Source organism: Streptomyces sp. NPDC031340 (genome assembly GCF_055569945.1).
The window spans coordinates 1-54,894 of the sequence record NZ_JBVIIE010000050.1 but is presented as its reverse complement, the minus strand read 5'-3'; the positions used below and the strand labels follow the sequence as shown (position 1 = coordinate 54,894).

Here is a 54,894-nt window from a genome sequence, read left to right as displayed (position 1 = left end):
CTTTGCTCGACGCTGAAAATCTTCCAGTTCGCCCTCCCAGGCGTTCAGCTGTCGAGCGGCTTTGCGGATGGAATGTGCGGCGTTATTCAGATTGAGTGGAAGGGGGCCTCCATCGAGCTGCTCGCGAAACGCTACGGCCGCGTCGCCCTTCCAATAGCTTCCGTCCATCAGTGCCGTGACGAGCTCATGGGTCTCTTTCAGGACCTTCGCGCAGCTGCTGAGCTTCTTGTGAAGGCCGTGGACCGTATCGGTGTCCCCGGGAGTGGGATTGAAGCCCAAGTGTGGATAATTGGGGTTTGGGATCGAAGGAGAGGATTTGAGTCCCTGAGGAAGGTTGCCGTCCCGGGCTGCAGGGGAGTTGGCGGACGGGGACTGTTCCAGGCCCGGCGTATAGGTCACTTCGTGCCCTCCGCGTCTTGGTGCCTGGACTTCTTCAGGGCTTCTTCCAGCGCCTTGTCGACTTCTTCGTAGCTTTCCTTGCTCTTGCCGATGATCTCGGCAAGGTCTTCGGTTTGTTTACCGATCTCTGCGGTTCCGTATTTCCACTCCTCCTGGAAATCCTCGCACGCCGAGTCGAGGTCGTCCGTCCCCAGGCCTGTAACGGTCGCATCGCTGAGCGTCTTGCGCAGGCCATTGAGGGAGGTGCTGGATTTCTTCAGAAGCTTCATGAAATGCGCGAGTTCGTCGCCGTCTACAGCGAGACGGTCCGTCATATGGCGCTGTCCTCTCCCTGTTTAATTTCTGTTCCGGAGGGAAGTGCTCATTCGATCTTTCGCCATGAGTGCGGCCGGCAAGTTCTGGCCCACGGTTGAGATCCGTTTTGCCGGGTTCAGCGATTTACCGACTGGATCTCCTGCACGGTGATGTCTTGGTCGTTGCCGAAGGTGCCGTCGGGCAGGTCGCCGCCCGCACCGCCCGTGCCGGTCCAGGTGATCTGCCAGGTGATGGTGGCCCGGAGCTTGAAAGCGCCGTTGCCGGACGAGCGGAGGTACTTGATGCCGCACGGTGGAGACCGGTCGGCCTTGCCCTTGGCGTACGGCTCACCGATCGACCCGTCGTCGTTGATGGCGCAAACGCCCGAGGCGGGGTAGGTCTCGGCGTCCGCCGTGCCTGGCTCCAGTTTGAGGGAGATCGGCTTGGCGGTAGTGGTCGCCTGAATGTTCACGCCGACTGCGTTGAGCGAGGCGGTCACGGAGACTTCCTTGAACTCAGCCTTGTCCAGCCAGGCCCACGTCGGAAGATTGACCTTGGTCGTGTCCGTGGGCGCGAGGGAAACCTTGGTAGCGGGCAACTCGATTCGACTGTAAGCGAGTTCGGCCAGTATGCGCGGTGTGACCGCATTCTTCACGGGAGGAGTGTCGCCATTCTCGACCCAGAAGGGGAGTTCGTCACACTCCCAGGCACCGGGTTCGTCCAGGCGGTCCGGGTCCTGGACAGCGACCCACCAGCTTCCCTTGTCCTCGTCGTCCAGGTTGTAGTTCTTGTACTTGCCGTCCTTGTAGATGTCCCGGTACTGAGCCTGCGCCACCTTGGCGTAGTTGGGCTGTTGAGGGTCGTTGACGACTGTGTCGTACGCCTTGTCCATGGCCGCGGAGAACTCCTTGGCGGACATGGGCTCGTACCAGCACGCCGGCGGGGTCCAGTCCCCCACAGGTGTGACGGCCGAGGACGAGGAACGGCCGCTTCCTCGCGTGGAGCCGCTGAAAGTGATGCGTGATTCCAGCGTGCGGCCGTGACTCGAGCCCTCCTGCTTGGCACCCTCGTTGCCCTTGCCCAGGTCCACATCGGCGTACGCGGGGGAAGTGGAGAGCACGCACGCGACGGCAAGAGCCGTCGTCGGGATCCAGCGGCGACGAACGGTCACGATGTGCATGCGCTGTTCCCCCTCTCCGAGGTGAGCGTGGCGGTCTGCCAGACGCCCTTCGCGTTCTTCTCCAGGCGAGTGGTGTAGAGGAGGTATGACTTATTGGTAACCGGAGTCTTCTCGGCCTTGCCCGTCTTCCGGTCCTTGACGAAAGCCTTGCCCTCGAACGAGCAATAGGTGAGCGTCGCCTTCCCTGCCGCATACACGTTGACGGACGGCTTGAAGTAGCGGGTCTCCCCGGTCATGGACTTCTTGGCGTCGACGAATTCCTTCACCCACTGGGACGCTCCGACCAGGGCGTCTCCCTTGTAGTAGAAGGCCAGCACCGGTTCGTCCGCGTTGCCCTGCGTGATGGCGTAGCCGAGCGCATCGATGCGGTGGGAAGCGTCCGCCAGAACGGCGTCCTTGGTCGCGTCGCCGGTCTTCCAGCCGTCGAACACGTTGGTGACGTCATCCGGCAGTGTGACCTTGGGGCGCTGTGCTGAGTCGCTCGCACTCGCGCTCGGCGACGCCGTCTTTGTTCCGTTCGTGTCGGCTCCGGCGATCTTGTCGTTGGCCTTGGCGTTGTCGTCCCCGCTCCCGCAGGCTGTCAGCAGGAGGGTTGCGGTCGCGGCGAGCGCGGCGGCGGCGGGTAGGGTGCGACGCTTCACAGTGGACTCCCCGTGAGACTGAAGTTCGGCAAGGGCACCGACGTTATCGGTGGGGTTCCGGGTTTCGCCACAGCGAACACGCCTGTCAGCGGCGGGTGTTCGGGCACAGCGCGGTCATGGGAAGGCAGTGAAGGCCCCGGGCGTCGATGTCGGGGGTGGCGAGTATCGCGAGGGTGTTCTTGGCGCGGTCCCTGGCGAGTCTTTCGCCGTGGCATTCGGCGCGGCACACGCCTCTTCCGTTCACTCGATCTGGTGAAGCGGGCTTCGTGGGCAGTCCCGTCCCCGGTGCGGTGGTCTCCGTAGTGCCTTACCGGGCAGGCCGTGTGAGTGGTCCGTGCGGACTTCGTGGTCGTCTCGTGAGGGGTTGCTGGAGGCGGCCGGGGAGGGGCTGGGGATTGCGGCTGAGGTTCAACGGAGTGCCCGTGCGGCCGCATCACGTGCGGCAATCCGGTTTCGCGACAGCACAGTTCGGGGGGTGTGCGGGAATGCCGGGTAACTGGTCTGGCTTCAGGCTCGGTTGCAGGTGCGAGGGGGGTAAGTGGCGTGTAGCGGCTGGGGCGGGCGCGCCTTGAGGGGCTTATGTGCGGCTGATACGGTGCCATGGCTTGACAGTCACCCCGGCGATGGCTATTCGCCCAGGTCGGGTAGTACGTCCCGCACGTCCGGCAGGTCCGGCGTGTCTGTGTGCGGGCGGGCGCGGGGTGAAGTGTCCGATTGTGCAGGGGATTTGTCAGACGTGGCAGACGACGTCTTGGACGTACGGGGAGCGGTTGCGTGAAGATCCAAGAGCGTACGGGGGCGGGCGCGGGACGTTCCGTCGCTCCGGCTCAGCCGTCGGTCGGTGACCGGCTTCCCACGCCCCCTCGCGAGCGCAAACCCGCACTGGCCGCGCTGGCCGTCCTGCTGATCCTGGTCGGTGCGCTGGGCGCGACGACGCTGGTGCTGCAGGCGGGTGACCGCATCGAGGTCGTCAAGGTGACCAAGAAGATCCCGGCCGGCGGGTCGGTCACCGACGACAGCGTGACCTCCGTCATGGTCGCCCAGGACAGCGGCATCCATTACGTCGAGTGGTCCCAGCTGGCCACTCTGAAGAAACTGAAGGCCGTCAACACCATCCCCGCCGGAGTCGTGGCCGTCGGGGAGATGTTCGGCGACGACGCCGGTGTCCAGGAGGGCAAGGCGACCGTCGGCCTGTCCCTCAAGGCGGGCCAGTACCCGAGCGGGCTGCAGGCCGGGGACACCGTCGCGGCCTATCGGGTCGGGAGCGACACCAACTCAAGCAACGGCAACAGCAACAGCAACACTGGCACTGGCAACTCCGCGGCCTCCGCCGGCGGCGGCTCCGTGATCGTGGAGCAGGCCCGCGTCACCTTCGTGCAGTCGCAGAAGAGCAGCGACCTCGTCAGCAGCACGAACCTGCCGGTCACGCTGACCGTCGACAGTGACAAGGCCGCCTCGCTGGCCCAGGCCGCCTCCGACGGCGAAGTGGCCCTCGTGCTCGTCTCCGGCAACTAGAAGGCGGCTCCCGCACACCATGGCCCTCATCGCACTGGCCGCCGACAAGGGTTCCCCCGGCGTCACCACCGCGGCCGTCGCCCTCGCGGCGGTCTGGCCGCGCCGCGTCCTGCTCGCCGAGACCGACCCGGCCGGCGGCGACCTCGTCTACCGCAGCGCCGCCGCGCACGGCGGCCCGCTCAACCCCAACACCGGCATGCTGTCCATAGCGGCGACCGCCCGACGCGGGCTCGTTCCCGACCAACTGTGGGACCACGTGCAGCCGTTGAGCGGCGGACTGGAGGTGCTCGTCGGGCTGGGCATCGCCGAGCAGGCCGCCGGTCTGGCCGGGCTGTGGCCCACCCTCGGCCGCGCCTTCGCCTCGCTCGGCGACTCCCCGAACGCGCCCGCCGACGTCATCGCCGACTGCGGACGCGTCAGCGGCGACACCCCGGCCGTCGAACTGTTCCCGCACGCCGCGCTCGTGCTGCTGGTCTCCCGCACCGAGCCGGAGGCCATCGCCCGGGTCCGCGACCGCGCCGCCGCTCTGTCCGCCAAGCTGCACGGCGGGCCGCGCGGCGCCGCGAGCCTCGCCACCCCGCTGATCGGCGTCGTCCTGGTCGCCGACCCCGCCAGCGCCGGCAAGCTCGCGAGCCAGGTCAACGACATGCTCGTACACGCCCAGACCGGCGCCCGCGTCGTCGGCACCATCGCCGACGACCCCACCGGAGCGGACCAGTTGGCCGGACGCAAACGCGGCCGCCTCGACAAGTCGCTGCTCATCCGCTCCGCCCGTAAGGTCACCGCGGACCTCTACCAGCAGTACGGCGCCGCCTGGTCCGTGCCCGCGCACGGCAGCACCGCCCACAGCCCCGCGCACGGCCCCGTGGGCGGGCACGCGGGGGCCGGGGCATGACCGCTGTCGACCACCAGCTGGTCAAGCGGTTCCGGCAGGAGGCCGGCGACCGTATCGCCGAACAGCGCCGCCTGGACCAGGCGAATGGCGTCACGCCGATGTCCACCGAGGACGAACGGCAGTACGCGCGCGCCGTGATCGCCCAGATCCTGGAGGAGTACGCCCGCTCCGAGATCAACGCCGGGCGCACGCCGCTGGACGCCGAGACCGAGGAGCAGTACGCGGCCGCCGTGCACGCCGCCCTCTTCGGCGTCGGCCGGCTGCAGCCCCTCCTCGACAACCCCGAGGTCGAGAACATCGACATCAACGGGTGCGACCAGGTCTTCGTCGGCTTCGCGGACGGACGCGAGGTCAGGGGCGAGCCGGTCGCCGAGACCGACGAGGAACTGATCGAGCTCATCCAGGTGCTGGGCGCCTACTCGGGCCTGTCCTCGCGGCCCTTCGACTCCGCGAACCCGCAGCTCGACCTGCGGCTGCCCGACGGCTCCCGGCTGTCGGCCGTCATGGACGTCGCCCGGCGCCCGGCGCTGTCCATCCGCCGCGCCCGCATGGGCAAGGTCTTCATCTCCGACCTCGTCGGCAACGGCACCCTGGCCCCCGAGGTCGCGCACTTCCTCGCCTGCGCGGTCCGCGCCCGCAAGAACATCATGATCGCGGGTGCCACCAACGCCGGAAAGACGACGCTGCTGCGCGCCCTCGCCAACGAAATCCCGCCGCACGAGCGGCTCATCACCGTGGAACGGGCGCTGGAACTGGGGCTCGACACCTTCCCCGACCTGCACCCCAACGTCGTCGCCTTCGAGGAGCGGCTGCCCAACTCCGAAGGTCAGGGCGCCATTTCGATGGCCGAGCTGGTGCGCAGGTCGCTGCGCATGAACCCGTCCCGGGTCATCGTCGGCGAGGTCCTCGGCGACGAGATCGTGACCATGCTGAACGCGATGTCGCAGGGCAACGACGGCTCGCTGTCCACGATCCACGCCAACAGCTCCAGCGAGGTCTTCAACCGCATCTCGACCTACGCGCTGCAGGCGTCCGAGCGGCTGCCCATCGAGGCCAGCCAGATGCTGATCGCGGGCGCGGTCAACTTCGTCGTCTTCATCCAGCGGCGCAACGACTACCAGACGGGCGGCCGGCTGCAGCGCATGGTCACCTCCGTCCGCGAGGTCAACGGCGTCGACGGCCGTGTGCTGTCCAGCGAGGTGTTCGCCGAGGCCCCCGACGGGCGGATCGTCCCGCACGCGCCGATAGCGTGCCTGGAGGACCTGATCGCGCAGGGCTACCGGCCGACGGGGACGTGGGGTTGACATGACGTACCAGGCTCTCGGCTCGCTCGGTTCCATGGGCGGCCTGTTCTCCACGACCGTCCTGTACTCGATCGCGAGCGGCGTCGCCGTCGGCGGCGGACTCGCGCTGTTCGTGGTCGCCGTACGCGGTCTGCCCGCCAAGCCCGCCCACGAGAAGCAGAAGGCCGCCGAGCGGGCGGCCGAGCTGATCCGGTTCGCCGGGCAGCGCGGCTCGCTCGCGGCCATCGTCGGGCTCGTCGTGCTGCTGCTGACCCGCTGGGCGGTGGCCGGCATCGCGGCCGGCGTGCTCGTCTTCTTCTGGGACCGCCTCTTCGGCGGTGCCGCGGAGGAACGCTCGGCCATGCGCCGCGTGGAGGCCCTCGCCTCCTGGACGGAGTCGCTGCGCGACACGATCGCCGGCGCGGTGGGCCTGGAGCAGGCCATCCCCGCGTCGGCCCGCGCCGCCGCCCCGGTGCTGCGCCCGCACCTGGACGCCCTGGTCGACCGGCTGCGCTCGCGCACCCCGCTGCCCGACGCGCTCCAGCAGCTCGGCGACGAGATCGACGACGCGTCCGCCGACATCATCGTCGCGGCGCTCATCCTCAACGCCCGCCTGCGCGGGCCCGGTCTGCGGCAGGTGCTGGGCGCGCTGGCGAAGTCGGCGCGCGAGGAGGTCGACATGCGCCAGCGCGTGATGGCGCAGCGCGCCTCCACCCGCAGGTCCGTGCAGATCGTGGTGGCCGTCTCCATCGCGTTCGTGCTCGGCCTGTCCATCTTCAACCGCGACTTCGTGGAGCCGTACGGCACGGCGGTCGGCCAGCTCGTCCTCGCCTGCGTCTGCGGGCTGTTCGCGCTCGGCTTCTGGTGGCTGCGCAAGCTGTCGACCATCGAGACGCCCGAACGCTTCCTGGTCCGCGACGAGTCGGCCGTGCAGTTCGTCCGCCCGCGGACGCCCGCCCAGCCTGCCCAGTCCGACGAGGGGGTACGACGGTGAACCTGACGATGCCGGTCGTGGTCGGCGCGGTCCTCGGCCTGGGCGTCTACGTCCTGATCCGCGCCCTGATGCCGTCCAGGCGCAGCGCGGTCGCGCAGGTCGCCCGGATCGACGCGATGCGGGCGCGCGGCGCGGCCTACGAGTCGGCACGGACGACGTCCGACCGGGGCCGCCTCGGCTCGCTGCGGGCCGAGGTCGGCGCCCGGGTCTCCGAGTTCTACCTGCAACAGGGCTGGGAACAGCGGTCGTTGCGCGCCGACCTGGCCGTGCTGGACCGCAGCTGGGAGAACTTCCTGGCGACCAAGGTGCTGCTGGCGGTGGCCGGGCTGTTCTTCGGCCCGTTCCTGTTCGCCGTCGTCTGGACGATGGGCTTCAGCAGGAGCCCGGTCATCCCGGTCTGGCTGGCGCTGGTCTGCGCCCTGCTGTTCTTCTTCCTGCCCGACCTGGAGGTACGGCGGGACGCGGCCGACAAGCGTCGTGACCTGCGGCGGGTCATCGGGGCGTACCTGGACCTGGTGTCGATGAGCCTGGCCGGCGGCCGGGGTCTGCCGGAGGCGCTCATGGCCGCCGCAGAGGTCTCCGACGGCTGGGCGACGCGGCGCATCCGCAACGCCCTCGCCGACGCCCGCATCACGGGCCTCAGTCAGTGGCAGGCGCTGGGGCAGCTGGGCGAGGAGATCGGCGTGGAGGAACTGAAGGACCTCTCCGCGTCGCTGGCCCTGGTGGCCGACGACGGCGCGAAGGTCCGCGAGTCCCTCGCCTCCCGCGCCGAGACCATGCGGCACCGCGAACTCGCCGAGATCGAGGGCAGCGCGGGCGAGAAGTCGCAGTCGATGCTGGTGGCGCAGCTGCTGCTGTGCGCCGGGTTCCTGGTCTTCCTGATCTTCCCGGCGGCGGTGCGGGTGTTCCAGGTGTCATGAGCCGGTCGCAGAGCCCTTTCCGATCCGCAGCGCCGTATCCGATCCGCAGAGCCGTACCCGTTCCGCAGAGCCGTTCCGCAGACCTTCTTCGGACTTCGGACGATTTCGAGAGGACAACGCGTCATGAACGCACGTAACTTCCACACCGGCGTCCCGGCCGTGGACTTCCTGGTCACGTTCCTGCGCGGCCGTGTCGAGCGGGCCCGCTCCGGCGAACTGGACCGCGGCGCCTCCGCCGTCGAGTGGGTCATCATCTCGGCGGTCGTCGTGGCCATCGTGGGCGTGGTCGCGGCGATCATCAACCAGGCGCTGAGCGACGGAGCGACCAAGGTCGGCGACTGCATCAAGGGCGCCAGCGCGAGCAAGACCTGCTGAACGTCTCTTCGAGTCAACGGGGTTGTCGGTGCGCGTAGGTCGATGGACACGCCGCCGGGTGGAGGCCGCCTCCGCCCGCGGTGACTCCGGCATGACCGCGATCGAGTTCGTGCTGCTCACGCCGGTGCTGTTCTTCATGATCTTCGCCACGGTGCAGTTCGCCCTGTACTTCTTCGCCGACCACGTGGCGCAGGCGGCGGCCCAGGCCGGCGCCCGCAAGGCCCGTGCCACGGCGCACGACCAGCCGGGGGCGTGGCGCGGCGAGGCGCGGACCGTGGTCGACAGCTACATCGGCCAGCTCGGCCCGCAGCTGGTGCTGTCGCCGGACGTGACCATGCTCCAGCCGGACCAGAACACGGTGGGCGTGGAGATCTCCGCCCGGGTGCCGACCGTGTTCCCCGGGCTGGACCTGACGGTGCACGCGCAGTCGGAGGGGCCGGTGGAACGATTCGTACGGGAGGACGGGAACTGATGCCGTCGTCCTGCCCGGAGAAGCGTTGCCGCGAGCGGCTCGGTGACGACCGGGGACTGTCCACCGTGGAGGTGGTGATCCTCGCCCCGGTGATGATCCTGTTCATCCTGGTGCTGGTGGCGTTCGGCCAGTTGGTCGACGGCCGCGGGGCGCTCGACGGCGCGGCGCGCGACGCGGCCCGCGCCGGCTCGATCCAGAAGGATCACGCGACCGCGATGGCGGAGGCGCGGAAGGCGGCCGAGGCCGATCTCACGGACGTCTGCTCGGGCCCGGTCACCGTGGTGCAGACCAGCCAGGGCTTCGAGCCGGACACCATCTTCACGGTCGAGGTGAGCTGCCGGGTCCGGGGCCTGGCGATGCTGGGCCTGGACGTGCCCACGACCCTGACGGCGAGCTTCAGCTCGCCGCTGGACCCGTACCGGAGGACGGCGTGAGGGACCGTTGGGAACGCGTACGGGGCCGGCTGTCCTCCCGCCGCGCCCGCCTGGACGACCGCGGCTCGGGCGCCGGCGCGGTCATCATCTTCGCGCTCGTCTTCCTGTCGCTGTCGGCCTTCGTCATCGACGGCGGCATGTCCATCTCGAAGCGGGAACGCGCCGCCGACATAGCGGAACAGGCCGCCCGCTACGCCGCCCAGGACATTGACCGGGAGGCCCTCTACGACAACCAGGGCGGCCCGGCGCCGATCAACTACGAGAACTGCGACGCTCGCGTGAAGGCGTTCGCCCGCGAGATGGACATGTCCGGCCCGGACATCGCAGCGACCCACTGCGTGGCGGCCGATGCCCAACGGATCGAGGTCGAGGTGCAGTTGACGTACGCGCCGGTGTTCACCGGAATGTTCTACGGCGGCGACGTGGCCGTGCACGGACAGGCGGTGGCCGAGAACGAGGTCGGCTGACCCGCCCGGCCCACGGCCTCCTCAGTCGGCCTGGCTGTGCCCCTGGCCCCCGCCGCCGACCTTCCGCTCCTCCTCCTTGACCCCGTCGCGGACCTTGTTGGCGAGGTCGACATCGAGCTTCTTGAACTCGCGGACCACGGCGTCGGACATGTCGGCGAGCGCGTCGAGCTGCTGCGTGATGTCCTCGCGGCCGTCCTCCCAGTTGGACTCGAAGTCGTCGAGGGCGTGGTTGACGCTGCTGTCGCCGATGTCGTCCTTGTACGACGCGAACAGTTTCTTGGTGTGGTTGAGCCGCGTCTTGAGGGAGCGCAGCCGCTTGCCGTAGTCCTCGAGCTCGCTCAGCGGCAGCGCGAGGTCGCTCTTGCCCTTGCCCATCCGCACATCCCCCGATCTCGTAGTCTGGGCGGCACCGTACAACGAAACCACGTCGGCACACGGGGAGAACCGGACACGTCATGGCCCGCTACATGGAGACGCTCACGGTCGAGCGCGGAGGCTTCCGGATCAAGGTGCCGGAGTCGTGGTGGGAGTTCGACGTGCGGCCGGAGTCGCGGGACGACTCGATCCGCCGCATGGTCGACGAACGGGTCGCCCAGCACCCGGAGTTGGCGCCGCACCGCGACACCTACGTCACCTTCCTCCGGAAGGCGGCCGCGGACGCGTGGAAGTCGGGTGCGCTGTACTGCGGTTGCATGGCGGAGAGCTTCGGCGGGGACACGCCGATCACCGGCTCGGTGACGGTGTCCCTGGTCGGCGGCCGCACCCGGGACGGGGCGCCCCTGTCGACCGACCCGGCCGCGATCGCCGCCGGCCTGGCGCCCAAGGAGGCGAAGAAGGACGGCGACTCCTGGCGCAAGGTGACCACGGTCGACATCCCCGGCGTGGGCGCGGTGGCGCGTACGTACGGCATCGAGGACATCGCCGTACCGGACGACACCCTGGGCCGCACGATCCGGGCGGTACTGATGCAGACGTTCATCCCGGTGCCAGGCCAGGAGGGCAAGGTCGCGCTGGTGGCGGGCAGCAGCCAGGTCCTGGACCTGGCCGACTCGTTCTTCGACATCTTCGACGCGATCACCTCCACGTTCCGCTTCACGGGCTGAGCGGGGCGGATCTCCTTCTCACCGCCGACGTGTCCGAGGCGTTGCGGGTCGCGGAGGGGATGGCGGAGGAGGATGCCATGGCGGAAGACGTCTGGGGAACGGCGAAACGCAGGTATCCCGTGGGATCGACCGCCTGCGGGAGAGTCGAAGCCCGGTTCCCCTTCGGTGTGTTCCTGGAACTCGACGACGCTTCCGGCGTCACCGGCTTCGTCGACCTGCTGTCGTACAACCCGGACGGGACGATCAATGATCCCGCCGCGCCTCCGGTTCCGCTGCCCGAGGTCGGCGAGGCGGTCGAGGGCATCGTCGCGGTGCACGTCGACCGCGACAGGCAGATCCGTCTCCGGGTCGGTCCCGCGTTCTGGGAATCGTGACGTGCGGGGACGGTGGAACGGCTGGGCGGCCGAGCGGCTCGTGGAACTGACGGGAGACCAGGTCGAGAGGGTGATCAGCGATGACGTCCGGCTACGACTGGGAGACAGGCGAGGGTCTGTCAGGCATCGACGATCCTGCCGCGGTCGACGCCGCATTCGCGCGCGGTGAGCAGCACCTCGGCACGGCGGTGGTCGGGTTGGCGTTCACATGCCCACCGGCGGTGGCGTCGCCGCGGATCGTGCGGGCGATGCGGGTGCTGGACGCCCCTCGGAGAGAATCGGCATTCACTGCGGCGGGAATCGTCGCGCGCCTCCACGGCGAGCTCACACCGCCTCTGTACGCCGCACTGCGTGCCGAAGGCCCTGGTGGTGTCGCCGAGAACGCGATCAGGGACACGCTGACGTATGTGTCGTTCCGGAAGCTGCCGCCGTGGTTCAAGTGGCGATGGCTGCTGGCATCGGTGCGGAACACGCTCGAAGGCTGGTGGCTCCGCGCCCGAGGTGCGGTCGAGGAAGCCCGGCATGCCGTGTGCGGGCGCCGTTCTTGAGACCCGGTCACCATGATGCAGGGATGGTGTCCAAGACGGATGGCGATGCGATGGGTGAGAAGACCGAACCGGTCTTTTCGGTGTACCGGCTCCTGCCGAGCTTGAACGAGTACCAGGGGCTGCATCTCGACAGTGCGGACATGGATCGACTCATGCGCCGGCAGCGCAGCCGGGTCGGGGAAGACCGGCCCACCCGGATGCGTGCCGCACCCGTGCTCGGCCGACGCCTCGCGGAGCGTCTGGGAGACGGGCTGCCGGCAGCCGGCGGCCTGGTCCCCGTCGACATCGACGGCGCCGAGGACGATGGCGTCACGCCGAATGGTGTAACAGCGATCAACGCATAGTCCCTGTCAGCGAGGCCTTGTGAAGATCGGCGACGGCCCCCTCCGCGCGGTCACCGACGCCGTACCACGTCCGTAGCCTCAGCGCGCCGAGGCCGTAGGGTTCAAGCCCTTTTCCTTCTCGTCGATCCGCTGGATCACCATGCGCGTCACCGCCGACAAACGGTCTGCCGGCACGTGCGTTCCCGGCTTCCACGAGTACTCGATCCTGCCGATGACCGTGCCCTGCAGGAAGGTCGTGCCTCTACCCGCCCAGGACAAGTTGTCCTTCGGCGCAACGAGGTCGAGCGTATAGACGGGCTCTCCGGCCGGGCCTGGATAGCGCCCCATATCGTCCGACTTATCCCTCGTTCTGAAAGCTTGAGCCGCCGACCGTTCGTCGGAGAAAGAAACCAGGTGGATTCCGAGCTCTTGATCCGCAAGGTTGGTGAACGCGGAAAGACCCACTGCCCCAGCCCTGGCGCACCAGGCATCCGGCCACTCCTCGTCCTGACACTGGGAAGGCTCCTTCGCCAAGTCCCAGACATCGACCGTGCGTGCCTCCAAGTCGGCGGGCATGTTGGGCCCTGTGGGCAAAACGGACTGGAGTTGTGTCGCGTCCACGACCGGTACTCGTCCGCTGGACGGGCTGGCAGCGCCCCCGTCGGTCGGACCTGTGGCAGTCCCACCGCACCCGACCGCCGTGATGCAGCAAACCACCGACACGAGTACAGCACGCACTGAGCCAGGAAGGCGACCTGCCAACGTGCCGTCCACCAATGTTGATTCCCCCTTGATCACGGATGTCGATCTTGCCGCAGAGGCACCCGCCACTCAAGATCCGGATTCAGCCCCGGCCGGTTCCATCCATCAAGGAATGGCCTCGATCTTCCCAGGACGGAGGATCCGGAGAAGGAACTGTTCTCCGGGCGTCTGCGGGGCGGCCGCGAACACCTCTGGTTCTCCAACACTGATGTGTCCATCCCCCGTGACGCGATCAGATACCACGGTCCTACGTCGGGCTGGAAGGCGTAGCCACGAACCCGCCGTCATGATCCCGGCCCGTACGACACGAGGAACTTTCATGGATATCACCGGCCATTCCAGCGACTACATCGTGGACGCGTCCTTCCCCGAAGCCATGCGGCGTTTCGTCCTCCGCGGACAGCGGCGGTGGCCCGGGCTGTTCGTGAACGCGGAACTGCTTCCGCCCGCCGCGGCGACGGACTGGCGACTGCCCGAGGAGGAGGGCGACGATTTCTCGAGCATCGTCACCTTTTCCGCCGGTCAGGAGATGGAGGACTTCTGGGAAGACAACGGTTACGCCTTGGACAGTTCGGGGCAGGGGCCGTACGCCGTCTTTTACCGACTCAACGCGCAGCCGCTGCGGGCGAAGACGGTCCGCGACGTCACGGCCGGCTCACCCGAGTCCGCAGCGGCCGTCGAGGGGATCGCGCTCCTGATGTCCCGGTACTACGCCGTCAGCCTGGTCACGCCGGAGGATCCCGCTGTCGATCCGTTCTCCAGGGCTGTCGTGGACGACTTCGTGGCGTCCTTCGAGACGTCGAGAAGCGCCTGACCCGGCCCCAGGGCCTGGCGGCGAAGCCCACCCCGCTCCCTGGGGCACGTGAGCCGGCCGCACCCGGCGGGATACCGGAGACCGGGGCGGTGGCGGCGACGGGTGCCTGGGGAAGGCCCCGGAGAACGGAAGGGCGGCTTCAGGGCCTACGACCGGGAGCCGGAGACAACTCTTACGATTGCCTGACCCACTCTGTCCCGTTGATCCACGGGTAGGACCGCCGACGGCATGACCGCAGAATTCCTCATGAGCCTGGACGAAGGCATGCTCGGGTACTTCCGTGACATCGCGGACGAGATGACGTCCAGGTTCGGCATCGGGTACGCCGAAGCCGTGGCGAGGATGAACGAGCGGTACCAGGACGCCGAGATCTCGGCCTACCCCGACCTCATGTGCCACGAGCTCCCGGAGTACTGGGCCTACGGCCTGTACTACTACCCGGACGACTCCGGCCGCTTGCCGTCCGGCGACCAGGACGACGACGAGGGAATCGACACCTCCGCCCTCAGGGTCCGCCCCGCCCCGCCGAGGGACTCGCCGACCTGGACCCTGAGACGGTGAGGGGAATGTCGTACGACGTGTTCAGGGCCGCTCCGGAAACCGGAGCGGCGTGGGGTGAGCTGACACGGCCGGTACTCGACGCAATCGCGAGGTGCGATGCGGAACGGCTGGAGGTCGAGAGGGCCCGGGTCCCACCTCACATACGCGAGAAGATGACGGCTCCCGTGTATTCGGTGGCCGACCGTTTACTGGCCCGCCTGGACGCCGGCTTCCACACGGCCACCGTCCCCGACGCGGAGCGCACGCTGAGTTCGTGGGTGCGCCCGACGACGGACCGGCCCGATCCCGAACTCGGTACGTGGTGGGAACGCCGGCCCCAGGGCTTCGGCGTGGGTTTGATGTCGTCCGTTTTGATCACGTGAGGCCGAGAAAGGCAAGGGGCCGGGTTCGGTCTTGGGCCGCCACCTCCCTGAGGGGATATGGGTGATATTTACCGTAAACTCTCTTTTGGTTCCTTCGTGCTGCCCAGCGCACCGAAATGCAACCGCCAGTTGATCCTCGACACCATGACGAGGGGCACTCCCTGGCGGATGCGTGTTCCCGACCGAGTGGCACTCGCTTCGGTATCTCCCCGTGCACGTCATCGGAGGTCATCTACCCAAAGATTACTGGGCAGTTGACCTCAGGGTTTCGTGGTAGCGTCCTTGTCCGGAGGGACAGTGCAACCTGAAAGGGAAATCGTGAATACGGAGAAGATCGCCGCTCGCCGCCTCTCGCTGGAAGAGGTGACGAAGCTCGACGTGAAGGACAGGATCTTCGTTTCCGCCGACACGGCAGAACTCAAACTTCCCGACTGTTATGTCCCCGCTTTTCTGACCAAGTCCGGTGAGTATTTCGAGGGCGGCTCGATCACGGCGAGGACCGTATTCCAGGAAGAGGTCTCCTGTCTTCCCGACGACGAGAATGAAGCCGGAATCTACGTGGCTGACGAGAGTGGCTCGGTGACCATCGAGGTACTCCAGTCCGCCGGTGTCGTGCTGGATCTGGCACTTTTCGTCCCTGGTGGGGACAAGGGGGCCCTCACGGCCCTTTACGCTGCGGCTCGGCAGGCGTTCGGCGCCGACATCGTGCAGATCTGGCGCCAGAGCCTCAAGGAGGTTCCCGACGTGAAGGTCGACATCTTCGAGGAGCAGATTCCCCGGGGGCGCAAGGGGGGCGACAGTCCCAAGCGTGACCGTCGCGCGATCGACACCTACCCCACCCGTGCGGACTTCATCGAGTTCTCCGCGGGGTGGAAGCCGGTCGTTGAGATTCACCGGCCGATTGTTGACGACACCCCGACCATCTGAGGCGGCGGAACGCCGAAGCGCCGTTCCGCTCGATGACCTTGCGAGACAGACCGCCTGACCGAGATTGAACCCTGCGGTTCTTCAGGGCCGTCGTGGACGACTTCGTGGAGTCGTTCGGGACGGCCGGTCCGCCTCAGCGCGGGACGTGAGTGACCGTGTCCCGGAAGACTCCTTCCTTCAGGGCGTCGACGAACGCAGTGAAGGAAGGGGAAGGCAAGGAGAGGATCCCCTTGGCCGGGTCTTTCGAGTCGCGTATGGCTATGTGGGTGCGGCGGTGCGCTATCTCCACGCAGGCATCGCCCTGGCCGCCGCCGGAGTAGGACGACTTGTGCCAGATGCCGGGGGCCATCATGTGCCTACAGCTCCTTCGCCAGACTGTGAATGAAGTCGCGTGAACGTGCCGGTTCAAGCGACACCGCCTTCACCCTACGGAAGAGCGTTCGGTAGCGGTTGAGTTGGGCCTCGGCGTCGATGAACACGGGGCCGTTGGGCCCGTCGCGCACCACGGTGTCCAACTGGGGAACTCGGCCGCCCGCGTACACCATGGCGCTTCCGGCACCGCCGAAACCGTCCAGGTCGAAGGGGACGACGCGCACGGTGACGTGGCCGACTTCGGAGAGCTCCAGTACCTGGGCGAGCTGAGCCCGCGCCGCTCCCCGGTCGCCGACCCTGATGCGCAGCGCTGCCTCGTGGATCACCGCCTCGTACTGGACCGGAGAGGGGCGCTCGAGAATGACCCTGCGCTTCATCCGGTGCTCCACCCAGCGTTCGACATCGCTGTCCGGGTACTCCGGGTTCACGTACGAGAAGAGCGCCCTGGCGTAGTCGGGGGTCTGCAACAGGCCCGGGATGTGCAGGAAGTCCACGTCCCATCGATGGCTCGCGTAGTGCTCCAGTTCCGGCAGGTCCAGGAACGGGGTCGGCAGGTGACCGCGGTACTCCTCCCACCAGCCGCGCGTGCGTTCGGCCGCCATGGCCAGCAGAGCGTCGATCAAATCGGCGTCCACGCAGGCGTAGTTGGCGGCGAGACGACGTAGGCGCTGCTCGCTCACTCCCACGATCCCGGACTCGATCTGGCTCATCTGCACGGAGTCGGCCCCGATGAGTTCGGCGGCTTCTCGTGCCTTGAGTCCCGCGGCCTCGCGCAGTTTCCGCAGTTCGAGTCCGAGACGCGCCTGACGTGCGGTGGGCGGTTGGCGTCGCGGCATCGGGTTCCTCTCCGCCCCCGACTCCCGTGGAGGCTGTGACTCGTTCGGGGTGACATTACGACAGAGAGTTGCGGGGAGTTAAATTTAACTCCTACTGTCAGTGAGGCGTCGCACACGCTGCGAAATCCCGGGGCGCCGGAAGCGCACCGCTCCGTCGTGCCGTGGCGAGGTCCGCCGACATCCCTTTCTCTCGCAGGAGTTCCGTCATGCCTGAAAACGAGCCGTGGGAGTACTCCCTCTACATCCCGAACGACCCCCGCGCCGTCACCGTCTGCCGTCGCACCCTCCGTCTGATCCTGACCATGCATGGCCTCATCCGGCTGGTGGACACCGCGGAGCTGCTCGCGACGGAGCTGGTCTCCAACTCTGTGCGGCACACCAAGGGGCCCGCGGCGCTGCGGGTGCGCTGGGCGGCCGGTGTGCTGCGGATCGGGGCGTGGGACACCAGTCCTGAACCGCCGGTGCCGTCGGGGGTGTTGGAGCAGCCGGCCGGGGTGGAGGAGGGGCGGGGGCTGGCCCTGGTCCGGGCCTGTTCCGACCTGTGGGGGTGGCAGCCGCTCGCCAGGGACGGGAATCGTGGGAAGTACGTGTGGTGCGACCTCGTCGCGGCGTAGGTCCCGTTCGGAATCCATAAGATCTCGGTAGGCTCAGTACACCCCCCACCCCGCCGTCAACTCCTCCCACAACAAACCCAGGACACCCGCCATGCCGCGACGCCGCACATCAAGTTCGACGGGCAGCTCGACGAGCAGTCCGACGGTCCCGAGGAACCGCACCCCGCAACCCGTGCGCGTGCGGCGGCGCAGCTTCGGGGACTTCGTCAAGGCGCTCCTCGCGTTCGTCGCGTTGGTCGTCCTGGTCGTCGGGGTGCCGGGCGCGCTGGCCGTGTTCGTGGGGTGGCCGTTGCCGCACGGGGCGCCGAAGCTGGAGTGGCTCCAGCAGGAGATCACCGTCACGACGTTCCTGCACATCCTGACGGTCGTGGTGTGGCTGGCCTGGGCGCAGTTCACCGCCTGCGTGCTGGTGGAGGTCAAGGCAGCGCTGTCCGGCATCGGCGTCCCCGGGCGGGTGCCCGGCGCCGGCCCCAGCCAGTTGCTCGCCCGCCAGCTCGTCGCCGCCCTGCTGCTCGTCGGCGCCACCGCCGCCAGCCTCACGCCGGGGCTCTCGCAGCTCGGGCATGGCCTGGAGGGCAACCACAAGCCCGCTGTCGCCGCCGCCCAGGCGACCCCCGGACTGTTCGCGCAGCAGCAGGAGCAGGCCGCCGACACCGCCGCCGCCCTCGCCGAACAGGCCGCGCACGCCGCCGCGCACGCCGACGGCGGCAGCGGCGCCCGGCAGCACGGCGACACCAAGTACTACCGGATCCAGCCGCCGGAAGGGCGTCACCACGACTCCCTCTGGGAGATCGCCCAGCGCCACCTCGGCGACGGGCGCCGGTACAAGGAGATCTACGAGCTCAACAAGGACCGCGTCCAGCCCGACGGCTCCAAGCTCTCCGAGGCCAGCCTCATCCGGCCCGGCTGGATCATGGAGATGCCCGGCGACGCGCACGGCGGCGAACTCGTCGAGATGCCCGACCCGGGCGCCGACGTGTCGCCGGAAGTACAGCAGCAGATCCACGACTACGCCAAGAGCGGGGAGCACGCCCAGCCCGCCGGGCAGCACGGCGGGCAGGTGTCCGTGCCCGAGCAGCGGCCCGCCCCCGACGCGCAGCCCCGCGAGCACGCCAACCCGGGCGTCGGCCGGTCAGCCGGCCAGGAGTCCGGCCACGAGTCCGGCCAGGAGTCCGGTCACTCCTTCGGGCTGCCCGAGGCGCTTCTCGCCGCGCCCCTTCTCGCCGCCGGTCTGCTCGGCGCCCTCGGACGCCGTCGCCGGCAGGCGCTGTGGCAGTCGGCGCTCGGCTCGGCCGGTGGCCGGCGCGGCATGGAGCCGCCCACGCCCACCGGCGACGCCGCCGACGCCCAGGACGCCCTCCTGGTCGGCGCCGACCCCGAGGCGGTACGGCTCCTCGACCGGTCCCTGCGCGGGCTTGCCGCGCAACTCGCGGCTGAGTCGCGGCCGTTGCCTACCGTCTACGCGGCCTGGCTGACGGGCGGCGACCTCCACCTCCAGCTCGCCCAGCCCGCCGGGAAGCCGCCCGCGCCCTGGCAGCTCGGGCAGGACCAGACGTTCTGGATGCTGGCCCGCGCCGACGCCGAGCGGTACGAGGACGCCGACACCGCCGCGCCGTACCCCGGTCTCGTCAGCCTCGGCACCATGGACGACTCGCGGCTGCTGCTCAACCTGGAGTCCGTGCCCGGCATCGTCTCCCTCGGCGGACGCGAGGCCGACCGGGCCGCCGTGTTCGCGTCCGTCGCCGCCGAACTCGCCACCAACGGCTGGTCGGACCGCATGACGATCACCCTCGTCGGGTTCGGCGAGGACCTCACCCCGCTCGCGCCCAACCGGCTGCGGCACCTCGACGGCGTCGACGCCCTCATAGAGACGATGGAAGCGGAGACGCGGCAGCGGCGCGGTGCGCTGGGCGCGGCCGGGCACGACTCGGTGCTGACGGGCCGCACCGGGCCCGCGCAGCACACCCGTTGGGCCCCGCACCTGGTCCTGCTCGCCGCCCAGCCGTCCGCCGAGGACGCGGTCAAGCTCGCCGAACTCGCCGCCGACGCGAGCCGCTTGGGCATCGGCTACCTCGTCGGCACCGAGACCGGCGAGCTGCCCGGCGCCGCCTGGGAAATGGAGATCACCGGCGAGGGCAAGCTGCTCGCGCCGCTGCTCGGCCTCGAACTGGAGGCGCAGCTCCTGCCGGTCGCCCAACAGCGCGCCGTCGTCGAACTGTTCGTCGAGGCCGACCCGGAGCACGACCCCGACGGGCCCACCACCACCCCGCCGTTCCTCGTCGACATCAGCGAGCAGGGGCGGCCCGCGGTGTACGCGCGGCTGGTCGGGCCGTACGAGATCATCGGCCTCGACACCCCGGACGGCGAGCGCAGCGCCCTGCTGCACGAGGCGCTCGCGCTGCTGCTGCTGCACCGCGAGGGCGTGCACCCGCGCGTGCTGTCGTCCGCGCTGTGGCCGCGGGGGGTCACGCCGGACGTGCGGGACGCGCTGCTGGAGCGGCTGGGCGCCTGGCTCGGCACCGACCCGGACGGCAGCCCCCGGCTGCGTACCGACGCGACCGGGCGGCTCACGCTCGCCAAGTCGGTCGTCTCCGACCTGGACGTGCTGCGCTCGCTGTACCACGAGGCCACGCAGGGCAGGGGCGTCGACAGCCGGGCCGTGCGCGGCCGGCTGCTCACCGACGCTCTGGTGCTGGTGCGCGGGCCGCTGCTCGCCGACCGGCCCGGGGGCCGCTACCGCTGGCTCACGCACGAGATCGTCGACGCCCAACTGCCGCTGCTGGTGGCGGACATCGGGCTCGCGCTGTCCGCGTTCCACCTGGAGAAGGACCGCGCGGAGCGGGCCATCGAGGCGCTCGACGCGGCCCTGAACTCCGCGCCGGGCGACGAGCGGCTGTGGCACGAACTGCTGCGCGCCACCCACGCCACCGGTGACGCGGACAAGCTGCGCGCCGTCGCCGCCGACCTGGTGGGCCGCAGCGGTGCGCGGGGCCTGCCGCCGCGCACCGAGGCGCTGCTCGACGAACTGCTGCCGTCGTGGCGCACCGGCACCGCCGCGGTGGGATGAACACGGCTGCGATGAGCACGGGCGGGATGAGTACGGCTGCTGTGAACACGGCTGCTGTGAGCACGGCCGGGTTGAGCACGGCCGCGCTGGTCGCCGTCGCCGCGCTGTGGGGTGCGGCGGCGGGGATGCTGCTGCCCCGGGCCGCGTACCGGTTCTCGGTGCCGGCGGGGGAGCCGTGGCGGGCGGAGTGCCCGGGCGGGCATCCGGTCGGCGGCTGGGCCGGACCGGCCCGCTGCGGGGCGTGCGAAGGCGCCAACGCGCCCTACGGCTCCCGTACCCCGGTCCCCGTCACCGCCCTCGTCTGCGCCGTGCTCGCCGCCGCCACCGGCACCCGGCCCGAACTCGCCGTCTGGCTGCTGCTCGCGCCCGTCGCGGTGCTGCTGGCGGTGGTCGACGTGCGGGTGCAGCGGCTGCCCGATCCGCTCACCCTCCCGCTCGCCGGCGCCGCCCTCGCCCTGCTCGGCGCCGCCGCGCTCGTCCCGGAGCACGCCGGCGACTGGCTCACCGCGCTGTACGGCGCCCTGGCGCTCGGCGGCGCGTTCTTCGTGCTGTTCCTCGTCAACCCCGGCGGCATGGGCTTCGGCGACGTGAAGCTGGCGGTCGGCCTGGGCGCGGTCCTCGGCTGGTACGGCTGGCCGACGGTGATGCTCGGCACGTTCGCCGCGTTCCTGCTGGGGGCGGTGTACGGCGGTGCGCTGGTGGCCCTGCGGCGGGCCGGGCGCAAGACGGCGATCCCGTTCGGGCCGTTCCTGATCAGCGGCGCCTTCCTGGGCCTGCTGATCGGGGCGTACACGGCCTGACGTCGGCCGCCCGACACCGCTGACGTAGGCTGGTCCGGTCTGTCCACACCCTTGACGACTCCTGCGAAAGGGACGCCGGTGACCGAGAAGGCCGACCTTCAGTCCGTCCTCGACCGTGCCGCCGCCGGTGGGCGGATCACCCCCGAGGAGGCGCTCGACCTCTACCGCGACGCCCCGCTGCACGCGCTGGGCGCCGCCGCCGACGCCGTACGCCGCCGGAAGTACGCCGGCATCGAGCACATCGCGACGTACATCATCGAGCGCAACATCAACTACACCAACGTGTGCGTCACGGCCTGCCGGTTCTGCGCCTTCTACGCTGCCCCGAAGGACACCGAGAAGGGCTGGACGCGCGACCTCGACGACATCCTGCGCCGGTGCGCGGAGACCGTCGAACTCGGCGGCACGCAGATCATGTTCCAGGGCGGGCACCACCCGGACTACGGCGTCGAGTACTACGAGAAGCACTTCGCCGCCATCAAGAAGGAGTTCCCGGAGCTGGTCATCCACAGCCTGGGCGCCTCCGAGGTGGAGCACATGGCCCGCATCAGCGGGGTCTCGGTGGAGGAGGCCATCACCCGCATCCACGAGGCGGGCCTGGACTCCTTCGCGGGCGCCGGCGCCGAACTGCTGCCGGAGCGGCCGCGCAAGGCCATCGCCCCGCTGAAGGAGAGCGGCGAGCGCTGGCTGGAGATCATGGAGGCGGCGCACCGGCTGGGCGTGGAGTCGACGTCGACGATGCTGATGGGCACCGGCGAGACCAACGCCGAGCGCATCGAGCACCTGCGGATGATCCGGGACGTGCAGGACCGCACCGGGGGCTTCCGGGCGTTCATCCCGTACACCTACCAGCCCGAGAACAACCACCTCAAGGGCCGCACGCAGGCCACGATCTTCGAGTACCTGCGGATGATCGCCATCGCCCGGCTGTTCCTGGACAACGTCCAGCACATCCAGGGCTCGTGGCTGACGACGGGCAAGGAGGTCGGGCAACTGTCGCTGCACTACGGCGCGGACGACCTCGGCTCGATCATGCTGGAGGAGAACGTCGTCTCCTCGGCCGGCGCCAAGCACCGCTCCAACCGGCTGGAGATCATCGACCTGATCCGCAAGGCCGGGCGCGTCCCCGCCCAGCGGTCCACCACCTACGAGCACCTCGTCGTGCACGACGACCCGGCGAACGACCCGGTCGACGAGCGGGTCGTCTCGCACATCTCCTCGACGGCGATCGAGGGCGGCACCGCGCACCCCGAGCTGAAGATCCTCGCCTCCAACTGACGTACCGGTGCTGACCATTCACGCGGCGGACGAGGTCCGCCCCAGCTGGGACGAGGGCGCCGAGCCCGTCAAGGACGGCGCCGTCCTGGTGTCCGGCACGCGCGTCGAGGCGGTGGGGCCGTTCGCCGCCCTCGTCGAACGCCACCCGGACGCGCGGGTACGGCGCTGGCCCGGCGTCCTCGGACCGGCCCGTGTCCACGCGGGCCCGCTCCCGGACGCCCCGAGCCCGCGCGAGCGCATCCACGCGGTGCTGAAGCTCGGCGCGACGGCGGTCACGGAGGAGCACGCCGGCTCGCCCGAACTGCGGGCCGCGGCCGCGCGCAACGAGGTGCGCGTACTGTCCGCGACGGCGACGCCGGATCCCACGTCGGCGTCGGTGCCGGCGCCGAGTCCCCGCCTCGAGCCGGCGGCGCGCGCCGACCTCGCCGTCTTCGACGACACCGGCGCGTGCCTCGTCACGGTGTGTGCGGGGCGCCTGGTGCACCGGCGCCGCTGAGCGCTCCCGTCGGCGGTGCCGTGTCGTGCCGTCGAGCGTCTGCGGCGCCGTCGTGGCTGGTCGCGCAGTTCCCCGCGCCCCTTCCGGGCGTTGTCGGACCGCAGGGGCCTCGCGACCAGCTCAGCGCGCGAACGCCCTGCCGAAGGCGCCGGAACTCTGCTTCACGCCGCTGCAGTCGGTGGCCGCCTTGCCGGACGCCGCGTCGTCGCCCGCGCACTGCTGGTCCCGGAACGTCGACCACATCGACACCCAGGCGATCTTCTTCTCCTCCGCGAACGATCGAACCTGCGCCGCGTCGGCGAGCGTGAACGTCTCACCGGCCACGTCGTTGACGCCGATCATCGACGTCAGCGCCATGCCCTGCCAGGCGGCCGCGTCGGACAGCCCGAACACCTCCTTCAGCTGCGCGTGCGCGGCCTCGGCTGCGGCGACGGCGTAGTCGCCCATGTCACCGGTGTACGACGTGCCGTAGTTCATGGTCATCAGGTTCACCGTGGACACCTGCACGTCGTGCTCGTTCGCGGACCGCAGGAGTGCCAGGCCGCCGTCGCCCAGGCCGGACGGCATGACCGGCAGGGTGAAGGTGACCTCCAGGCCGGGCCGGTCGTGCTGCAGTTTCGCTATCGCCTGCGAGCGCAGGGCGATCGAGCCGGCGTCGGACAACTGGTCGCCCTCGACGTCGAAGTCGGCCTTCGAGGTGCCCGCCGCGTCCAGCGCCTGGCCGTAGGCGTCGGCGAGCGCGGCGGCGCTGGCGCAGTCCGATGCCAGTTCCTTGCCGGCGGCTCCGCCGAAGGAGACGCGGACGCCGGCGCCGTTCGCCTTCAGCTGCGAGATCCGGGTCTTCACGGCCGGGTCGGCGATGGCCTGCGTGCCGTTCCACATCGGGGTGCAGCCGCTGCCGGAGGAGAGCACGAAGGCCAGGTTGTAGGTCGCCGGGGAGCCGGCGGAGTCGTTCTCCGAGGATCCCGTGGCACCGACGTACGGGGCGAACCCGTCGGCCGACTCCGCTGCCGGGGCGCTCGCCCGTTCCGACGGCCTGGGCGCCGAGTCCGCGATGCCGTCGGAGGCCGCGGAGCAACCCGTCGTGGCCAGGGCGAACAGACAAGTGAACCCGGCCGCCGGCTTCAGGAAACTCCGCATGGGACATGCACCCGCTCTCGTGATCTTCGTCTCAGGGCCGTAAGGCCTGATGCCAAAGGGAAACGTACGAGAGCGGCTTGTGTGCGAGAAATCCATGGAACATGTCGCGTGTTTCTCGCGAACAGGACCGTTCAGAGTCATCAACCGGTCCACGTCTGCGCTCCGCAACATGGGTACTCGGTGAGGGACGTGGCGTACCCGGCATCCGTACCGGAGCCGGTGACCGTACCGGGGCCGGAGCCCGCACCCGTACCGGCGTACCGGAGCCAGTGGTCGGTGCGGTTCCCACCGACGCCGGGGCGGAGGAGGAGAAGCCTCCGCCCCGGCTCCCGGACTGCCGTGCCGACCGGACCTGTTCGTGCCGCCGTGCGGCCGGGCGGGGGACGTGGCGGCGCGCGGGAAGCCCCGGCTCCTGCCGTGACGGCGTACTGCAACAATGGGCGCGTGACCCGCGCATCCCTGGACAAGCAGCCGCACGAAGTCGCCTCGATGTTCGACAACGTGGCCGAACGGTACGACCTGACGAACGACGTCCTGTCGCTCGGGCAGGACCGGCGATGGCGCAAGGAGGTCGCCAAGGCGGTCGACGCGCGCCCCGCCCAGAAGGTCCTGGACCTGGCGGCCGGCACCGGGACGTCCTCGCTGCCCTTCGCACGGACCGGCGCCTACGTCGTCCCGTGCGACTTCTCCCTGGGCATGCTCAGCGTCGGCAAGAAGAACCACTCGTGGCTGCCGTTCACGGCGGGCGACGCCACGAGGCTGCCGTTCCGGGACGACACCTTCGACGCGGTGACGATCTCCTTCGGGCTGCGCAACGTACGGGACTTCGACGCGGCCCTGCGCGAGATGTACCGGGTGACCCGGCCCGGCGGGCGCGTCGTCATCTGCGAGTTCTCGCACCCGACCTGGGCGCCCTTCCGCACCGTCTACACCGAGTACCTGATGCGCGCACTGCCGCCGGTGGCGCGCGCGGTGTCCTCCGCCCCCGACGCCTATGTCTACCTCGCCGAGTCCATCCGCGCCTGGCCCGACCAGGCCGCGCTGGCCGGGCACCTGCAGAAGGCCGGCTGGTCGAAGGTGGCGTGGCGCAACCTCACGGGCGGCGTGGTCACCCTGCACCGCGGATTCAAACAGGGCTGATCAAGGGCTGATCAGGGCTGATCAGACAGGGCTGGCGACGGTGGACGGATCGCCGGGCTCGTCGAGTTCGCGTCGCAGTCCGCCCCCGGGCGGCCGCGGCACGCGCGGCTCGTGCACCCCGGCGCCTCCGCCGCCCTCTCCCGGCCCGAAGCCGAACCAGACGTAGACCACGGAGTCCCGCGGCACCTCGCCGCCCGGCGGCGGGTACTGCCGGACGACGTAGTCGACGGGGGTCCGGTGGAAGTCGGGCCGGTCCGGGGCGTTCAGGAACAGGCCGCACGCTGCTGCGGTCTCGCGGGCGTCCATGGCCATCAGTCCGACAAGCCGCGGTACGCGCACTTCGGGTGTTACAGGCGTCATGTGCACAGATGTCACCCCCAGCGGTACTGGCAGGGTAACTCCGGCCCGGTTCCACCCGGAAGCGCTGCGTGTTTTTCTGTGACAGTCGGTCACCCAGGGTGACGGATCACGGTCACAGCTCCAGCCGGTAGCAGCGCCCCTCCCGCTGCGAGGTCGGCGTCATGAAGACCTCGGCGAGGCGCATGCCCAGCCGTTCGATCACCGCGACCGAGCGCTTGTTGTCGGCCAGCACCATCGCCACCACGCTGGGCACGCCCGCCGCGCGCAGGCGTTCCAGCGTCATCTGCGCGGCCGCGGTCGCGTACCCCTTGCCCCAGTGCTCCCGCCCGAGCCGCCACCCGATCTCGATCTCGCCCGTGGGGCCCCACTCCTGCGGCCACGGCTGCGCGCCGGTGAAGCCGATGACCCGCCCGGACGCGTCGAGCATGGTCCACAGGCAGAAGCCCAGTTCGGCGTCGTGCCGGCGCTGGCGGGCGGTCAGCTCCTCGTAGACCGACAACTCGGCGGGCTTGCCGCCGTGGAACTCCATGACGTCCGGATCGTCGAAGATCCGGTGCCAGGCGACGGCGTCCTCGTCGGTGGGGACGCGCAGCCTGACGACGGGCAGAGCATGGTTCACGGGGCAGCCCTTCAGCCGGTGATCGATACCGCTGAATAGACTGCCCATGTCCCGTGCCCCTCGGCACACAGATTTTCGAACTTGGGGAGATCCCGCCGTGACCGCCGTGACCGAGCCCCACTCCGAGCCCGTTTCCGAGCCCTTCTCCGAGAACACCGCCGATGTGATCGTCGTGGGCGCGGGTCCGGCCGGTTCCACGACGGCGTACCACCTGGCGAAGGCCGGACTCGACGTCCTGCTGCTGGAGAAGACCGAGTTCCCGCGCGAGAAGGTGTGCGGCGACGGACTCACCCCGCGCGCGGTCAAGCAGCTGGTCGCGATGGGCATCGACATCTCCGAGGAGGCCGGCTGGCTGCGCAACAAGGGCCTGCGGATCATCGGCGGCGGTGTCCGGCTCCAGCTGGACTGGCCCGACCTCGCCTCCTTCCCCGACTACGGCCTGGTGCGCAAGCGCGACGACTTCGACGAGCAGCTCGCCCGCAACGCCCAGAAGGCGGGCGCCCGCCTCTACGAGCGCTGCAACGTCGGCGCCCCCATCGTCGACGACCGCACCGGCCGCATCACCGGCGTGCACGCCAAGCTGGGTGAGGAGAAGCGCCCGGTCACCTTCCACGCGCCGCTCGTGGTCGCCGCCGACGGCAACTCCAGCCGCCTGTCCCTGGCGATGGGCCTGCACCGCCGCGAGGACCGCCCGATGGGCGTCGCGGTCCGCACCTACTTCACCTCCCCGCGCCACGACGACGACTACCTGGAGTCCTGGCTGGAGCTGTGGGACCGGCGCGGCCCCCAGGACCGTCTGCTGCCCGGCTACGGCTGGATCTTCGGCATGGGCGACGGCACGTCCAACGTCGGTCTGGGCGTACTGAACACCTCCGACTCCTTCAAGGAGCTGGACTGGCGCGAGGTGCTGAAGGCGTGGTGCGCGTCCATGCCGGAGGACTGGGGCTACACGCCGGAGAACATGACCGGCCCGATCCGCGGCGCGGCCCTGCCGATGGCCTTCAACCGTCAGCCGCACTACACCAAGGGCCTGCTGCTGGTCGGCGACGCCGGCGGCCTGGTCAACCCCTTCAACGGCGAGGGCATCGCCTACGCCATGGAGTCCGGCCAACTCGCCGCCGACGTCATCGTCCAGGCGAACGCGCGGGCCACGTCCGGCGGGCGCGAACTCGCCCTCCAGCGCTACCCGCGCGTCCTCAAGGACACCTACGGCGGCTACTACACGCTCGGCCGCGCCTTCGTGAAGCTCATCGGCAACCCGAAGGTCATGCAGATCGCCGCCCAGCGCGGCCTGACCCACCCGCTGCTGATGAAGTTCACCCTCAAGCTGCTGGCCAACCTCACCGACCCCACGGGCGGCGACGCGATGGACCGCATCATCAACGGCCTGAGCAAGGTGGCGCCGCGTTCCTGATCACAGAGCCGGCGATCATGCCCACGGCATCGGTCTCGTTCGAGCGGGCGAGGCGCCGGGGTGCACGAACCGCGAGCGCCGCGGCAGTCCGGCTCGCGACGCTGCTGCGGCGCTTCCCGACGCGCGAGGCGCTGCTCGCCCGAGGACGCTCTCGTCACGTGGGTGCGCGACTGCGTCGACCGGACGGCCGGCTAGCAGGGCGTGACCGCTCGCCCGTGCCGGAGCGCGGGCCGGCACGGACCGACATCGACGGCATCGGTCTGTTCACTCTGACGGCCGCCCTCGCGTGGCTCGGCGATCAGCCCTCGCTCGCGTCCCGCGTCGACCGCCAATTCGAGATCGGCGCGAGCGCGATCCTGACGAGTGCGGGGAGCGGCCGCGCGGATGACGCCGCGTAGTGGTTCTTGGCCGAGTGTCATATGGCGCTCCATAAAGGCGGGGCAATTACGGATCATCGTTTCGGTTTCTTTCGTGGAGGGTGACTTCTAATCGGAAACCGACATTCGAGTGGGCGAGTAGTGGATGGTTTCGACCGGCTGAGTGCTTTCTCTGATCTGCGTGTCGCGGCTGAATATGTGCTGCGGCTCTGTCTCAGGGGGCGTGACCTGCTGCTTTAAGGCGGTGCTGTTGATTGCCGCCCGGTCCGGACACTCGCTCCGGTGATTGTTATGTCGTGTTCCGTGGGTAATGTCGCGTTCCTGGACAGGGGTTTCCCTGTGGTTCGAAGGAGGATCGATCAGTGAAAAGCATTGTTCGGGCCGTGGTGACCACGGTTCTGACCGCGGGGGCGGTGGTCGTGCCTTTGTCGGTCTCGGCGGCGGCCGTTCCCGGAGCCGCCGCCCGCGGCCCCGTCGTGGTGGCGGGGGCAGACATTGTGGTCCGGTCGGTGCAGTGGTGTGACAGTCACCGCTCGCGGCACGATCGCAACGAGTCGGGCTGGGGTTGCTCCCGCAGCAGCCATCTTGAGTGGGTGAAGGGCCGCCACCGTCATCATCACCACGACTGGTCCTGTGACCGGCGGAGGCGTGGATAGTCCGGCGGCCGCATAGGGCGCCGTCCGCCGCCACATGACAGTGACGGCGGACGGCGCCTACTTGTGCGGTGGGATTGCACCGCCTCGCGGTGCGGTCGCTGCACGCGGTGTGCTGCCGGTTTCACGCGGCCGACTGCGGCTGCGGTGCCGGTCGGCACTGTCGCGCTGCGGGGAATCAGCGGCGGTAGATTGTCAGGACCGAGCCGTTGATTTCAATACGCCGCCTGCTGAGTTGTTCGCCGCAGCGCAGGGCTGTGAGGCAGCCGCGCAAAGCGGCCATCTCTTCCCTGTCGAGAACCGCCAGGGCCATGTTCATCACGTCGGCCAGAGCGGAGGCGGTGCTGCACTCGTGGAGTTCTTCCGAGAGCAGGATCACCGGTTCTCCCGTCCTGCCCCGGACGACGGCTGTGGTGGACGATCCCTGAACGACGAGCACATGCACCCCTCCCCCGAAGCCTTGGCGGTCCAACCTGCTCGGCTCGGGCAGAAAGAGAGGATAGCCATAAAGTTTCGCTCTTTCATCTCTCCCGGACGGAATTATCCCGTGCCCGTGGGTTCTTGAAAGGACGGCGGGCGTGCACGCACGTCCGGGAACGGGGCAGGGACAGGCGAAGAGGCGTCTGTGCGCGGCCTGTTGCTCGCTTCGGGCCCGTGTCGGCGGATCCGTGAACCACGGGCGTGCGAATGTTTGTTTTGTTTTTCTGTTCGTTGCGGGGACGGCTTTCACGGTGTGGGCCGTGGTGACGGCGCGCGTGGGGCCGGCGCCGCCAGTCGGGGGACGATCGCCGAGACCACGGTGAGCGCCGAGCGGGAGTCGGTGGCCGCGCCGCGTGTCGCCTGGCCGCCCTCTCCGAGTGCCGACCTCGTCTTCCGCGTCCCTGCCTCAGCGGCCTCGTCTCCATGGCCTGCCGGGGGCTGTGCCGACCCGCCCTGTCCGTCTCTGTCCGTCCCGACTGTGTTGTCCCTGCCTGGTTCCGTTGACCTGGGCTGTGTGTTCTGGGGCGTTCGGTAGGTGTTGGGCCGTGTTCTGATCTGACATGTCTTTTGGGGTTAAAAGAGTTGCCTGGGTGGTTTGCGCAGCGTCGCAACGTCCGCTAGTGTCCAGAGCCTCCGGACAAGACGTCCGGAGGCTCTGGATGACGGTGTGGGTGCCGGCCTCTGTATTTCGCGGGGGCTTCGGTGTCCGTGCCGTGCTGGAAGGGCGTAAGCCGGGCTGCTCCTCGGTCCGGTGGTGCCCGTGGGCGGCTTCCGTGCGGCCTGGCTCGACAGGCGCGCGGGTGGCTGTTCATTCCAGGCGGGTGCCGACGGGAAGTCGGCACCCGCCCCGGAGCGGAATCGATGGTGGCTGCGTGCGGGTGGACGGTGCAGGGCCGTTGACCACGGCAACCGTACCCGGCTCAGGCCGGGCCCATCGGTTCCACATTCCTTACCTGCGATAGAAAGGCGTTCTTCGTGAACATCGAACAGCTCGAGGGCGAGTCCGCGCAGCTGCTGCCCGGCCGTGAGGCGCTGGGGAAGTTCTCGTTCAACCTCACCAGGATCACCAACGTCACGCGCAAGGCCGCCTACGTGGACGCGCACAACGAGTCGCTGGCGGCCAACCAGCTCTCGCCGTTCGCGGTCGCCCAGTCCCAGGCCACCCAGGTCATCGGTATCTCCCAGTAAGCATCTGGGATACCGCATCCGGTAGCGCGTTTCCGGTGCCGCACTCGGGACCGCAGCCGGGTGCGGCACCCGCACCCCAGACGGTATCGAGCTCGGTGTCGCTGTCGGCGTCGGAGCCGGGTGTCGCCGTCGGTGCGGTCGTCAGGACCGCATCCGGGATGCCGCAGCCGGTGTCGTAGGCGGCGTCGCAGCCGGTGCCGCTCGAGGGCACCGCAGTCGGTGTCACATCTGGGGTGCCGTGGTGCTGTATGGGGCGAGTTGCCTGCCGGGCCGGTGCCCGCCGGCCCGGCAGGCGTCCGTCTGCCCGGGAAGGGTGTTGTGACCCTGCGGGCGAGGCGGTCTCCGTTCGTGTCGTTGACAAGGAAATGAGGGCTTTCGTGAACTTCGACGAGATTGAGGAAGAGTCCGCGCAACTGCTGCCCGGCCGTGAGGCGCTCGGGAAGCTGAAGTTCAGTCTCACTCGGATGACCCGGGTCACGGCCAAGACCGTGGATGTGGCCGCGCACAACGAGTCGCTCGCGGCGAACGACGTTTCGCCGTTCGCGGTGGCGCAGTCCGAGGCGGCGCAATCGGTGTGTATCCGCCAGTAGCCGGCCGGGCTTCGTCGGGTTGTCTGTGACTGCACCGGGTGCGGACAGGTCCGCGTCCCGGGGGGAGGAATGTGTGACGGTGGCCGGTGATCAGGATGTCGATGCTGTCGGTCTGCCGGGTCAGCCGCCTGGCACTGGCGGGGTCTTGGCCGGTGAGGGTGACAGCCCCACGGTTCTGCTGCCGCTGGACACACGTACTCTGCGGCTGGGAGCGGTCGGCGGTGGCCGGCTGTCCCCGGCCGCGCCCCCGGCCCTGCGGCTGAGCCGTGGTCTGGAACGGATGGGCGAGTACAAGGGGTCGGGGTTCACCGAGCCGAAGTACCTGGTCCGCCGGGGCGACGGCCAGGTCATCCAGCTGTCGCGGCTGCTGTATCTGGTGGTGAGCGGTATCGACGGCACCCGTGACGCGGAGGCCGTCTCGCATTTCGTCAGCGCCCGCTACGGCGCGGAGGTCACCGTCGGCAACGTGTGCTATCTCGTCGAGAACAAGCTCACTCCGCTGGGTGTGGTGGTCGCGGCGGATGCGGATTCCGACGAGGCCGACGGCCCGCGTTCGGACCTGCTGCTGGCGCTCAAGGGCCACCGGGTGATCTTCGGTGACCGGCAGGTGGCGCGGATCGCGGCCGCACTGGCGTGGCTGCACCGGCCGTTGGTCGTGGCGGTGGTGCTGGCCGCCACGCTGGCCATGGACGTGTGGCTGTTCGCGATCCACGGGGCGATGTCGCCCGTGCTGCGTGTTCTGGAACAACCGGTCTGGATGCTGATTGTTTTCTTCCTGACCGTGGCCTCGCTGGTCTTCCACGAGTTCGGGCATGCCTCGGCGTGCCGTTACAGCGGCGCCACACCCGGGAAGATCGGCTGCGGCATTTTCCTGATCTGGCCGTCCATGTACACGGACGTCACGGACGTCTACCGCATTGGGCGGGGCGGCCGGCTGCGGACCGGTCTCGGCGGTGTCTACTTCAACGTCATCTTCATGCTGGTGCTCACCGCTGCGTACACGGTGACCGGGCAGCCCCTGTTTCTCGCGGCGGTCTATCTCGCGCATTTCGAGGTCCTCGAGCAGCTGATGCCGGCGGTGCGGCTGGACGGCTACTACATCCTGGGTGACCTGGCAGGGGTGCCGGACCTGTACGGCAAGGTCAAGCCGATCCTGCTCAGCATGGTGCCGGGCCGTCCGGTGCATCCCGAGGTCGCGGACCTCAAACGCTCCGCCCGGGTTGTCGTCACCGTCTGGGTCGTCACCATGATCCCGCTCCTGGTGGCGGAGGTCGGCTACGTCCTATGGAATCTGCCCCGCCTGCTCACCACGAGTCTGCGGTCCCTGGCCGACCAACTCACCGGCACGTACGCGGCGTTCGGCGACGGTCACTTCGGTGCGGGTGCGGTCGGTGTGATCGGCAGTCTCATGCTGGTCTTCCCGATGGCCGGAGGGGCCTATCTGGCAGTGCGGCTCGGCAGCCGTCTCGTTCGCAGCGCGGTGCGCGCCACCCACGGCAATACCCCGCTGCGGATGCTGATCGCTGCCGTGGCGGTGGCGGGTGCCATGGTTCTGGCCGGGGCGTGGTGGCAGGGGGAGACCCCCCGGCCGCTTCCTCCCGCACCGCCGGCGGCTCCCGCTCTGCAGCCCGGTGTTCCCACCCAGCGCCCGACATCCTCCGCTGCGCACACGCCTCGGCCCGGCACTCCTTCCGCACAGGATTCCTCGGCGCCGCGCGGTACCACGAGACCCGGTCCTGCTGCCGGCGCCACGTCATCTCCCACCGTGCACTTCCCATCAGCAGGCTTCACCGGGACGCCGTCGGCCTCGGCGGGCAGGGACACAACCGGACCGGTGAAGACAGCCCCCAAGCCTTCTGCCGGCAGCCCGTCACCGACTGCAACCAGTGCCGCGCCGTCGGTGTCGGCCACCGACTCCGTTCCCCCGGCTGCCTCCTCACCCCCCGCGTCGGATGCCGAGTCCACGGTGCCGCGCTGAAAGAACCGGGACCGACCCCGCTCACTCGGGTCCACCCCCACGAACCCTGCCCACCCCCCACCTCCCCCCACCTCCCCCCACCTCCCCCCACCTCCCCCCACCTCCCCCCACACCCCCCACACCCCCCACACCCCCCACACCCCCCACGCCCCCCACGCCCCCCGCTGTTTCTGTGAAGAGGAACGGACAATGACCCACCGCAAACCACGCAAGAGTTCCGTCATGAAGACGGCTGCCCGCATCAGCATGGTGGCCACCGCCGGTATCGCCATGGCCGCGACGAGCACCACGGCGAGCGCGACCTCCGGCAACCTGTACATGCCTCGCGACATGTCCGCCGCCGTGGACATGGCCCGCACGCATGCCGACCGCATGCACGTCGACCAGTTCGACGAGTCCTTCCAGGTCCACGAGTTCGGGCCGCTGGTCGCGGTGACGGCGAACAACCGGGCCACGGCCGAGTCGGCGGGCTGCTCCCCGCTCGACCCGTGCCGGTCGGTCGCCCTGTCGTACCAGATCGTCACCACGGCCGGCCGCAACGCTCGGCTGATCAACGCCACGAACATCAGCCGGGCGGTCAACTACCACTGCGACAGTTGCCAGACCTTCTCCGGCGCCTACCAGTTCGTCGTCGCCACTCCGCAGAAACTCACGCTCAGCAGCGCCACCCGCGGCCGGCTCGACGACATCCACCGTGAGGTGGCCGCCCTGAGGGCGTCGAATCTGTCCATCTCCGAGGTCCAGAGGCGCGCCGATGCGTTGGCGCAGCAGGTCAAGACCATCCTCGACCGTGAAGTGGCCTCGGCTCCGCGCACCGCGAGCGGTGACCCGCTGGCCGACTTCATCCCCACGGTCACCCTGCACCGCCACGTGGCCTGACCGAAGACGCGGCTGCCGGGGCGGAGTCCTGTCAGCACCGCCCCGGCAGCCGTGAAACCGGCCGCACCGGCCGGCCCCGACCCAACGCTCGCTTCCTGTCCCCGAGAAAACCGCGTCCGAGAACGGAAGGATCATGCCCCGCCGCTATCCTCCCGCCCTGCGCCGCAGGGCTTTGGACCTGCTGTCCGAAGGGCAGTCCGCCAAAGAGGTCGCCATCGCACTCGAGATCGGCCGACAGACGGTGTACCGCTGGCGCCGCACGTATCTCCCCCACCCCGCTGACCGGCGCACTCGCTCCCATGCCATGGAGATCGGGGTCGCTCGTGCCCGCATCGCCGAGCTGGAGAACCAGCTGGTCATCCACCGCCGGTTCACCGAGTTGCTGAGCGATGTGGTGCCCCCAAAAGACGGTTCGAGATCATCGAGGTGATGGCGGCGGAGGGCCATCCGGTCCGCTCGACGGCTGCGCTCCTGCACATTTCGGAGTCCGGCTACTACTCCTGGCGCCGCCGCGGCCCCTCTCGCCGCTCGCTGCGTCAGGCCTGGCTGACCCGCCTCATCCTGACCGTCTACAGATCCTCCGGCGGCGTGTACGGCTACCGTCGCATCCACTACGAGCTGAACCACCGCTACGGCCTCAGCGTCAGCCACGGAACTGTGGAAATGCTCATGCGCCAGGCAGGCATCCAGGGACAGCACGGCGCCCCACGGCTCATGCCGGCCTACTTCGAGGACTTCGGATCCCGGGAAGAGGCGGTGAATACCGCCGTCACGGCCCCCGAAGGCCGGTGAACCGCTCAACAGACCGCGCATCGACCCCGGAACGTGATCGCTCACATCGAAAGAGAAGGCCAGCCGTGGACATCACGCCTGAACTGCCCATCACGCCGCTGCTCCGGCAGCACCTGCCGCAAGGAGACCTTCCTGCCGCCCAGGCCCACCAAGTAATGCTCTACTGCGCTCTGGACGCGGCCTGCGTTCCCCCGCTGCTGCGGGACAACGACGCCATCGCCACCATCGCGGAACTGGACTATCCGGCGGTCCGTGCGGTGATCGACTGGGTCAAATCGGCCGGCACCCGGTCCTACTGATGCGGTGTACCGCCCTCGATGTCTCCACGATCACCTGACGTCGGCGTCGACTTCATCCTCCGCGGCGCTGCGCAGGAGTGACTCGACCAGCACGGAAACATGCCTGCGGTCGGTGGAGCTGAGCTTTTGCACGCTGGCGATCAGGATCGCGACCTCCGGATCGGTGATTCCGGGGGTGTCCTCGAAGTACAGGTTCACCCCGCAGGCTTCGGCAGCGGCCCGGTGCACAGGAGCAACCGGCACCCCCAGTCCTTTGGCCAGCCCCTCCAAGGTGGTCTGCTGGGGCATCTGGGCCAGTCGTTCAGAGGTTGCCAAGTGGTGGACGGTCGAACGCGAGATGCCGCCGCGGCGGGCCACATCGCTGTAGGACCATCCGTGTTGCCTGAGTTGGTGCTTGATGAGTTCCTGCAGTGGGTTCGGCACTGCTCCGTCTTCCTGCTCAGAGGTCGCTTCCGTGTTCGGGTATCAGTGAGTCTAACGACCTGGTGCGATGTTGGTCTCGACCGCGTACCGTCAGATGCCGCTCACCGGGCCGTTCGTCCCACCCACGGACCCTCGCCGGGAGCGGGGGAACGCACCACGCACGGACCAACGATCAGCTGATCGGAATGAAACGGGCCAGGGCCCGTCCGGCCCCGCGGGGCCGGCACCTGCACGCGTCCTGCACTCGTCCTGCACGCGTCCGGCGCATTTCCGGTATGCGCGGTGCACGGCCGACGGGCCGGAAACGCCGGTCGGCCCCGAGCCGAGGGGGCCCAGCGGTGTTCGGTGCGGGTCCGCCGGCCCTGGTGCCCCGGGTGTTGCCGGCGCCGGTGCGCCGACGCCCGGTGTCCGGGAACGGAGGCGGTAGCCGACTGTCCGCCCTGCACCCGTGTCGCGCGCGGGTTCGGGGAAACCGGAAGGGCCGCTGCTCTTCCGGCTCATCCCTGCGCGGTGATCCCTTGTGCGGCGCGGGCGGCCTGGCCGTCAGGCGGCCCGCGCCGCGTTTTCGAACCTCATTGCCGCCTCGGTACGCCGCTGACTCGCAGGAACCGAGGCGCCGCCAAGGCGTGACTCAGCCGCTCGGGAGTCAGCCGCTCAGCGCCTCGACGTTGGCGGCCCGGCGGGCGAACACCTCCTCCCGCCGGTCCGCCGCCTGCCGCAGGGCGTCGGCGCGGTCCCGCCGGGACAGCCGGTCCAGGTAGACCTGACCGTCGAGGTGATCGGTCTCGTGCGCGAGGCAGCGCGCGAAGTACCCGGTGCCCTCGACGGCGACCGGTTCGCCGTGCTTGTCCAGCCCGTGCGCCACGGCCCGGTCGGGGCGCGGCACGGCCATCATGGCGCCCGGGACGGAGAGGCAGCCCTCCTGCTCGTCGAGCAGCCTGCGCCCGGCGGGGTCGAGCGGCTCCAGCACCGGGTTGACGAGGTGGCCGACGTGCCGGACCCCGTCGTCGTCAGGGCAGTCGTACACGAACAGGCGCAGGCCGACGCCGACCTGGTTGGCCGCCAGGCCGGCTCCCTCGGCGACGTACATGGTCAGGAACATGTCGTCGATGAGCGCGGCGAGATCCGGCCCGAACTCGGTGACGTCCCGGCACGGCTTGTGCAGGACCTCCTCACCCACCTCGGTGATCCGCCGCACCCGCCCGCGCCGCGCCTCGGGCGCGAGCGGCGGATACGAGTCGACGGGCTTTCCCTGCACGAAGACACTGGGCATCGCTGTCTCTCCTTGTCGCGAGAACGCGGTGGAGGGACGACGGGGCCCGGTCCGCCGGAGCCCCTCCCGTCCACCGCACCTCATGACAGCAGAGGACGCGCGGCCCGCGCAGGAGAACACCGGCCAGGGGCGGCGCGGGGGCGTCCGGGGTGCTCCGGGGTGCTCCGGGCTGTTCCGGGACGCGCCAGGGGTGCTCCGCGGCGGTCCGGGCCGTTCCCGGACGCGCCAGGGCCGTTCCGGGGCGCGCGCCGGGGTGTTCAGGGCCGTTCCGGGCTGCTCCAGGCGGGCACGCTGGGGTGCCGGGCCGTTCCAGGGAGCGTTGGGGTGCCGGGCTGTTCCAGGGCGCGCCGACGCGTCGGGGCCGTTCCCGGGGCGCGCCGGAAGGGCCGCTGCCCCCGAGCGGCCGCGGCCCTTCCGTGCGTCGGTCGTGCCGCGCGGTCGTGCCGCGCGGTCGCGTGAGCGCCGGTGTCAGCGCTCGCGTCAGTGGTGTGCCGTCAGAGCACCCGCACCGCGCCGGTCGGCGGGTCGTAGGACAGCGGCCGCTCGACGACGCCCGACGACGGGTTCTGCGCGCCGACGAACATGCCGCCGCCGACGTACACCGCCACGTGGTACGCGCTGCCCGCGCTGCCCCAGTACAGGATGTCCCCGGGCTGCAGGTTGCTGAGCGAGACCTGCGTGCCGGCCGTCGACTGGTCCTGCGACACCCGCGGCAGGCTGATGCCGACCTGCTTGAAGGCCGTCTGCACCAGGCCGGAGCAGTCGTAGGCGGACGGACCGGTGGCGCCGGAGACGTAGGCCTTGCCGACCTGCGCCTTGACGAAGTTGACGATGGCGGCGGCCGAACCGGTGGCCGTCGACGTCGAGGTGGTCGTCGCGCTCGTCGTGGTGGCGGTGAGCGTGGGCCGCTCGGCGGTGCGCGAGGCGCGCTCGGCGGCGGCCCTGCGGGCGGCCTCCTGGGCGGCCTTCTTCTTGGCCGCGGCCTTCTGCTTCGCCTCCGCGAGGTCCGCCTTGGCCTGCTTCGCGGCCTTCGCGGCTGCCGCGTCACGCTCGGCCTGCAGCTGGTAGTTCGCGGCCGCCTGCTGCGTCGCGTCCGCGGACTGGGCGACCTGAGCGGCCAGGTCGGCCGTCAGGGTGGGCAGTTGCAGCGTCTGCGTCTGCTCGGCGGCGCTCGCCGAGGCCGACGCGCCCGCCGCCGCCATGCTGAGGACGCCACCGGCAACTCCGGCGCGCACCGCGATACTCGTCGTCGGGTTGCGGCGGGGTTTCCGGTGGCTACGTATGTGAGCGGTGTGGGACATGGGTACAACCGGTATCAGGGGCTCCTCCATACCTTCAAGGAACGTGTGCTGCGCCACACTTGTTCAACGGAGGCCCCAAATCCCCCTTCCATCACTCTTTATTGACGCCGTAACGGACATTGCGGACGTGACCCCTCGGGCCCGTGATCACGGTCTTTCGCCAATAAGCCCGAATTGCCCCGCGCCTACCATCGGTTGGGCCGGATGGCCAAGCCCGCTTTTCGGGCGGCTCTTACGGATGTGGCGGAGGTCACGCAACGATCACGGCGGAGGGTGCGTCGTGCGCGTGGGTCACGGCTTGATCGCGACCGGGTCACGACCCGGGGCCGCTCGTGAACGCGTGCACGCGTCCACATCGCGCCCGGGGTCTCCCTCCGAGGTGTGAACGGCGCCTCTAGCAGCGCCTCGCGTCCAACGCCAATTTGCATGCAAGGGAATCGTCTTGATAGTGAGACGACCCTCCTGAGCTGCATCGACGAGCGAAAATGTCACCTCTGGTGATCACTCTGACGCATCTCGTACGAAGATCACGCCTGATCCAAGTTCATGATCCTTCGTCAGGTGGTGGAGATCACAAAGCTTGTGCAATACCCCGTGTCGCAGATCACAGACGGGCGGGCATAAGATGCGAGGCAGTTGGGCTTGTGACCTGCTTCACATGTTCGCGATCTTCGTCGGAACGGACGGGGTTCGTGTGACGGGCGGGGCGGCCGCGGGCCCGGCATCGCCAGCAGTCAGTGCCGACTGAGAGGAGCGAGGAGCGGTGAACGCGTATGCGCCCATCCTCGTACTGGGAGCCCTCGGGGCAGGCTTTGCGATCTTCTCCGTGGTCATGGCCACGCTGATCGGTCCGAAGCGGTACAACCGGGCCAAGCTCGAGGCCTACGAGTGCGGTATCGAGCCGACCCCCACGCCGGCCGGCGGCGGGCGCTTCCCCATCAAGTACTACCTGACGGCGATGCTCTTCATCGTCTTCGACATCGAGATCGTCTTCCTCTACCCCTGGGCCGTCACCTTCGACGCCCTGGGGATTTTCGGGCTCGTGGAGATGCTGCTCTTCGTGCTCACCGTCTTCGTCGCCTACGCGTACGTGTGGCGGCGCGGCGGCCTGGAATGGGACTGAGGGGCCTTTACAGACATGGGACTCGAAGAAAAGCTGCCGAGCGGCTTCCTGCTGACCACCGTCGAACAGGCCGCGGGCTGGGTGCGCAAGGCGTCCGTCTTCCCCGCCACCTTCGGCCTCGCCTGCTGCGCCATCGAGATGATGACGACCGGCGCCGGCCGCTACGACCTGGCCCGCTTCGGCATGGAGGTCTTCCGCGGATCACCGCGCCAGGCCGACCTGATGATCGTCGCCGGCCGGGTCAGCCAGAAGATGGCGCCGGTGCTCAGGCAGGTCTACGACCAGATGCCGAACCCCAAGTGGGTCATCTCCATGGGTGTGTGCGCCTCGTCGGGCGGCATGTTCAACAACTACGCGATCGTCCAGGGCGTCGACCACATCGTCCCCGTCGACATCTACCTGCCCGGCTGCCCGCCGCGGCCGGAGATGCTGGTGGACGCCATCCTCAAGCTCCACCACAAGATCCAGACCTCCAAGCTCGGCGTGAACGCCGAGGAGGCGGCGCGTGAGGCGGAGGAGGCGGCGCTCAAGGCCCTGCCCACGATCGAGATGAAGGGGCTGCTGCGGTGAGCGACGCGAACGGCAACGGGGTCAACCCCGAGAAGGACCTCAGCGCCTCGAACCTCCCCGGCCGGCGCGGCGAGGGCGGCGAGGAGATCCGCGTCCAGCGCGGCATGTTCGGCGCCAACAACGGCGGCGACACCTCCGGCTACGGCGGCCTGGTCCGCTCGGTCCGCCTCCCGGGACCGTCGGCCCGTCCCTACGGAGGCTGGTTCGACGAGGTCGCCGACGAACTCGAGGGCGCGCTGGAGGAGCAGGACCTGCTGCCCGGCAACGCGATCGAGAAGACGGTCGTCGACCGCGGCGAGCTGACCTTCCACATCGAGCGCGAGCACCTGGTCCGCGTCGCCCGCACCCTGCGCGACGACCCGGCGCTGCGCTTCGAGCTGTGCACCGGCGTCAGCGGCGTCCACTACCCGCACGACAAGGGCCGCGAGCTGCACGCCGTGTACCACCTGCGCTCGATCACCCACAACCGGCTGATCCGCCTGGAGGTCAGCGCTCCCGACAGCGACCCGCACATCCCGTCGCTGGTCTCCGTGTACCCGACGAACGACTGGCACGAGCGCGAGACCTACGACTTCTTCGGGATCGTCTTCGACGGTCACCCGGCCCTGACCCGGATCATGATGCCGGACGACTGGCAGGGCCACCCGCAGCGCAAGGACTACCCCCTCGGCGGCATCCCCGTCGAGTACAAGGGCGCCCAGATCCCGGCTCCGGACCAGCGGAGGTCGTACTCGTGAGTACTCAGTCAGCATCCGCACGCGAGACCACCGAGGGCACCGTCTACACGGTCACCGGTGGCGACTGGGACGAGGTCGTCCAGTCCGCGGCCCGCGCCGACGACGAGCGCATCGTCGTCAACATGGGGCCCCAGCACCCGTCCACCCACGGAGTCCTCCGCCTGATCCTGGAGATCGAGGGCGAGACGGTCACCGAGGCCCGCTGCGGCATCGGCTACCTCCACACCGGCATCGAGAAGAACCTCGAGTACCGGACCTGGACGCAGGGCACCACGTTCGTGACGCGCATGGACTACCTGACGTCCTTCTTCAACGAGACCGCCTACTGCCTCGCCGTCGAGAAGCTGCTCGGCATCGAGGACCAGATCAGCGAGCGGGCGAAGATCATCCGGGTGCTCCTGATGGAGCTGAACCGGATGTCCTCCCACCTGGTGTGCATCGCCACCGGCGGCATGGAACTCGGCGCCACCACGATCATGATCTACGGATTCCGTGATCGTGAAATGATTCTCGACCTCTACGAGCTCATCACGGGCCTGAGGATGAACCACGCGTACATCCGGCCCGGCGGACTCGCCCAGGACCTGCCGCCCGGCGCGGTGGACCAGATCCGCGAGTTCGTGAAGAAGATGAAGAAGAACCTCCCGGAGTACGACAAGCTCGCCACCGGGAACCCCATCTTCAAGGCCCGCATGCAGGACATCGGCTACCTCGACCTGGCCGGCTGCATGGCCCTGGGCGTCACGGGCCCGATCCTGCGCTCCACCGGCCTGCCGCACGACCTGCGCAAGTCCCAGCCGTACAGCGGCTACGAGACCTACGACTTCGACGTCCCGACCGCCGACACCTGCGACGCCTACGGCCGCTTCCTCATCCGCCTGGAGGAGATGCGGCAGTCGCTCAGGATCGTCGAGCAGTGTCTGGACCGGCTGCAGCCCGGCCCGGTCATGGTCGCCGACAAGAAGATCGCCTGGCCGGCCCAGCTCGCCCTGGGACCGGACGGACTGGGCAACTCCCTCGACCACATCAAGCAGATCATGGGCACCTCCATGGAGGCCCTGATCCACCACTTCAAGCTGGTCACCGAGGGCTTCCGGGTACCGCCCGGGCAGGCGTACGTGGCGGTCGAGTCGGCCAAGGGCGAACTCGGGGCGCACGTCGTCTCCGACGGCGGCACCCGCCCCTACCGGGTCCACTTCCGCGACCCGTCCTTCACCAACCTGCAGGCCATGGCGGCGATGTGCGAGGGCGGCCAGGTCGCCGATGTCATCGTCGCCGTCGCGTCCATCGACCCCGTGATGGGAGGCGTCGACCGGTGAGCACCAGTTCTTCGGAGCAGGGCGTCAGCCTGGGCATGCCCCAACTGCCCGCGCCCGCCTACCCGGACGACGTACGAGAGCGGCTGGAGCGGGACGCGCGCGCCGTCATCGCCCGCTACCCCGACTCCCGGTCCGCGCTGCTGCCGCTGCTGCACCTGGTGCAGTCGGAGGAGGGCCACGTCACCCGCACCGGGATGCAGTTCTGCGCGGACGTGCTGGGACTGACCACGGCCGAGGTCACCGCGGTCGCCACCTTCTACACCATGTACCGGCGCAAGCCGAGCGGCGACTACCAGGTCGGCGTCTGCACCAACACGCTGTGCGCGGTGATGGGCGGCGACGCGATCTTCGAGGAGCTCCAGGAGCACCTCGGCGTCGGCAACGGCGAGACCACCGGCGACGGCAAGGTCACCCTGGAGCACATCGAGTGCAACGCGGCCTGCGACTTCGCGCCGGTCGTGATGGTCAACTGGGAGTTCTTCGACAACCAGACGGTGGACAGCGCCAAGCGGCTCGTCGACGACCTGCGCGCGGGCAGGCCGGTCGATCCCACCCGCGGGGCGCGCCTGTGCACCTTCAAGGAGACCGCCCGGATCCTGGCCGGCTTCCCCGACGAGCGGCCGGGAGCGGTCGAGGAGAGCGGCGGCGCCGGACCGGCGTCGCTCGCGGGCCTCCGCCTCGCCAAGGGGGAGACGGCGCCCGCCCGCGTGGTCCATCCGCGCGACGGCGGCCCGCACGACACGGCCGTGCACGAGCCGTCCTCGACCGAGCACCTCAGCTCGCACGACGCGCCGCACAACACGTCGGCCTCCGACCCTTCCCATTCGGCAGGGCCAGTCGCCGAGGAGGGGGAGTGATGACCTTGGCAGCCGAACTGACAGACACCAGCCCGGAGAAGCTGCTCGCACCCGTGCTGTCGGCCTTCTGGGACGAGGACAGGTCCTGGACGCTGGACGTCTACCGCAGGCACGAAGGGTACGAGGGGCTGCGCAAGGCGCTGGCCATGTCCCCGGACGACGTGATCGCGTACGTCAAGGAATCCGGGCTGCGCGGCCGCGGCGGCGCCGGCTTCCCCACCGGGATGAAGTGGCAGTTCATCCCCCAGGGGGACGGAAAGCCGCACTATCTCGTTGTCAACGCCGACGAATCGGAGCCCGGGACGTGCAAGGACATCCCGCTCCTGTTCGCGAACCCGCACAGCCTCATCGAGGGCATCGTCATCGCGTGCTACGCCATCAGGTCGTCGCACGCCTTCATCTACCTGCGTGGTGAGGTCGTCCCCGTGCTGCGGCGGCTGCACGAGGCCGTGCGTGAGGCCTACGCGGCGGGCTACCTCGGCGAGAACATCCTCGGCAGCGGCATCGATCTCGACGTCACCGTGCACGCGGGCGCGGGCGCGTACATCTGCGGTGAGGAGACCGCGCTGCTCGACTCGCTCGAAGGCCGCCGGGGTCAACCGCGGCTCCGTCCTCCCTTCCCCGCCGTCGCGGGCCTGTACGCGTGCCCGACTGTGGTGAACAACGTCGAGTCGATCGCCTCGGTTCCCGCCATCATGAACAACGGCAAGGAATGGTTCAGGTCGATGGGCAGCGAGAAGTCCCCGGGCTTCACGCTCTACTCGCTCAGCGGCCACGTGGCCAGCCCCGGCCAGTACGAGGCGCCGCTCGGCATCACGCTCCGCCAGCTGCTCGACCTGAGCGGCGGCATGCGGCCGGGCCACCGCCTGAAGTTCTGGACGCCGGGCGGCTCCTCGACGCCGCTGCTCACCGACGAGCACCTCGACGTCCCCCTCGACTACGAGGGAGTGGGCGCCGCCGGTTCCATGCTCGGCACCAAGGCCCTGCAGTGCTTCGACGAGACGACCTGCGTCGTGCGCGCCGTCACCCGCTGGACCGAGTTCTACGCCCACGAGTCCTGCGGCAAGTGCACGCCCTGCCGCGAAGGCACCTACTGGCTCGTGCAGTTGATGCGCGACATCGAGGCGGGCAAGGGCAAGATGTCCGACCTCGACAAGCTCAACGACATCGCCGACAACATCAACGGCAAGGCCTTCTGCGCCCTCGGCGACGGTGCCGCCTCGCCGATCTTCTCCTCGCTCAAACACTTCCGCGAGGAGTACGAGCAGCACATCACGGGCCGCGGCTGCCCCTTCGACCCGGCCAAGTCGACGGCCTGGGCCGACCGCACGGAGGTGAACGCATGACCGTGACCAGCAGCACTCCCGCGGGCGGGGGAGAAGCGGCGGTCCCGCCGGAGGATCTCATCACGGTGACGATCGACGGCATCGAGATCAGCGTGCCCAAGGGCACCCTGGTCATCCGCGCCGCCGAGCAGCTCGGCATCGAGGTCCCCCGCTTCTGCGACCACCCCCTCCTGGACCCGGTCGGCGCCTGCCGACAGTGCATCGTCGAGGTCGAGGGCCAGCGCAAGCCGATGGCGTCCTGCACCACCACCTGCACCGACGGCATGGTGGTCAAGACCCAGCTCACCTCGCCGGTCGCCGAGAAGTCCCAGCACGGGGTGATGGAGTTCCTCCTCATCAACCACCCGCTGGACTGCCCGGTCTGCGACAAGGGCGGCGAGTGCCCCCTGCAGAACCAGGCCATGTCGCACGGCAACGCCGAATCCCGCTTCGACGGGAAGAAGCGCACCTACGAGAAGCCGGTGCCGATCTCCACGCAGGTGCTGCTCGACCGCGAGCGGTGCGTGCTGTGCGCCCGGTGCACCCGCTTCTCCACCCAGATCGCGGGCGACCCGATGATCGAGCTGCTGGAGCGGGGCGCGCTGCAGCAGGTCGGCACCGGTGAGGGAGACCCCTTCGAGTCGTACTTCTCCGGCAACACCATCCAGATCTGCCCGGTCGGCGCGCTGACCTCGGCGGCGTACCGCTTCCGCGCCCGCCCCTTCGACCTGATCTCCTCGCCGTCGGTGTGCGAGCACTGCTCCGGCGGCTGCGCCACCCGCACCGACCACCGGCGCGGCAAGGTCATGCGGCGGCTCGCCGCCAACGACCCCGAGGTCAACGAGGAGTGGATCTGCGACAAGGGCCGCTTCGCGTTCCGTTACGCGCAGCAGCCGGACCGCCTCAACACCCCCCTGGTGCGCAACGCCGAGGGCGACCTGGAACCGGCCTCCTGGCCGGAGGCGCTGCAGATCGCGGCGCAGGGACTGCTCGCCTCCCGCGGCCGGACCGGCGTCCTCACCGGCGGCCGGCTGACCATCGAGGACGCCTACGCGTACAGCAAGTTCGCGCGCGTGGCGCTCGACACCAACGACATCGACTTCCGCGCGCGCGTGCACAGCGCCGAGGAGGCCGACTTCCTGGCGTCCCGGATCGCCGGGCACGGGCGTGACATCGACGGCACGGGCGTCACGTACACCGCGCTGGAGAAGGCGCCCGCCGTCCTGCTGGTCGGGTTCGAGTCGGAGGAGGAGGCGCCCGGCGTCTTCCTGCGGCTGCGCAAGGCCTGGCGCAAGCACGGGCAGCAGGTGTTCGCGCTGGCCACGCACGCCACCCGCGGCCTGGAGAAGGCCGGCGGCACGCTGCTGCCGGCGGCTCCCGGCACCGAGACCGAGTGGCTGGACGCCCTCGCGAGCGGAATCGGCGTGGAGGGCCCCGGCGCACAGGCGGCCGAGGCGCTGCGCGCCGAGGGCGCGCTGATCGTCGTCGGCGAGCGGCTGGCCGCCGTGGCGGGCGGCCTGACCGCCGCGGTGCGGGCCGCCACGGCGACCGGCGCCCGGCTGGCGTGGATCCCGCGCCGGGCCGGTGAGCGCGGCGCCGTCGAGGCCGGCGCGCTGCCGTCGCTGCTGCCGGGCGGACGCCCGGCCACCGACCCGCGCGCGCGGGAGGAGGTCGCCGCCCTCTGGGGTGTCGCCGCGCTCCCGCACGGCCACGGCCGCGACACCGGCCAGATCGTCGAGGCCGCCGCCGCCGGCGAGCTGCAGGCGCTGCTGGTCGCGGGCGTCGAGGTCGCCGACCTGCCCGACCCGGCACGCGCGCGTGCGGCGCTCGCCGAGGCCGGGTTCGTGGTGTCGCTGGAACTGCGGCCCGGCGAGGTCACCGAGCGCGCGGACGTCGTGCTCCCGGTCGCCGCCGTCGCCGAGAAGGCCGGCACCTTCCTCAACTGGGAAGGCCGGGCGCGCTCCTTCGAGGCCGCGCTCAAGCCCGACCAGATGACCCGCCGCCTCGCGCCCACCGACGCGCGGGTGCTGCAGATGCTCGCCGACGCCATGGACGTGCACCTGGGCCTGCCCGACCTGCGTACCGTGCGCGCCGAGCTGGACCGGCTCGGCGCCTGGGACGGGCCGCGGGCCACCGACCCGCAGCACAGCGCGGCCGTGCTGCCGCGGCCCGCCGCCGGGGAGGCCGTACTCGCCGGCCACCGGCTCCTGCTCGACCGGGGCGTCCTGCAGCAGGGCGACGAGGCGCTCGCCGGGACCCGGCACGCCGCCCACGCGCGCGTGTCGCCCGCCACGGCCGCCGAGGCGGGCGTCAAGGAGGGCGACCTGCTCGCCGTGACCGGCCCCTCCGGAACCGTCGAACTCCCGCTGGAGGTCACCGAGATGCCCGACCGTGTGGTCTGGCTCCCGCTGAACTCCGCGGGCGGGGGCGTCGCCTCCGACACCGGGGCGCTGCCCGGCGCCCTCGTCCGCATCGGCCCGGCGACGCTGACCGCCGAAGCCCCGAAGGAGGTGGAGGCATGAGCCCGTACCTCGCCGCTGAAGACCTCTCGATGTTCGGCCGCGACCCATGGTGGCTGGTCGTCGTCAAGGCGGTGTTCTGCTTCGCCTTCGTCATGCTGACCGTGCTGTTCTCCATCGTCTGGGAACGCAAGGTCGTCGCCTGGATGCAGCTGCGCATCGGCCCCAACCGGCACGGCCCCTGGGGCATGCTCCAGTCGCTCGCCGACGGCGTGAAGCTGATGCTGAAGGAAGACATCATCGTCAAGCGCGCGGACAAGGTGGTCTACCTCCTCGCGCCGATCGTCGCGGCCGTCCCGGCCTTCATGGCGATCGCGGTGATCCCCTTCGGCCCGGCCGACAACGAGATCTCGATCTTCGGCCACCGCACCACCATGCAGCTGACCGATCTGCCGATCGCGATGCTCTACATCCTCGCGGTCGCCTCGGTCGGCATCTACGGCATCGTCCTCGCGGGCTGGAGCTCCGGCTCCACCTACCCGCTGCTGGGCGGCCTGCGCTCGTGCGCGCAGATGATCTCCTACGAGATCGCCATGGGCGCCGCCTTCGCCTCCGTGTTCCTCTACTCCGGCTCGATGTCGACGTCGACGATCGTCGAGCAGCAGCAGGACCGCTGGTACATCGTCCTGCTGCCGGTCTCCTTCATCCTCTACGTCGTCACGATGGTGGGCGAGACCAACCGCGCCCCCTTCGACATGCCGGAGTCCGAGGGCGACCTGGTCGGCGGCTTCAACACCGAGTACTCGTCGATCAAGTTCGCGATGTTCATGCTCGCCGAGTACGTCAACATGGTGACGGTCTCCGCCGTGTCCACCACGCTGTTCCTCGGCGGCTGGCGGGCCCCCTGGCCCATCAGCACCTTCTGGGAGGGCGCGAACCACGGCTGGTGGCCGATGCTGTGGTTCACCATCAAGGTCCAGCTGCTGCTGTTCTTCTTCATCTGGCTGCGCGGCACGCTCCCGCGGGTCCGCTACGACCAGCTGATGAAGCTCGGCTGGAAGGTCCTCATCCCCGTCTCCGTGGTCTGGCTGATGCTGGTCGCCACCGTGCGGGCGCTGCGGAACGAGAACTACGACTTCGCCGACATCGCCCTCTACATCGGCGGCGGCGTCCTCGCCCTGCTCCTGCTGTCCTTCGTCGCCGACATGTTCCGCGAGAAGACGAAGGCGGCCGAGCAGCCCGCCGAGGAACCGGCCGCGTTCGACCCGATGGCCGGCGGGTTCCCGGTACCGCCGCTGCCGGGGCAGGAACTGCCGCCGGTGCCCAGGCGCCGTTCGCAGCGTGAGCGAGAGCTCATTGTCAGTGGCGGAGCGGATACTCCCAGTGACGGATCTTCGGATGGAAAGGAGGCGTCCGATGGCTGAGGAGCCCAAGGAGACCAAGCCCGGTTTCATGAACCCCGTCGCAGGCTTCGGCGTGACCTTCAAGGCCATGTTCAAGAAGCGGCTGACCGAGCAGTACCCGGAGCAGCAGAAGACCACCGCTCCGCGGTTCCACGGACGGCACCAGCTCAACCGCCATCCGGACGGCCTGGAGAAGTGCGTCGGCTGTGAGCTGTGCGCCTGGGCCTGCCCCGCCGACGCCATCTACGTGGAGGGCGCCGACAACACCGACGAGGAGCGCTACTCGCCGGGCGAGCGGTACGGCCGCGTCTACCAGATCAACTACGCCCGCTGCATCCTGTGCGGCCTGTGCATCGAGGCGTGCCCCACCCGCGCGCTGACCATGACCAACCAGTTCGAGCTGGCCGACTCCAGTCGCGCCAACCTCATCTACACCAAGGAACAGCTGCTCGCCGGCCTCGAAGAGGGCATGGTCGACACCCCGCACGCGATCTACCCGGGGATGGACGAGCAGGACTACTACCGCGGCCTGGTGACCGAGGCCGCGCCCGGCACGGAACGCCAGGCCGCCCGCTCCAAGGGCGAGGTCGTGCAGGAGGCCGACTCGACCTTCGGCGAGAGCGAACCGGCGTCGGAGAAGGTGATCGGCCGATGACCGCGCAGCTCGCCGCCTACTCCACCTCCACCGGAGAGGCCTTCCAGTTCTGGGTGCTCGGCGCGGTCGCCGTGCTCGGCGCCCTGGGCACCGTGTTCATGAAGCGGGCCGTGCACAGCGCCCTGTCGCTCGCCGGCACCATGATCGTCCTGGCGGTGTTCTACCTCGCCAACGGCGCCTACTTCCTGGGCATCGTGCAGATCGTCGTCTACACCGGCGCGATCATGATGCTGTTCCTGTTCGTGGTGATGCTCGTCGGCGTCACCGCGGCGGACTCCCTGAAGGAGACCATCAAGGGTCAGCGCTGGCTGGCCCTGCTGTGCGGACTCGGCTTCGGCATCCTGCTGATCGCCGGGATCGGCAACGCCTCCCTGAAGGAGTTCGACGGCCTCGCCCAGGCGAACGGCAACGGCAACGTGGAGGGCCTCGCCGCCCTCATCTTCACCAAGTACGTCTTCGCCTTCGAGATCACCGGCGCCCTGCTGATCACGGCCACCGTCGGCGCCATGGTGCTCACCCACCGGGAGCGCACCGAGCGCGCCAAGACCCAGCGCGAGCTGTCCGAACAGCGCGTCCGGGAAGGCAAGTACATCCCGCCGCTGCCGGCGCCCGGCGTGTACGCCCGGCACAACGCCGTCGACATCGCGGGCCTGCTGCCCGACGGCACCCCGTCCGACCTCACGGTCAGCAAGACGCTGCGCGAGCGCGGCCAGATCCGCGACGTGTCGGCGGACGCGCTCAACGACCTGCGGGCGCTGGAACAGCGCGCCGAGGAGCGGCTGGAGCGGACCGCGATCGAACCGGCCACCTTCAAGCGGGAGGAGGCGTCGAAGTGAACCCGGTCAACTACCTCTACCTTTCCGCCCTGTTGTTCACGATCGGCGCCACCGGCGTGCTGATCAGGCGCAACGCGATCGTCGTGTTCATGTGCATCGAGCTGATGCTGAACGCCTGCAACCTCGCGTTCGTCACCTTCTCCCGGATGCACGGCAATCTCGACGGCCAGATCATCGCCTTCTTCACGATGGTCGTCGCCGCCGCGGAGGTCGTGGTCGGGCTCGCGATCATCGTGTCGCTGTTCCGTTCCCGCCACTCGGCCTCGGTCGACGACGCCAGCCTGATGAAGCTCTGAGGGGTCGCTGAATCGTGGAGAACCTGATTGCGCTGCTGGTGGCGGCGCCTCTGCTCGGAGCGGCCGTACTGCTGTGCGGCGGCCGGCGGCTGGACGCCGTCGGCCACTGGATCGGCACCGCCCTCGCGGCCGGCTCCTTCGTCATCGGTCTCGTCCTCTTCGCCGACCTGCTCGGCAAGGAGGCCGGGAACCGGACCCTGATGCAGCACCTGTTCAGCTGGGTCCCGGTCGCCGGCTTCCAGGCGGACGTCACCTTCCGCCTCGACCAGCTCTCGATGACGTTCGTCCTGCTGATCACGGGCGTCGGCTCGCTGATCCACCTCTACTCGGTCGGGTACATGGAGCACGACGAGCGGCGCCGCCGCTTCTTCGGCTACCTGAACCTGTTCCTCGCGGCGATGCTGCTGCTCGTGCTCGCCGACAACTACCTGCTGCTGTACGCCGGCTGGGAGGGCGTCGGTCTCGCCTCCTACCTGCTGATCGGCTTCTGGCAGCACAAGCCCAGCGCGGCGACCGCGGCGAAGAAGGCCTTCCTGGTCAACCGCGTCGGCGACATGGGCCTGTCGATCGCGATCATGCTGATGTTCACGACGTTCGGCACCTTCGCCTTCCAGCCGGTGTTCAGCCACGTCGGCGACACCTCCGAGGGCAAGCTCACCGCCATCGGCCTGATGCTGCTGCTCGCCGCCTGCGGCAAGTCCGCCCAGGTGCCGCTGCAGTCCTGGCTCGGGGACGCGATGGAGGGCCCGACCCCGGTCTCGGCCCTCATCCACGCCGCGACCATGGTGACCGCGGGCGTCTACCTGATCGTCCGCTCCGGCGCGATCTTCAACGGCGCGCCGGACGCGCAGACGGCGGTCGTCGTCGTCGGCGCGGTCACGCTCCTGTTCGGTGCCATCGTCGGTTGCGCGAAGGACGACATCAAGAAGGCGCTGGCCGGCTCGACCATGTCGCAGATCGGCTACATGGTCCTCGCCGCGGGCCTCGGCCCCATCGGCTACGTCTTCGCGATCATGCACCTGGTGACGCACGGCTTCTTCAAGGCCGGGCTGTTCCTCGGCGCCGGCTCGGTCATGCACGGCATGAACGACGAGGTCGACATGCGCCGCTACGGCGGCCTGCGCAAGTACATGCCGGTCACCTTCGTCACCTTCGGCCTCGGCTACCTGGCGATCATCGGCTTCCCGTTCCTGTCCGGCTTCTACTCCAAGGACGCGATCATCGAGGCCGCCTTCGCCAAGGGCGGCACCGAGGGCTGGATCCTCGGCGGCGTGGCCCTCCTGGGCGCGGCCATCACCGCGTTCTACATGACGCGCGTGATGCTGATGACGTTCTTCGGCGAGGAACGCTGGCGCCACGCCCCGACCCCGTCCCCGGCCGAGCCCAGTGTGGAACCGGCCGCGGAGACCCACGGTGAACACACTGAGCCGCACCCGCACGAGTCGCCCAACGTCATGACGATCCCGATGATCGTGCTGGCCGTCGGGTCGGTCGCGGGCGGCTTCTTCTTCCACCTCGGCGACCGCTTCCTGAACTGGCTGGAGCCGGTCACCGGGCACAGCGAGGGCGACTCCCCGGTCAGCGCCCTGACCGTCACCGGCGCGACCCTGGTCTGCCTGGTCGTCGGCGCGGGCCTCGCGTGGGCCATGTACGGGCGGCGCCCGGTCCCGGCCGTCGCCCCGCGCGGGTCGCTGCTCACCCGGGCCGCCCGGCGCGACCTGCTCCAGGACGACTTCAACCACGTCGTCCTGGTCCGCGGCGGCGAGCACCTCACGCGCTCCCTGGTGTACGTGGACCACACCCTGGTCGACGGCGTCGTCAACGGCACGGCGGCCTCGGTCGGCGGCCTCTCCGGGCGGCTGCGCAGGCTGCAGAACGGCTTCGCGCGCTCCTACGCGGTCTCGATGTTCGGCGGCGCGGCGGTCCTCGTCGCCGCGACCCTGCTGATGAGGGCGGTCTGATACCGATGTCCTTTCCCCTGCTGACAGCGACGGCGGCGCTCCCGGCGATCGGCGCGGTGGCCACGGCCGCCGTACCGGCCGCGCGGCGCACCGCCGCCAAGTGGCTGGCGCTGCTCGTCTCGCTGGCCACGCTCGCCCTCGCCATCACCGTCCTGGTCCGCTTCGATCCCGGCGGCGGGCGCTACCAGCTCACCGAGTCCCACGCGTGGATCGCGGAGTTCGGGGTCCGGTACGAACTGGGCGTCGACGGCATCGCGGTGGCGCTGATCGCGCTGACCGCCCTGCTGATGCCGTTCATCATCCTCGCGGGCTGGCACGACGCCGACCCGCTGGAGACCGGGAGCCGCCGCTGGCGGCCGACGCAGGGCTTCTTCGCCCTGATCCTGGCCGTCGAGGCGATGGTGATCCTCTCCTTCGAGGCCACCGACGTCTTTCTCTTCTACATCTTCTTCGAAGCCATGCTCATCCCGATGTACTTCCTCATCGGCGGCTTCGGGGACCACGCGCACGAGCACGGCGAGAAGGCGGCGTCGACGCAGCGGTCGTACGCGGCCGTGAAGTTCCTCCTCTACAACCTGGTCGGCGGTCTGATCATGCTGGCCGCGGTGATCGGCCTGTACGTGGTCGCCGGGAACTTCAGCCTCCAGGAGATCGCCCAGGCCCGCGCCGACGGCTCGCTGCACATGGCGACGAACACCGAACGCTGGCTGTTCCTCGGCTTCTTCTTCGCCTTCGCGGTGAAGGCGCCGCTGTGGCCGCTGCACACCTGGCTGCCCAACGCCATGCAGGAGTCCACCGCGCCGGTCGCCGTCCTCATCACGGCGGTCGTCGACAAGGTCGGCACCTTCGCGATGCTCCGCTTCTGCCTCCAACTGTTCCCGGAGGCGTCGAAGTGGGCGACGCCGGTCATCCTGGTGCTGGCGCTCGTCAGCATCATCTACGGGGCGCTGCTCGCCGTCGGCCAGCGCGACATCAAGCGCCTGGTGGCGTACGCGTCGATCTCGCACTTCGGCTTCATCATCATGGGCATCTTCGCGATGACCACCCAGGGCCAGTCCGGCGCGACGCTGTACATGGTGAACCACGGCATCTCCACGGCCGCGTGGATGCTGCTCGCCGGGTTCCTCATCTCGCGGCGCGGTTCGCGGCTCATCGCCGACTACGGCGGTGTGCAGAAGGTCGCCCCGGTGCTCGCCGGCACGTTCCTGATCGGCACGCTGGCCACGCTGTCCCTCCCGGGGCTCGCGCCGTTCGTGAGCGAGTTCCTGGTCCTGGTCGGCACGTTCACGCGCTACCCGGCGATCGGCATCATCGGCACCCTCGGCATCGTCCTCGCCGCGCTCTACGCCCTCGTCCTCTACCAGCGGACGATGACGGGCCCGGTGAAGCCGGAGGTCTCCGCGATGCCCGACCTGCGGCTGAGGGAGATCCTGGTGGTCGCCCCGCTGGTGGTGTTGTTGATCTTCCTGGGCGTCTACCCGAAGCCCGTCACGGACATCGTGAACCCGGCGGTCAAGTCGACCTTGTCCGACGTACAGAAGAAGGACCCCCAGCCTGAGGTGGAGGCGGCCAAGTGAGCGCATCAGCCGTCCACAGCCTGTGGACAACCGCGGCCACCGCGGCCGATCCGATCTCCAAGATCGACGCCCCGAAGATCGAGTACGGGCAGCTCTCGCCCACCCTGATCGTCCTGGGCGCGGCGATCGTCGGGGTGCTCGTCGAGGCGTTCGTCCCGCGCAAGTCCCGCTACTACGCCCAGGTGTTCGTCTCCGCCGTCGCCCTGTGCGCGGCCTTCGCCGCGGTCGTCGCGCTCGCGGCGGACGGGTACGGCACGACCAAGGCGCACATCGCGGCGATGGGCGCGATCGCCGTCGACGGACCGTCCCTGTTCCTGCAGGGCACGATCCTGCTGGCCGGCCTGGTCGGCCTGTTCACCTTCGCGGAGCGCCGGCTCGACCCGGCGGCGCACGGCAACCGGGTCGACTCCTTCGCCGCGCAGGCCGCGTCCGTGCCGGGCAGCGACAGCGAGAAGGCGGCGGTGAAGGCCGGGTTCACCACGACCGAGGTCTTCCCGCTGCTGCTGTTCGCGGTCGCCGGCATGCTGGTCTTCCCGTCGGCCAACGACCTGCTGACGCTGTTCGTCGCCCTGGAAGTCCTCTCGCTGCCGCTGTACCTGATGTGCGCGCTGGCCCGCCGCAAGCGGCTCATGTCGCAGGAGGCCGCGGTCAAGTACTTCCTGCTCGGCGCGTTCGCCTCCGCGTTCACCCTGTTCGGGATCGCCCTGCTGTACGGCTACGCCGGCTCGGTCTCGTACGCCAGGATCGCGCAGGTCGTCGACGGTACGGCCACGGGCGTCGACCCGGCGCTCGCCGACACCATGGGCAACGACGCGCTGCTGCTCGTCGGCGCCGCGATGATCGTCATGGGTCTGCTGTTCAAGGTGGGCGCCGTCCCCTTCCACATGTGGACGCCGGACGTCTACCAGGGCGCCCCGACCCCGGTGACCGGCTTCATGGCGGCGGCGACGAAGGTGGCCGCGTTCGGCGCGCTGCTGCGCATCCTGTACGTGGTGCTGCCCGGCATGCGCTGGGACTGGCGTCCGGTCATGTGGGGCGTCGCGATCGTCACCATGCTGGGCGGTGCGATCGTCGCGATCACGCAGACCGACATCAAGCGGCTGCTGGCGTACTCGTCGATCGCGCACGCCGGATTCATCCTCGCGGGTGTCATCGCGACCACGCCGGACGGCGTCTCCTCCGTCCTCTTCTACCTTGCCGCGTACTCCTTCGTGACCATCGGCGCCTTCGCCGTGGTGACGCTGGTGCGTGACGCGGGCGGCGAGGCGACCCACCTGTCGAAGTGGGCGGGCCTCGGCCGTCGCTCGCCGCTGGTGGCGGCGGTGTTCGCGGTGTTCCTGCTGGCCTTCGCGGGCATTCCGCTGACCTCCGGCTTCGCCGGGAAGTTCGCCGTGTTCAAGGCGGCGGCGGACGGCGGGGCGGCCCCGCTGGTCGTGGTCGGTGTGATCTCGTCCGCGGTCGCGGCGTTCTTCTACATCCGGGTGATCGTGCTGATGTTCTTCAGCGACCCGCGGCCCGAGGGCCCGACGGTCGCCGTGCCGTCCCCGCTGACGACGACGGCGATCGGCGTCGGCGTGGCGGTCACGCTGGTGCTGGGCGTCGCGCCGCAGTACTTCCTGGACCTGGCGAGCCAGGCGGGGGTGTTCGTGCGCTGACCCGGCACAAGCTCCCGCGGGGGGGGGGGGGGGGGGGGGGGGGGGGGGGGGGGGGGGGGGGGGGGGGGGGGGGGGGGGGGGGGGGGGGGGGGGGGGGGGGGGGGGGGGG

62 protein-coding genes (1 of these 62 only partly in view) are annotated in these 54,894 nt (G+C 69.6%); 46 read left to right on the top strand and 16 right to left on the bottom strand.

Features of this window, described 5'->3' with window-relative positions; genetic code table 11:
* From ACZ5GT_RS31195 to ACZ5GT_RS31175, 5 genes are all read right to left on the bottom strand, one after another.
* On the bottom strand, positions 1–399 hold the beginning of the coding sequence (locus ACZ5GT_RS31195) for a putative T7SS-secreted protein (RefSeq protein WP_469032867.1). Its footprint begins 945 nt before the window's first position; the window shows 399 of its 1,344 coding nt (coding positions 1–399); its start codon is at positions 397–399; its stop codon lies off the left edge, out of view.
* Positions 396–713 (bottom strand): hypothetical protein, encoded by a 318-nt coding sequence (locus tag ACZ5GT_RS31190; protein ID WP_469032865.1) that lies wholly within the window; start codon positions 711–713, stop codon positions 396–398. The genes ACZ5GT_RS31195 and ACZ5GT_RS31190 overlap by 4 nt, the downstream gene beginning before the upstream one ends.
* A 116-nt stretch (positions 714–829) precedes the next feature.
* Positions 830–1,873 carry a hypothetical protein gene (locus tag ACZ5GT_RS31185; protein ID WP_469032862.1) on the bottom strand — a complete coding sequence of 348 codons (1,044 nt, stop codon included), beginning with the start codon at positions 1,871–1,873 and terminating at the stop codon, positions 830–832.
* Positions 1,861–2,514 (bottom strand): hypothetical protein, encoded by a 654-nt coding sequence (locus ACZ5GT_RS31180; RefSeq protein WP_469032860.1) that lies wholly within the window; start codon positions 2,512–2,514, stop codon positions 1,861–1,863. Before ACZ5GT_RS31180 ends, ACZ5GT_RS31185 begins: the two co-directional genes overlap by 13 nt.
* A gap of 85 nt (positions 2,515–2,599) precedes the next feature.
* Positions 2,600–2,743: a hypothetical protein gene (locus ACZ5GT_RS31175; protein WP_469032857.1), complete on the bottom strand. Its 144-nt coding sequence runs from the start codon at positions 2,741–2,743 to the stop codon at positions 2,600–2,602.
* Between the two features lie 545 nt (positions 2,744–3,288).
* On the opposite strand from ACZ5GT_RS31175, the gene ACZ5GT_RS31170 reads away from it, so the two are divergent.
* The 9 genes from ACZ5GT_RS31170 to ACZ5GT_RS31130 all read left to right on the top strand — a co-directional run bounded on the left by ACZ5GT_RS31170 (position 3,289) and on the right by ACZ5GT_RS31130 (position 9,869).
* Complete coding sequence (locus tag ACZ5GT_RS31170; protein WP_469032854.1) at positions 3,289–4,029, top strand: hypothetical protein; 741 nt, start codon at positions 3,289–3,291, stop codon at positions 4,027–4,029.
* 19 nt (positions 4,030–4,048) lie between these two features.
* Positions 4,049–4,924: a hypothetical protein gene (locus ACZ5GT_RS31165; RefSeq protein WP_469032852.1), complete on the top strand. Its 876-nt coding sequence runs from the start codon at positions 4,049–4,051 to the stop codon at positions 4,922–4,924.
* The gene (locus tag ACZ5GT_RS31160; RefSeq protein ID WP_469032851.1) at positions 4,921–6,228 is read left to right on the top strand and encodes a CpaF family protein; all 1,308 of its coding nucleotides are present in this window, start codon (positions 4,921–4,923) and stop codon (positions 6,226–6,228) included. Before ACZ5GT_RS31165 ends, ACZ5GT_RS31160 begins: the two co-directional genes overlap by 4 nt.
* A 34-nt stretch (positions 6,229–6,262) precedes the next feature.
* On the top strand, positions 6,263–7,201 hold the full coding sequence (locus ACZ5GT_RS31155; protein ID WP_469032890.1) for a type II secretion system F family protein: 939 nt from the start codon (positions 6,263–6,265) through the stop codon (positions 7,199–7,201).
* Complete coding sequence (locus ACZ5GT_RS31150) at positions 7,198–8,121, top strand: type II secretion system F family protein (RefSeq protein ID WP_469032849.1); 924 nt, start codon at positions 7,198–7,200, stop codon at positions 8,119–8,121. The genes ACZ5GT_RS31155 and ACZ5GT_RS31150 overlap by 4 nt, the downstream gene beginning before the upstream one ends.
* A gap of 123 nt (positions 8,122–8,244) precedes the next feature.
* Positions 8,245–8,496: a hypothetical protein gene (locus tag ACZ5GT_RS31145; RefSeq protein ID WP_324786362.1), complete on the top strand. Its 252-nt coding sequence runs from the start codon at positions 8,245–8,247 to the stop codon at positions 8,494–8,496.
* 22 nt (positions 8,497–8,518) lie between these two features.
* Positions 8,519–8,968: a TadE family protein gene (locus ACZ5GT_RS31140; protein ID WP_351889960.1), complete on the top strand. Its 450-nt coding sequence runs from the start codon at positions 8,519–8,521 to the stop codon at positions 8,966–8,968.
* Entirely contained in the window at positions 8,968–9,402 is a 435-nt protein-coding gene (locus ACZ5GT_RS31135) for a TadE/TadG family type IV pilus assembly protein (RefSeq protein WP_469032846.1), read from the top strand. Before ACZ5GT_RS31140 ends, ACZ5GT_RS31135 begins: the two co-directional genes overlap by 1 nt.
* Positions 9,399–9,869: a TadE/TadG family type IV pilus assembly protein gene (locus ACZ5GT_RS31130; RefSeq protein ID WP_469032844.1), complete on the top strand. Its 471-nt coding sequence runs from the start codon at positions 9,399–9,401 to the stop codon at positions 9,867–9,869. Before ACZ5GT_RS31135 ends, ACZ5GT_RS31130 begins: the two co-directional genes overlap by 4 nt.
* A 21-nt stretch (positions 9,870–9,890) precedes the next feature.
* On the opposite strand, the gene ACZ5GT_RS31125 is transcribed toward ACZ5GT_RS31130, so the two are convergent.
* Positions 9,891–10,244, bottom strand: a complete 354-nt coding sequence (locus tag ACZ5GT_RS31125) for a hypothetical protein (RefSeq protein WP_469032842.1) — start codon at positions 10,242–10,244, stop codon at positions 9,891–9,893.
* 80 nt (positions 10,245–10,324) lie between these two features.
* Between ACZ5GT_RS31125 and ACZ5GT_RS31120 the strand changes: the two genes are divergently transcribed.
* The 4 genes from ACZ5GT_RS31120 (at position 10,325) to ACZ5GT_RS31105 (ending at position 12,238) form a co-directional block, all read left to right on the top strand.
* On the top strand, positions 10,325–10,972 hold the full coding sequence (locus tag ACZ5GT_RS31120; protein WP_469032840.1) for a hypothetical protein: 648 nt from the start codon (positions 10,325–10,327) through the stop codon (positions 10,970–10,972).
* A gap of 77 nt (positions 10,973–11,049) precedes the next feature.
* A complete protein-coding gene (locus ACZ5GT_RS31115; protein WP_469032838.1) occupies positions 11,050–11,346 on the top strand; it encodes a hypothetical protein in 297 nt (98 codons plus the stop codon).
* 80 nt (positions 11,347–11,426) lie between these two features.
* Entirely contained in the window at positions 11,427–11,894 is a 468-nt protein-coding gene (locus ACZ5GT_RS31110) for a hypothetical protein (RefSeq protein ID WP_469032837.1), read from the top strand.
* Positions 11,895–11,917: 23 nt separating this feature from the next.
* Positions 11,918–12,238 (top strand): hypothetical protein, encoded by a 321-nt coding sequence (locus ACZ5GT_RS31105; RefSeq protein WP_469032835.1) that lies wholly within the window; start codon positions 11,918–11,920, stop codon positions 12,236–12,238.
* Positions 12,239–12,316: 78 nt separating this feature from the next.
* On the opposite strand, the gene ACZ5GT_RS31100 is transcribed toward ACZ5GT_RS31105, so the two are convergent.
* On the bottom strand, positions 12,317–12,793 hold the full coding sequence (locus ACZ5GT_RS31100) for a hypothetical protein (RefSeq protein WP_469032833.1): 477 nt from the start codon (positions 12,791–12,793) through the stop codon (positions 12,317–12,319).
* 505 nt (positions 12,794–13,298) lie between these two features.
* On the opposite strand from ACZ5GT_RS31100, the gene ACZ5GT_RS31095 reads away from it, so the two are divergent.
* From ACZ5GT_RS31095 to ACZ5GT_RS31080, 4 genes are all read left to right on the top strand, one after another.
* Positions 13,299–13,793 carry a hypothetical protein gene (locus ACZ5GT_RS31095; RefSeq protein ID WP_469032831.1) on the top strand — a complete coding sequence of 165 codons (495 nt, stop codon included), beginning with the start codon at positions 13,299–13,301 and terminating at the stop codon, positions 13,791–13,793.
* Positions 13,794–14,021: 228 nt separating this feature from the next.
* The gene (locus tag ACZ5GT_RS31090; RefSeq protein ID WP_469032829.1) at positions 14,022–14,354 is read left to right on the top strand and encodes a hypothetical protein; all 333 of its coding nucleotides are present in this window, start codon (positions 14,022–14,024) and stop codon (positions 14,352–14,354) included.
* 5 nt (positions 14,355–14,359) lie between these two features.
* The gene (locus tag ACZ5GT_RS31085) at positions 14,360–14,716 is read left to right on the top strand and encodes a hypothetical protein (RefSeq protein WP_469032827.1); all 357 of its coding nucleotides are present in this window, start codon (positions 14,360–14,362) and stop codon (positions 14,714–14,716) included.
* A gap of 318 nt (positions 14,717–15,034) precedes the next feature.
* Positions 15,035–15,643: a hypothetical protein gene (locus ACZ5GT_RS31080; RefSeq protein WP_469032825.1), complete on the top strand. Its 609-nt coding sequence runs from the start codon at positions 15,035–15,037 to the stop codon at positions 15,641–15,643.
* Positions 15,644–15,776: 133 nt separating this feature from the next.
* Here ACZ5GT_RS31080 and ACZ5GT_RS31075 read toward each other — a convergent pair whose 3' ends face one another.
* A complete protein-coding gene (locus tag ACZ5GT_RS31075) occupies positions 15,777–15,995 on the bottom strand; it encodes a DUF397 domain-containing protein (RefSeq protein ID WP_469032821.1) in 219 nt (72 codons plus the stop codon).
* A 4-nt stretch (positions 15,996–15,999) separates the two neighbouring features.
* On the bottom strand, positions 16,000–16,851 hold the full coding sequence (locus tag ACZ5GT_RS31070; RefSeq protein WP_469032818.1) for a helix-turn-helix domain-containing protein: 852 nt from the start codon (positions 16,849–16,851) through the stop codon (positions 16,000–16,002).
* A gap of 206 nt (positions 16,852–17,057) precedes the next feature.
* Between ACZ5GT_RS31070 and ACZ5GT_RS31065 the strand changes: the two genes are divergently transcribed.
* The 5 genes from ACZ5GT_RS31065 (at position 17,058) to ACZ5GT_RS31045 (ending at position 23,106) form a co-directional block, all read left to right on the top strand.
* Entirely contained in the window at positions 17,058–17,465 is a 408-nt protein-coding gene (locus ACZ5GT_RS31065) for an ATP-binding protein (protein WP_469032815.1), read from the top strand.
* A gap of 91 nt (positions 17,466–17,556) precedes the next feature.
* Positions 17,557–20,532 (top strand): BTAD domain-containing putative transcriptional regulator, encoded by a 2,976-nt coding sequence (locus ACZ5GT_RS31060; protein ID WP_469032813.1) that lies wholly within the window; start codon positions 17,557–17,559, stop codon positions 20,530–20,532.
* Positions 20,533–20,558: 26 nt separating this feature from the next.
* Entirely contained in the window at positions 20,559–21,332 is a 774-nt protein-coding gene (locus ACZ5GT_RS31055) for a prepilin peptidase (RefSeq protein ID WP_469032811.1), read from the top strand.
* Between the two features lie 78 nt (positions 21,333–21,410).
* Positions 21,411–22,610 (top strand): cyclic dehypoxanthinyl futalosine synthase, encoded by a 1,200-nt coding sequence (gene mqnC, locus ACZ5GT_RS31050; RefSeq protein ID WP_469032809.1) that lies wholly within the window; start codon positions 21,411–21,413, stop codon positions 22,608–22,610.
* A 7-nt stretch (positions 22,611–22,617) separates the two neighbouring features.
* A complete protein-coding gene (locus ACZ5GT_RS31045; protein ID WP_469032805.1) occupies positions 22,618–23,106 on the top strand; it encodes an imidazolonepropionase-like domain-containing protein in 489 nt (162 codons plus the stop codon).
* Positions 23,107–23,226: 120 nt separating this feature from the next.
* On the opposite strand, the gene ACZ5GT_RS31040 is transcribed toward ACZ5GT_RS31045, so the two are convergent.
* Positions 23,227–24,246, bottom strand: a complete 1,020-nt coding sequence (locus ACZ5GT_RS31040; protein ID WP_469032802.1) for a glycoside hydrolase family 18 protein — start codon at positions 24,244–24,246, stop codon at positions 23,227–23,229.
* A gap of 444 nt (positions 24,247–24,690) precedes the next feature.
* On the opposite strand from ACZ5GT_RS31040, the gene ACZ5GT_RS31035 reads away from it, so the two are divergent.
* Positions 24,691–25,386: a demethylmenaquinone methyltransferase gene (locus ACZ5GT_RS31035; protein WP_469032799.1), complete on the top strand. Its 696-nt coding sequence runs from the start codon at positions 24,691–24,693 to the stop codon at positions 25,384–25,386.
* A gap of 21 nt (positions 25,387–25,407) precedes the next feature.
* Here the strand turns inward: ACZ5GT_RS31035 and ACZ5GT_RS31030 are convergent, their stop codons facing one another.
* A complete protein-coding gene (locus tag ACZ5GT_RS31030; protein WP_469032797.1) occupies positions 25,408–25,746 on the bottom strand; it encodes a PASTA domain-containing protein in 339 nt (112 codons plus the stop codon).
* Positions 25,747–25,858: 112 nt separating this feature from the next.
* The gene (locus ACZ5GT_RS31025) at positions 25,859–26,365 is read right to left on the bottom strand and encodes a GNAT family N-acetyltransferase (protein ID WP_469032795.1); all 507 of its coding nucleotides are present in this window, start codon (positions 26,363–26,365) and stop codon (positions 25,859–25,861) included.
* A 97-nt stretch (positions 26,366–26,462) separates the two neighbouring features.
* Here ACZ5GT_RS31025 and ACZ5GT_RS31020 point away from each other — a divergent pair, with 97 nt between their 5' ends.
* Both ACZ5GT_RS31020 and ACZ5GT_RS31015 read left to right on the top strand, forming a co-directional pair.
* On the top strand, positions 26,463–27,779 hold the full coding sequence (locus ACZ5GT_RS31020; RefSeq protein ID WP_469032792.1) for a geranylgeranyl reductase family protein: 1,317 nt from the start codon (positions 26,463–26,465) through the stop codon (positions 27,777–27,779).
* Positions 27,780–27,796: 17 nt separating this feature from the next.
* Positions 27,797–28,177, top strand: coding sequence for a hypothetical protein (locus tag ACZ5GT_RS31015; protein ID WP_469032790.1), 381 nt, complete (start codon positions 27,797–27,799; stop codon positions 28,175–28,177).
* Between the two features lie 810 nt (positions 28,178–28,987).
* On the opposite strand, the gene ACZ5GT_RS31010 is transcribed toward ACZ5GT_RS31015, so the two are convergent.
* Entirely contained in the window at positions 28,988–29,188 is a 201-nt protein-coding gene (locus tag ACZ5GT_RS31010; protein ID WP_398273542.1) for a hypothetical protein, read from the bottom strand.
* Positions 29,189–30,264: 1,076 nt separating this feature from the next.
* On the opposite strand from ACZ5GT_RS31010, the gene ACZ5GT_RS31005 reads away from it, so the two are divergent.
* From ACZ5GT_RS31005 to ACZ5GT_RS30975, 7 genes are all read left to right on the top strand, one after another.
* The gene (locus ACZ5GT_RS31005) at positions 30,265–30,477 is read left to right on the top strand and encodes a hypothetical protein (RefSeq protein ID WP_324786328.1); all 213 of its coding nucleotides are present in this window, start codon (positions 30,265–30,267) and stop codon (positions 30,475–30,477) included.
* A 377-nt stretch (positions 30,478–30,854) separates the two neighbouring features.
* A complete protein-coding gene (locus ACZ5GT_RS31000) occupies positions 30,855–31,067 on the top strand; it encodes a hypothetical protein (RefSeq protein ID WP_469032787.1) in 213 nt (70 codons plus the stop codon).
* Between the two features lie 73 nt (positions 31,068–31,140).
* Positions 31,141–33,045: a hypothetical protein gene (locus ACZ5GT_RS30995; protein ID WP_469032785.1), complete on the top strand. Its 1,905-nt coding sequence runs from the start codon at positions 31,141–31,143 to the stop codon at positions 33,043–33,045.
* Positions 33,046–33,267: 222 nt separating this feature from the next.
* Positions 33,268–33,924: a hypothetical protein gene (locus ACZ5GT_RS30990; protein ID WP_469032783.1), complete on the top strand. Its 657-nt coding sequence runs from the start codon at positions 33,268–33,270 to the stop codon at positions 33,922–33,924.
* A 133-nt stretch (positions 33,925–34,057) separates the two neighbouring features.
* A complete protein-coding gene (locus tag ACZ5GT_RS30985; RefSeq protein ID WP_398273556.1) occupies positions 34,058–34,354 on the top strand; it encodes a transposase in 297 nt (98 codons plus the stop codon).
* Positions 34,354–34,716: an IS3 family transposase gene (locus ACZ5GT_RS30980; protein WP_469032779.1), complete on the top strand. Its 363-nt coding sequence runs from the start codon at positions 34,354–34,356 to the stop codon at positions 34,714–34,716. The genes ACZ5GT_RS30985 and ACZ5GT_RS30980 overlap by 1 nt, the downstream gene beginning before the upstream one ends.
* A 65-nt stretch (positions 34,717–34,781) precedes the next feature.
* A complete protein-coding gene (locus ACZ5GT_RS30975; protein WP_469032778.1) occupies positions 34,782–35,015 on the top strand; it encodes a hypothetical protein in 234 nt (77 codons plus the stop codon).
* A 30-nt stretch (positions 35,016–35,045) separates the two neighbouring features.
* Here ACZ5GT_RS30975 and ACZ5GT_RS30970 read toward each other — a convergent pair whose 3' ends face one another.
* The 3 genes from ACZ5GT_RS30970 to ACZ5GT_RS30960 all read right to left on the bottom strand — a co-directional run bounded on the left by ACZ5GT_RS30970 (position 35,046) and on the right by ACZ5GT_RS30960 (position 38,012).
* Complete coding sequence (locus ACZ5GT_RS30970; protein ID WP_469032776.1) at positions 35,046–35,438, bottom strand: helix-turn-helix domain-containing protein; 393 nt, start codon at positions 35,436–35,438, stop codon at positions 35,046–35,048.
* A gap of 646 nt (positions 35,439–36,084) precedes the next feature.
* Complete coding sequence (gene def / locus ACZ5GT_RS30965; protein WP_469032774.1) at positions 36,085–36,711, bottom strand: peptide deformylase; 627 nt, start codon at positions 36,709–36,711, stop codon at positions 36,085–36,087.
* 494 nt (positions 36,712–37,205) lie between these two features.
* Positions 37,206–38,012, bottom strand: a complete 807-nt coding sequence (locus ACZ5GT_RS30960; protein WP_469032771.1) for a C40 family peptidase — start codon at positions 38,010–38,012, stop codon at positions 37,206–37,208.
* A gap of 763 nt (positions 38,013–38,775) precedes the next feature.
* On the opposite strand from ACZ5GT_RS30960, the gene ACZ5GT_RS30955 reads away from it, so the two are divergent.
* The 14 genes from ACZ5GT_RS30955 to nuoN are packed head-to-tail and all read left to right on the top strand — an operon-like array spanning position 38,776 to position 54,785.
* On the top strand, positions 38,776–39,135 hold the full coding sequence (locus ACZ5GT_RS30955; RefSeq protein WP_003992243.1) for an NADH-quinone oxidoreductase subunit A: 360 nt from the start codon (positions 38,776–38,778) through the stop codon (positions 39,133–39,135).
* Between the two features lie 15 nt (positions 39,136–39,150).
* Entirely contained in the window at positions 39,151–39,705 is a 555-nt protein-coding gene (locus ACZ5GT_RS30950; RefSeq protein ID WP_324786313.1) for a NuoB/complex I 20 kDa subunit family protein, read from the top strand.
* Positions 39,702–40,442 (top strand): NADH-quinone oxidoreductase subunit C, encoded by a 741-nt coding sequence (locus tag ACZ5GT_RS30945; RefSeq protein ID WP_469032768.1) that lies wholly within the window; start codon positions 39,702–39,704, stop codon positions 40,440–40,442. Before ACZ5GT_RS30950 ends, ACZ5GT_RS30945 begins: the two co-directional genes overlap by 4 nt.
* Positions 40,439–41,761 carry an NADH-quinone oxidoreductase subunit D gene (locus ACZ5GT_RS30940; protein ID WP_469032765.1) on the top strand — a complete coding sequence of 441 codons (1,323 nt, stop codon included), beginning with the start codon at positions 40,439–40,441 and terminating at the stop codon, positions 41,759–41,761. Before ACZ5GT_RS30945 ends, ACZ5GT_RS30940 begins: the two co-directional genes overlap by 4 nt.
* On the top strand, positions 41,758–42,618 hold the full coding sequence (gene nuoE, locus ACZ5GT_RS30935) for an NADH-quinone oxidoreductase subunit NuoE (RefSeq protein ID WP_469032763.1): 861 nt from the start codon (positions 41,758–41,760) through the stop codon (positions 42,616–42,618). The genes ACZ5GT_RS30940 and nuoE overlap by 4 nt, the downstream gene beginning before the upstream one ends.
* On the top strand, positions 42,615–43,964 hold the full coding sequence (nuoF, locus tag ACZ5GT_RS30930) for an NADH-quinone oxidoreductase subunit NuoF (RefSeq protein WP_469032761.1): 1,350 nt from the start codon (positions 42,615–42,617) through the stop codon (positions 43,962–43,964). The genes nuoE and nuoF overlap by 4 nt, the downstream gene beginning before the upstream one ends.
* On the top strand, positions 43,961–46,465 hold the full coding sequence (locus tag ACZ5GT_RS30925) for an NADH-quinone oxidoreductase subunit G (RefSeq protein WP_469032759.1): 2,505 nt from the start codon (positions 43,961–43,963) through the stop codon (positions 46,463–46,465). Before nuoF ends, ACZ5GT_RS30925 begins: the two co-directional genes overlap by 4 nt.
* Entirely contained in the window at positions 46,462–47,826 is a 1,365-nt protein-coding gene (gene nuoH / locus ACZ5GT_RS30920) for an NADH-quinone oxidoreductase subunit NuoH (protein WP_469032758.1), read from the top strand. The genes ACZ5GT_RS30925 and nuoH overlap by 4 nt, the downstream gene beginning before the upstream one ends.
* Positions 47,819–48,460, top strand: a complete 642-nt coding sequence (gene nuoI, locus ACZ5GT_RS30915; RefSeq protein WP_469032756.1) for an NADH-quinone oxidoreductase subunit NuoI — start codon at positions 47,819–47,821, stop codon at positions 48,458–48,460. Before nuoH ends, nuoI begins: the two co-directional genes overlap by 8 nt.
* A complete protein-coding gene (locus ACZ5GT_RS30910; RefSeq protein WP_469032754.1) occupies positions 48,457–49,296 on the top strand; it encodes an NADH-quinone oxidoreductase subunit J in 840 nt (279 codons plus the stop codon). Before nuoI ends, ACZ5GT_RS30910 begins: the two co-directional genes overlap by 4 nt.
* On the top strand, positions 49,293–49,592 hold the full coding sequence (gene nuoK, locus ACZ5GT_RS30905) for an NADH-quinone oxidoreductase subunit NuoK (RefSeq protein ID WP_242779136.1): 300 nt from the start codon (positions 49,293–49,295) through the stop codon (positions 49,590–49,592). Before ACZ5GT_RS30910 ends, nuoK begins: the two co-directional genes overlap by 4 nt.
* A gap of 14 nt (positions 49,593–49,606) precedes the next feature.
* Entirely contained in the window at positions 49,607–51,553 is a 1,947-nt protein-coding gene (nuoL, locus tag ACZ5GT_RS30900; protein ID WP_469032751.1) for an NADH-quinone oxidoreductase subunit L, read from the top strand.
* Positions 51,554–51,558: 5 nt separating this feature from the next.
* On the top strand, positions 51,559–53,130 hold the full coding sequence (locus tag ACZ5GT_RS30895; protein WP_469032749.1) for an NADH-quinone oxidoreductase subunit M: 1,572 nt from the start codon (positions 51,559–51,561) through the stop codon (positions 53,128–53,130).
* Positions 53,127–54,785 (top strand): NADH-quinone oxidoreductase subunit NuoN, encoded by a 1,659-nt coding sequence (gene nuoN, locus ACZ5GT_RS30890; RefSeq protein ID WP_469032747.1) that lies wholly within the window; start codon positions 53,127–53,129, stop codon positions 54,783–54,785. Before ACZ5GT_RS30895 ends, nuoN begins: the two co-directional genes overlap by 4 nt.
* Positions 54,786–54,894: the final 109 nt, after the last annotated feature.

What these genes read in the sequence shown, in the direction of transcription:
- ACZ5GT_RS31190 (WP_469032865.1), bottom strand. Translation starts at nt 713, where the DNA reads ATGACGGACCGTCTCGCTGTAGACGGCGACGAACTCGCGCATTTCATG.
- ACZ5GT_RS31185 (WP_469032862.1), bottom strand. Translation starts at nt 1,873, where the DNA reads ATGCACATCGTGACCGTTCGTCGCCGCTGGATCCCGACGACGGCTCTT.
- ACZ5GT_RS31165 (WP_469032852.1), top strand. Translation starts at nt 4,049, where the DNA reads ATGGCCCTCATCGCACTGGCCGCCGACAAGGGTTCCCCCGGCGTCACC.
- ACZ5GT_RS31160 (WP_469032851.1), top strand. Translation starts at nt 4,921, where the DNA reads ATGACCGCTGTCGACCACCAGCTGGTCAAGCGGTTCCGGCAGGAGGCC.
- ACZ5GT_RS31155 (WP_469032890.1), top strand. Translation starts at nt 6,263, where the DNA reads ATGGGCGGCCTGTTCTCCACGACCGTCCTGTACTCGATCGCGAGCGGC.
- ACZ5GT_RS31145 (WP_324786362.1), top strand. Translation starts at nt 8,245, where the DNA reads ATGAACGCACGTAACTTCCACACCGGCGTCCCGGCCGTGGACTTCCTG.
- ACZ5GT_RS31135 (WP_469032846.1), top strand. Translation starts at nt 8,968, where the DNA reads ATGCCGTCGTCCTGCCCGGAGAAGCGTTGCCGCGAGCGGCTCGGTGAC.
- ACZ5GT_RS31125 (WP_469032842.1), bottom strand. Translation starts at nt 10,244, where the DNA reads ATGGGCAAGGGCAAGAGCGACCTCGCGCTGCCGCTGAGCGAGCTCGAG.
- ACZ5GT_RS31120 (WP_469032840.1), top strand. Translation starts at nt 10,325, where the DNA reads ATGGCCCGCTACATGGAGACGCTCACGGTCGAGCGCGGAGGCTTCCGG.
- ACZ5GT_RS31115 (WP_469032838.1), top strand. Translation starts at nt 11,050, where the DNA reads ATGGCGGAAGACGTCTGGGGAACGGCGAAACGCAGGTATCCCGTGGGA.
- ACZ5GT_RS31110 (WP_469032837.1), top strand. Translation starts at nt 11,427, where the DNA reads ATGACGTCCGGCTACGACTGGGAGACAGGCGAGGGTCTGTCAGGCATC.
- ACZ5GT_RS31105 (WP_469032835.1), top strand. Translation starts at nt 11,918, where the DNA reads ATGGTGTCCAAGACGGATGGCGATGCGATGGGTGAGAAGACCGAACCG.
- ACZ5GT_RS31100 (WP_469032833.1), bottom strand. Translation starts at nt 12,793, where the DNA reads ATGCCCGCCGACTTGGAGGCACGCACGGTCGATGTCTGGGACTTGGCG.
- ACZ5GT_RS31095 (WP_469032831.1), top strand. Translation starts at nt 13,299, where the DNA reads ATGGATATCACCGGCCATTCCAGCGACTACATCGTGGACGCGTCCTTC.
- ACZ5GT_RS31090 (WP_469032829.1), top strand. Translation starts at nt 14,022, where the DNA reads ATGACCGCAGAATTCCTCATGAGCCTGGACGAAGGCATGCTCGGGTAC.
- ACZ5GT_RS31085 (WP_469032827.1), top strand. Translation starts at nt 14,360, where the DNA reads ATGTCGTACGACGTGTTCAGGGCCGCTCCGGAAACCGGAGCGGCGTGG.
- ACZ5GT_RS31075 (WP_469032821.1), bottom strand. Translation starts at nt 15,995, where the DNA reads ATGATGGCCCCCGGCATCTGGCACAAGTCGTCCTACTCCGGCGGCGGC.
- ACZ5GT_RS31070 (WP_469032818.1), bottom strand. Translation starts at nt 16,851, where the DNA reads ATGCCGCGACGCCAACCGCCCACCGCACGTCAGGCGCGTCTCGGACTC.
- ACZ5GT_RS31065 (WP_469032815.1), top strand. Translation starts at nt 17,058, where the DNA reads ATGCCTGAAAACGAGCCGTGGGAGTACTCCCTCTACATCCCGAACGAC.
- ACZ5GT_RS31060 (WP_469032813.1), top strand. Translation starts at nt 17,557, where the DNA reads ATGCCGCGACGCCGCACATCAAGTTCGACGGGCAGCTCGACGAGCAGT.
- ACZ5GT_RS31055 (WP_469032811.1), top strand. Translation starts at nt 20,559, where the DNA reads ATGAGTACGGCTGCTGTGAACACGGCTGCTGTGAGCACGGCCGGGTTG.
- ACZ5GT_RS31040 (WP_469032802.1), bottom strand. Translation starts at nt 24,246, where the DNA reads ATGCGGAGTTTCCTGAAGCCGGCGGCCGGGTTCACTTGTCTGTTCGCC.
- ACZ5GT_RS31030 (WP_469032797.1), bottom strand. Translation starts at nt 25,746, where the DNA reads ATGACGCCTGTAACACCCGAAGTGCGCGTACCGCGGCTTGTCGGACTG.
- ACZ5GT_RS31015 (WP_469032790.1), top strand. Translation starts at nt 27,797, where the DNA reads ATGCCCACGGCATCGGTCTCGTTCGAGCGGGCGAGGCGCCGGGGTGCA.
- ACZ5GT_RS30990 (WP_469032783.1), top strand. Translation starts at nt 33,268, where the DNA reads ATGAAGACGGCTGCCCGCATCAGCATGGTGGCCACCGCCGGTATCGCC.
- ACZ5GT_RS30985 (WP_398273556.1), top strand. Translation starts at nt 34,058, where the DNA reads ATGCCCCGCCGCTATCCTCCCGCCCTGCGCCGCAGGGCTTTGGACCTG.
- ACZ5GT_RS30980 (WP_469032779.1), top strand. Translation starts at nt 34,354, where the DNA reads ATGGCGGCGGAGGGCCATCCGGTCCGCTCGACGGCTGCGCTCCTGCAC.
- def (WP_469032774.1), bottom strand. Translation starts at nt 36,711, where the DNA reads ATGCCCAGTGTCTTCGTGCAGGGAAAGCCCGTCGACTCGTATCCGCCG.
- ACZ5GT_RS30960 (WP_469032771.1), bottom strand. Translation starts at nt 38,012, where the DNA reads ATGTCCCACACCGCTCACATACGTAGCCACCGGAAACCCCGCCGCAAC.
- ACZ5GT_RS30950 (WP_324786313.1), top strand. Translation starts at nt 39,151, where the DNA reads ATGGGACTCGAAGAAAAGCTGCCGAGCGGCTTCCTGCTGACCACCGTC.
- ACZ5GT_RS30925 (WP_469032759.1), top strand. Translation starts at nt 43,961, where the DNA reads ATGACCGTGACCAGCAGCACTCCCGCGGGCGGGGGAGAAGCGGCGGTC.
- nuoH (WP_469032758.1), top strand. Translation starts at nt 46,462, where the DNA reads ATGAGCCCGTACCTCGCCGCTGAAGACCTCTCGATGTTCGGCCGCGAC.
- nuoI (WP_469032756.1), top strand. Translation starts at nt 47,819, where the DNA reads ATGGCTGAGGAGCCCAAGGAGACCAAGCCCGGTTTCATGAACCCCGTC.
- ACZ5GT_RS30910 (WP_469032754.1), top strand. Translation starts at nt 48,457, where the DNA reads ATGACCGCGCAGCTCGCCGCCTACTCCACCTCCACCGGAGAGGCCTTC.
- ACZ5GT_RS30895 (WP_469032749.1), top strand. Translation starts at nt 51,559, where the DNA reads ATGTCCTTTCCCCTGCTGACAGCGACGGCGGCGCTCCCGGCGATCGGC.